Source organism: Nocardiopsis sp. NPDC006832 (assembly GCF_040635885.1).
GTDB lineage: Bacteria > Actinomycetota > Actinomycetes > Streptosporangiales > Streptosporangiaceae > Nocardiopsis.
On the sequence record NZ_JBEYLC010000034.1, the window covers coordinates 1 to 56,102 of the forward strand.

Consider the following 56,102-nt stretch of genomic DNA (forward strand, 5'->3'; position numbering starts at 1 on the left):
AACAAACATGGCTTAAAGAAAATCAAACACGCGCTGTTGAGTTCTCAAGAAACAATCACTCTTCCCGTACAAGCTCCGGAACCTTGCGGTTCTCGGTTGCTCTTCCGTGGAAGGCTTCTTCGTTGTGTCTTTACTTTATCAGGTGTTCCGTTTTCCGTCGAATCGGCGGTTTCGGTGTTCCTGATCGGGGCAAAGGCCCGTTTGTGCTTCTTTCGGCTTTGCGTTTTCACCTGTCGGTTTGAACGCTGGGCTTTTGAAGCGACTCTCATCATCTTACATGTCTCGGGGAGTGCCCGAACCATTTCGGTGAAGAAGAGGAAGTGTCTGACTCGAAGATCCGATCACGCCCACGGAGAACCCGTGTTCGTTTCGATCGAGAAGATCTCGTCCCCCTCTCGGCCTTGGGCCGTTCGGAGGCGACTCGGAGAACATTACCCCTGCCCTCCCACCCGTGCAACCCGGAAACCCTGTGCCGTGGGTCACATCAGTTGAGGATCCGGCCGGTGCCCGTTCCCGGAGCCGCGTAGAGCCACTCCCCCTCCAGGTCGATCGCCGCGACGGTGGCCGGTGAGAACGCCGCCATGGCCTGCTCTCCGATGAACGACGCGGCCACCTGAGCGATGGTCGGGTTGTGTCCGACCACCAAGAGGGTGTTCACCACCGGGTCCACATAGGTGATGAGTTCCAGGAGGCTCTCCGGGCCGGCCAGGTAGGCGGCCTCGGTGTGGTCGACCTCCGGGGCCGAATCCATCGCACCCAGTACCCCGTCCAGGGTCTGTCGTGTCCGGGCGGCCGCGGAGCAGATGACGTGTTCCGGTGCGTACCCCTTCTCCTTGAGGAGACGCCCGACCCTCTCGGCCTGGTCTCGGCCCTTGTCGGTGAGGGCACGGTCGAAGTCGATCGCCCCGAACCCGTCCTCGGCCTTCGCGTGGCGCATCAGGAGGAGTGTGCGACTCATGGGGACACCACCGTGGCGACCACGGCGATGAACGCCATGAAGCCGAACATGGCCCCAAGAATGATGAACAGTCCCTTTGCCCCTGACACCTCGACACAACTCCTTCGTTCAGAGCACCGACATCCGTTCCACCAGGGTAGGTGCGTGAACGGAGCGGCCGCCCGGAGGTCCCGGACGGCCGCTCGGCGAAGGTGGGGAGACAAAAGGTGGGGAGGCAAGAGGTCTCCCCACCCGGGGTCGGTGGGGTCAGCCCTTGCCGGTGTCGGCGGCGCGGGCCTCCTCCTTCCGGTTCCCTTCGGTGTCCCCACCCTCGTCCGCGACGGCGTCGCCCACCACGGTCTTCTCGTCTCCGGTGACCTCGCCGTCTCCACCGGCTTCCGGGGCCCCCTTCGGGGTGGTCCGACCATCGACCTCGGCGAGGTCGTTCTCCGTCCCCGACCCCCTGTTCTTCGACCAGAGCACCGCACCGACGAGGATGCCGACCGCCACGACGGTCACTCCGACCCGGAGGACCACGTTGTCCGCGTACATCACCACGGTGGGTGCCACGATCAGCGCGACCAGGTTCATCACCTTGAGCAGCGGGTTGATGGCCGGGCCCGCGGTGTCCTTGAAGGGGTCGCCGACGGTGTCACCGATGATGGTGGCCTCGTGGGCGGCCGAGCCCTTGCCTCCGTGGTGTCCGTCCTCCACCAGCTTCTTGGCGTTGTCCCAGGCGCCACCGGCGTTGGACAGGAACACCGCCATGAGCACGCCCACGGCGATGGCGCCACCGAGGAAGGCACCGAGCGGCGCGTACCCGAAGGCGAAGCCGACGGCGATCGGTGCGAGGACCGCGAGGAGACCGGGGGTGACCAGTTCCCGCAGGGAGTCCTTGGTGCAGATGTCGACGACCCGCGCGTACTCGGGCGTCTCGCTGCCGTCCATGATCCCGGGACGGGTGCGGAACTGGTTGCGCACCTCCAGGACCACCCGCTGGGCGGCCCGGCCGACCGCCATGATGGCGAGGCCCGAAAAGAAGAACACGACGGCCGCGCCGATGATGACACCGACGAGGACGTCCGGGTTGTCCAGCGACAGGGAGAAGATCTCGCCCTCGCCGAGGCGTTCTTGGACCGAGGTGCGGAACGCTCCGAAGAGCGCGGTGGCGGCGAGGACGGCGGTGGCGATCGCGATGCCCTTGGTGATCGCCTTGGTGGTGTTGCCGACGGCGTCCAGGCCGGTGAGGACGTCGGCGCCCTTGCCCTCGACGTCCCCGGACATCTCGGCGATGCCCTGGGCGTTGTCGGCGACGGGACCGAAGGTGTCCATGGCGACGATGATGCCGACCGTGGTGAGGAGCCCGGTACCGGCGAGCGCGACGGCGAACAGGCTGAGGGTGATGGAGCCGCCACCGAGGAGGAACGCGGCGTAGACGGCGCCGGCGATGAGCAGGGCCGAGTAGACCGCGGACTCCAGGCCCACGGAGATGCCGGACAGGATGACGGTGGCCGCGCCGGTCTCGGAGCTCTGCCCGATGTCCTTGACGGGGCGTTTGTCGGTTTCGGTGAAGTAGCCGGTGAGGAGCTGGATGGCCGCGGCGAGTACCAGTCCGATGAGGACCGCGACGATGGCGATGAACCTCGGGTCGGGGTCGGTCCCCGCGGCGGCGATCTCCTCTAGGACTCCGTCGCTGACGCCCTTCAGCTGGTCGAAGCTGCTGGGCAGGTACCAGAGCGCGGTGCCGATGACGAGGACGGCGGAGATGCCCGCCGAGACGAAGAAGCCGCGGTTGATCGCGCTCATCGCCGTCTTGTCCTTGGCCCTGGGCGCGACGATGAAGATTCCGATGATGGCGGTGATGACACCGATCATGGGGACCAGCAAGGGGAAGACGAGCCCCTCGGTGCCGAAGGCGACACGGCCCAGGATGAGCGAGGCGACGAGGACCACCGCGTAGGACTCGAACAGGTCGGCGGCCATGCCGGCGCAGTCGCCCACGTTGTCACCGACGTTGTCGGCGATGGTGGCGGCGTTTCGGGGGTCGTCCTCGGGGATGCCCTGTTCCACCTTGCCCACGAGGTCGGCACCGACGTCGGCGGCCTTGGTGAAGATGCCACCGCCCACTCGCATGAACATCGCGAGGAGGGCCGCGCCGAAGCCGAAGCCCTCCAGGACGATGGGGGCGTTCTCCCGGTAGATGAGGACTACGATCGCGGCGCCGAGCAGGCCGAGGCCGACGGTGATCATGCCGGCGACACCGCCGGTGCGGAAGGCGATGCGCATGGCGGCGTGGCCGTCGCTCTCGCCGCCGCCACGGGCGGCGGCGGCCACACGGACGTTGCCGCGGACCGCGAGCCACATTCCGATGAAGCCGGTGGCCGCCGAGAGCAGGGCGCCGAGGGCGAAGAACAACGATCGGCCGATGGCGATGGCCCATGTGTCGGCGTGCAGGAGAAGTAGTAGTAGCGGGATGACGACGATGAAGACCGCGAGTGTGCGGAACTGTCGTTTCAAGTAGGCCGCGGCGCCTTCCTGAACGGCGACCGCGATATTGCGCATTCGTTCGGTGCCCTGCCCGGCGGCGAGTACCTCACGTACGAGCATCCCCGCTACGGCGAGCGCGAGGAGCGCGACCACCATGACGACGATGACGAGGGTGAGGTCCCTGCCTTCCAGGGCCAGGGCCATGCCACTATCCGCGGCGATGTTGAGCCCAGACAATCCGTCCTCCTTGAGACGGGCACATCCTTTTCGGCCCCGTCATCGAAGGTGTGCGGAACAGCCGCCTCTTGGGCTTCGGTGCCGCGCACCGCCGTATGCGTTCCGTCGTCCACAGGGGTATTGAACTGGGGCGACATCACGCGGGTCGGGGTCGAAGCGGTGCCACCTTTCTGTGTGGTGCACGCCGCCCGCGTCACGTACCGGCGAGCGGTGATCCGGGGATTGTACGCACGCGGAAGAATAATTAAGAGGGTCGGTTCACCATTTCCCCAATTGGGATTGAAGATGTGACCCCATGGTGATCTCGGGATTCGGATTAATGGCTTTGTTGGTCTTTTTTGCCTCAGATGACATCGCATAATGCGTTAGTGCCATGCAAATGACAAAGCACGTATACGGGCATGAATCAGAAATTACCCTCTGTAGTCACTGGAGGCACAGGAGGGCCAGAGGTCTCGATAACCCCTGTCATACCGCTCTGGTGGTGGGTTTCGGTCCGGACGGAATTAGGCCGTCCGCAGCCGCATTCCAGAGGGATCGATGCCGTCGCCAGAGGTGGCACGCCCACTGTCGAGATCGTCGGCCAGACCCCGCGCGAACACGGCGATCCCCGCCACGTCCACCCCGTGTGGAGCGTCCGGACCGAACTCCTCCACCCGGTCGGCGCCTCGTCGCAACAGGCGGGCCGCGCCCAACCGGTTACCGCGCTGGGCGTGGGTGACCCCGACCGCGGTCTGCGCCAGTCCTCGCCACAGCTCCCGCTCCGGCTCCGGGGACGACTTCCAGACCGCTTCGAGCACTTCGTGCGCGGTGAACGCGTAACCCTGGTCCAAGAGCCGTTGGGCCTCGCCCAGCCCCTCCTCCACGGTGAACTCCGCGTCGTCGGGCACACGCTCGACCTCGCCCCGACCGCCATGAGGCATAGGGCGCCCGTACCGGTCACGAGGCCGCTGGTTCTGTGCCCGCCCGACCTCGTTACGGTCGCGTTCGCCCTCGGCCCGTGTCGTCATGGGTGCCTCCCCGCCGCTCGCCATCGATCTCCCGCATCCACCCTACGAGAGCCTCCGCGACGTGACCCGGCCGCTCCTCCTGGGGGAAGTGTCCGGCGTCGGGCACCGACACCCAGCGGTAGGGGCCGGCGACGAGTCGCGCCGAGGATCGGGCGACCTCGGGCGGACAGACCGGGTCCAGGGAACCGTGCAGTTGGAGGACGGGGATCCGTACCGCGGCGCGCATTCGATGGGCGTACCGGAGGCCGTCCGCGCGCCACCGCGACCGGAAGATCCAGCGGTGGTACTCCAGCGAGCAGTGCGAGACCTTCGGGATCGAGAAGGCGAGACGGTAGCGTTCCTCGGCCTCGCGGTCGGGCCACCCCGGGGCCGACCAGGCGTCGAGGAGTTCGCCCACACGGACGCAACCGTCGGCGAGCAGCCGGTGTTCGGGAAGGATCGGCACCTGGAAGCGGAGCATGTGACCGGCGCCGGGCCCCGGAGAAAGGAAGGCACGGGCGGCGCGTCGAGGGTGGGGGGCCGACACCGCGGCCAGGGCGCGAACCGTACCCGGATGATAGGCGGTCATGGTCCAGCCGATCAGTCCGCCGACCCCGTGTCCGACCACGACGGCCTCGGCGGACCCGAGCGCGCGGACCAACCCCGCCATGTCCTGCGCCAGACCCACCAGGTCGTATCCCCGCGGGGTCTTGTCGCTGGCGCCATAGCCCCGGAGGTCGACGGCGACGGCCCGATATCCGGCCCCGGCCAGGGCGGTCATCTGGTCGCGCCACGTCCACCAGAACTGGGGGAAGCCGTGCAGGAGGAGGACGGGTGGACCTTCGCCGAGTTCGGCCACGTGGAACCGGGCTCCGGCCGCGCCGACCGTCCGGTGGGCCCAGGGGCCGTCCACATAGGCGACCGAATCGTCCAGCACCCGCGGGTCGCTAGTCGTTCGTGACGGCGGTGGCCCCGCCGGCGGTGGTCCTACTGGTGGCGGTGGCCTTGGTGACGGCCGTGGCCCCGCCGTGCCTGGGCGGACGGATCTCTCCACGAAGGATGCCCACGAGGCGGGAGGTGGTGATCGCCGTGCGGGCCAGGCCCTGGCGACGACGCAGGTTGATGACCGCGACCAGGGCGAAGATCAGGGCGATCAGCAGGTAGAAGCCGGTGACGGCGAGGAAGGAGGTCCAGTACTGCCAACCGAAGACCTCCGCCAGGAAGAATCCGGCGGTGATGGAGAAGAGGATCGCCACGAGGTGCAGGATGACACCGGCGGCACCGAACTCACCGATGCTCTTGCCGATCTTGACGGCGTCCGCCTTGGCCTCGAGCTTGGCGAGCCTGATTTCGAGCTTGACCAGATGCGAGAGGTTGTCGGTGGCGTCGGTGACCAGTTCACCGATGGAACGTTCGGGGTCGCCGGCAGCGCCAGGTCGGCCGGTACCCGGCTTGTCCACCATCGTGGGGGTTCCCTTCTCTCGGTCCGAACACGCGGATTATCCTCCGCATCCTCGCACATGCCATGCCACCGATGTCTCTCACGGCACGCAAAACGGCGGGCTTCGGTTTCGGTGGTGAGTGAGCGGTCGAAGGCGCCCCACCCCCGCGGGAGGGGATGGGGCGCCGTTGAACCGTCGGTGTCGCGACCCCTCAGCCGTCCGTCTTGGCCGAGGGCAACTGCTTGGCGATCACGTCCATGATCGACGAGTCGGTCAGGGTGGAGGTGTCACCGATGTCCCGGTTCTCCGCGATGTCGCGCAGCAGACGCCGCATGATCTTGCCGGATCGGGTCTTGGGCAGTTCCGGAACCGCGAGGAGGCGGGCGGGCTTGGCGATCGGGCCGAGCGAGCTGCCGACGTGGTCGCGCAACTCCTGGACCAGGTCCTCCGGGACCTCTTCCTGTCCACCCCGCAGGATGACGAAGCCGACGATCGCCTGACCGCTCACCTTGTCGGCGGCTCCGACGACCGCCGCTTCGGCGACCTTGGGGTGCGAGACCAGGGCCGACTCAACCTCGGTGGTGGAGATGTTGTGGCCGGAGACGAGCATGACGTCGTCCACGCGGCCGAGCAGCCACATGTCACCGTCCTCGTCCTTCTTGGCACCGTCACCGGGGAAGTAGAGACCCTCGAAGCGCGACCAGTAGGTGTCCTTGTAGCGCTGGTCGTCGCCCCAGATGCCGCGGAGCATGGCCGGCCAGGGTTCGCGGATGACGATGAAGCCGCCTTCGCCGTCGGGCACCGATCGCCCTTGTTCGTCGACGACGTCGGCCTCGATGCCCGGGATCGGACCCATCGCGGCGCCGGGCTTGCCCGAGGTGACACCGGGCAGCGGGCTGACCATGATGGCGCCGGTCTCGGTCTGCCACCAGGTGTCCACCACCGGGGCCCTGCCGCCGCCGATGTTCTCCCGGTACCAGATGTAGGCCTCGGGGTTGATCGGCTCACCGACCGAACCGATGACGCGCAGGCTCGACAGGTCGTACTTCGCGGGGATCTCGTCTCCCCACTTCATGAAGGTACGGATCGCGGTGGGCGCCATGTAGGCGATCGTGACCTTGTACTTCTCGATGATCTCCCAGAAACGGCCCTTGTGCGGGGTGTCCGGGGTGCCCTCGTACATGACCACGGTCGCGGCGTTGGAGAGCGGACCGTAGACGATGTAGGAGTGACCGGTGACCCAGCCGATGTCGGCGGCGCACCAGTAGACGTCGGTCTCCGGCTTGAGGTCGAAGACCGCCCAGTGCGTGTACGAGGACTGGGTGAGGTACCCGCCGGTGGTGTGCAGGATGCCCTTGGGCTTGGCCGTGGTCCCGCTGGTGTACATGATGTACAGCGGGTCCTCGGCGTCGTGCGCCTGGGGGGTGTGCTCGGTGCTCGCGGAGCCGACGGCGTCGTGCCACCACACGTCCCGGTCGGTCCATTCGACGTCCTGGCCGGTGCGGCGGACGACGAGGACGTTCTCGACGACGGGACGGTTCGCGACGGCCCCGTCCACGGCGGGCTTGAGGGCGCTGGGCTTGCCGCGCCGGTAGCCGCCGTCGGCGGTGATGACGAGCTTGGCCTGGCTGTCGTCGATGCGCTGGCCGAGGGCGTCGACGGAGAACCCGCCGAAGACGACCATGTGCACGGCGCCGATACGGGCGCAGGCGAGCATGGCGACGACCGTCTCCGGGATCATCGGCATGTAGATGGCGACCCGGTCGCCCTTCTTCACGCCGAGCGCGGTGATCGCGTTGGCCGCCTGGGACACCTGGTCCTTGAGGTCGGCGTAGGTGATGGTGCGGCTGTCACCGGGCTCGCCCTCCCACTGGATGGCGGCGCGATCACCGAGACCGGCGTCGACGTGGCGATCCACGCAGTTGACGGAGGCGTTGAGCTTGCCGCCGACGAACCACTTCGCGTAGGGCGGGTCCCAGTCCAGAACGGTGTCCCACTCCCGATCCCACTGGAGCCTGCGGGCCTGCTCCTCCCAGAAGCCGAGTCGGTCGGCGGCCGCGGCGTCGTAGGCGTCCGCCTTGACGTTGGCGTTCGCGGCGAGCTCCGCCGGCGGCGGGAAACTACGTGTTTCGTGGAGAAGGTTGGACAGTGTCTCCTGGCTCGAGGGAGTGCTGTCGGCCACTGTGATTCTCCTTACGTTGGCGGTGGGCACCCAATTAATCATGTGGCGTAGGGCGCGTGAACAGCCGGGTCTCGGTCCAGCGGCGGTGAGCGCCGGGCGAGCGCCGAACGGTCGACGAACGGTCGTCGCTCCGCGATGAACGGTCTTCCCAGAACCCGTCCGGGCATGTGGGCGGTCGGTGTTACCGCCGCGTAGTGTTGGTTGACGTGAGCGAATCGAGTTCTGCCTCCCTGTCCGACCCACTGTCCCGGATCGCCGAGCTGCCGGGGGTGAGCGACGCGGTCGACGAGACGCGAACCCTGGTCGACCGGCTGAGGGACCACCGGATCCTGCGTCGGCGCAGCAACGACGTGTCCCTGGAGTCCTCCTTGCGCGGCGCGTGCGCGTCGGCGGCCTTGGAGGGCGCCGAGGTCTCGATGGACGAGATCCGCGAGGGGCACGTCTACGACACCAGGATCAAGGGTGCGCTGCGCATCGGCGGTGAGCTGGGCGCGATGGTGGACACCTGGCCGAAGGCGCCCCGGCAGACCCTGGCGCGACTGCACACGTTGGCCGCCGCCGACGCGGTCTCCGAGGAGGCGCTGGGCCGCCCACGCCTGGATGGTGAACGGGCCGAGGATCCCCTGGACCTGGGTCCCGTGCCAAGTTCCTCGGTGGCCTCCGCGCGGCTGGAGGGCCTGTACCGACTGCTGGAGTCCCGCACGAAGGTGCCCGCCCTGATCACCTCGTCGCTGGTGCACGGAGAGCTGATGGCGGTCCGTCCGTTCGGATGGGGTGACGGACTGGTGGCGCGCGCCGCGGAGCGGTTGACCCTGATCGAGCGCGGCCTGGACCCGAAGTCGTTGGTCGCCTCCGAGCTGGGCCACCAGACGTTGAGGGACGAATACGCCCCCGCCCTGCGCGGATACATGGAGGGCACCCCGGAGGGTGTCGGCGGTTGGATCGTGTACTGCTGCCGCGCCGTGTTCGCCGGCGCCCAGGACTCCATGGCCACGTGCGAGGCGCTCAAGCGCGGCTGAAGTCGCACCGAACGCGCTTCGGTCCACTCCGTGTCGGACCTTGCGCGGGAAAGCCGCTAAGTTTCGCAATCGTCCATTAACCGACAAGTGGAACGGCCATTCGATATCGGTTCGGTCACGCTTGAACGTTGGACAATCTTTCAAGAATGCTACGGGCATCTGCACGTGCACGTCGAACGGCGCCTCGGGGCTTGACCCGGGGCGCCGTTTCCGACCTTGGAGCGACGGGTTGTCAAGCGTCGGCGATCTGTAGTCCGACCTGGTGGAACTCGATTCCATCAGACCTGGACAGGCCCTATGGGGCCCAGCGAGGCGTGGGCTCCCGTGACCGAGGTCGGGGTGGGACTCATGCCACCGTCCACTTTCTTTCTACGCCGTACACCCACGCGTCGAATAGACGGTTGACGGAAGGTTTTCCCCTGGATTCCCGAACCCATACGTGACACTCGTGATAGCGTCTGGCTCGGAAGTTGAGCGAAGGACCGAGATCCTCGGTGAAAACCGAGGCGGAACGTCCCTTTCGAGTGCCTGACGGCAATACGGACATGTCGATCGGACGGTCCCACCGACCGTTCTTCGCGCCAACACGCACCAGCGGACCATCTCCAAGGTCTCGGGAGTTCGATGACCACTCCCGCAGGCCCTTCCTAGGAGAGCGGAACAGCCGACCCGTCCCCCCAGGGCCGGACCAGGGCCGCCCCAGATCCCCCTCTGGGACGAGACCCACGGTTTCCGCTCCGCCTCGCCTGCCGGGCGGGACACACGACAGCCCCCGTACGTATGTCCCGCCCGTGGGTGAGGCCGATCGGCTCTCAGGTCGGGTCCCACGGAGTTATCCACAGATCCGCGCACCCCACTTCTCTCGCGCTCCGGTGTCGACCAAGGTCGAAAGGGCAGGTTCCCGCCCTCACCGGAGGTCCGATGGACGTTCCGCAGCGCCCCCTCATCGTCACCGCAGATCCCGCCCTCCTCGACGACCTGCTTCGGTTGGCCACCGCGGCCGCGACCGAGGTGGCCGTCGCCCCCGACCCCGAACACGCGTTGCGTTCCTGGCGCCGGGCGCCACTGGTCGTGGTCGGCGCGGACCTGCGAGGGACCCTGGGCGCGGCCGAGCCACCGCCACACCCTCGGTTGGTGGTCGCCTCCCGCTCACCCGACGCCCCGGATCCTCGGATCATGGCACCGGACCCGTCCGACGGGGAGCGCACCTCTCCCGGACCATCCGCCGGGGTCACCGCCGGTCCTGGACCTACGGTGACCGACCCACAGGGGTCCGGCCCGAAGGGGTCCGGCCCGAAGGGGCCCGGCCTCACGGGGCCCGGTCGACGAGGATCCGGACTCGACGACGGTTCACCCGTCTACCTGCTCCCCCGGGACGAGTCGCTTCTGGTCGAACTGTTCGCCGCGGTCGGTGAGCGTCGACCCGCGCCCACCGTGTCGGTCATCGGGGGACGTGGAGGAGCCGGGGCCAGCCTGCTCACCGTGGCCCTCGCCCTGGCCGGAGAACGCGCCGGACACTCCACCGCTCTCCTGGACGCCGACCCCCTGGGTTGTGGACCCGACATCTACCTGGGCTGCGACCACACCCCACAGAGTCCACGCACCGGTTGGAACGACCTGGTGAACCAGCGTTCCCGTACCCCCTGGCGGGCTCTACGCGATGGGCTTCCCCACGCGGGTCTGGTGGACGTCCTCACCTGGGCGCGGGGCACCGGTGGGCAGGGGACGTCGCTGCCCGTGGGCGCGGCCCGATCCGTGCTGGCCTCCGCCCGGCGAGGTTCCGATCTGGTGGTGATCGACCTGCCGCGATCCTTCGACGCCACCACCCGGGTGTTCCTCAACCACTCCGACCTCGTGCTGCTGGTCGTACCCGCCGACGTGTACGCGGTGGTGTCGGCCGCGCGCATGATCGAGACACTTCGACAGGAGACCGACCGTCTCCGGTTGGTGGTGCGCGGGTCACACGGCGGCCTGTCCACTTCGGTGGTCACCGGAAGTCTGGGGGTGGACCTGGACGCGGACCTGCCACCGGAACCCGGACTGTCCCGGGCCCTGACGGTGGGCGAGGTGCCCGCGCGGCACCCCCGGTCGCCGCTGGCCCGGTACGCGGACCGCGTGGTCGGAACGTTCTCCGGCCTGCGGGAGGCGGGATGAGGCGGATCGAACGGCTGTGGCACGGTTCCCCCGCCACCTCCGAGGGCGGTGGGCCGCCGGAACCGACATCGGTTCCACCACGCGGGATCGGATCGGGTCCGGAGCCCGTGGGGAACACCGTGGCGCCGGGGCCGATCTCCCCGGAGCAGCGCAAGGCCCTCCTGGAGCGGGTCCGCAACCGCTTCGTGGCCAGTGGGTCCTCGATCACCCCCGCCAACGTGGCGACCGCCCTGCGCGCCGAGGGGACCCTGCTGGGCGGTACCGACATGCTCGAACTCACCCGGGCGCTGAGCGCCGACCTGTACGGGGCGGGTCCGTTGGAGGAGCTGATGACCACCGGCGTCACCGACATCCTCGTCAACGGCCCCGACCAGGTGTGGGTCGACACCGGTGAGGGGCTACGACGGGTCGAGCACGTGCGGTTCGACTCGGCCGACGAGGTGCGTCGGCTCGCCCAACGGTTGGCGTTCCGCGCCGGCCGCCGGTTGGACGCGGCCTCCCCCTACGTGGACGCCCGGCTGCCAGGTGGGGCGCGGCTCCACGCCGTGTTGCCACCGATAGCGGCGGAGAGCGCCTGTGTCTCGCTGCGGATGCCACCGACCCGGGTCTTCGGCCTGCCCGCGCTGATCGAGTGCGGCACGCTGACCCCGTCCGGAGCCGAACTGCTCCGGGCACTGATCACCCGACGGATTCCGTTCCTGATCAGCGGCGGCACCGGAACGGGCAAGACCACCTTGTTGTCGTGCCTGTTGTCCCTGGTGCCACCGGACGAACGGATCGTGTTGGCCGAGGACTCCCCCGAACTGCGCCCCGACCACCCGCACGTGGTGCGGTTGCAGACGAGGCCGGCCAACATCGAGGGCAGCGGTGAGGTGTCCTTGGAGACCCTGGTCCGTCAGGGACTGCGAATGCGTCCGGACCGACTCGTGGTCGGCGAGGCCCGAGGGCCGGAGATCGTGTCCCTGCTGAGTGCCCTGAACACGGGCCACGAGGGCGGCGCCGGCACCCTCCACGCCAACGGGGCCGGTGAGGTGCCCGCACGGGTGGAGGCCATGGGCTGCGCCGCGGGGATGGACCGAGGCGCGGTGCACAGTCAGCTCGCGGCCACCGGGGTTCTCGTCCTGCATCTGGTCCGGGACCGACGAGGACGACGGCTGGCCGAGGTGCGGACCCTGCGTCGTGAGGGGTCCGGTCTGGTCCGGGCCGAACCGGCGGTGGAGTTCACCCCCGAGGGTCGCCGGATCGAACACGCGGGGACGGCGGAGCTGGTCGAGCGGTTGGGGCGGGGGTGGCGACGTTGACCCTGCTGGTGGTGTGCTCCCTGGCCGCGGCGCTGCTGTGGTCACCGCCCCGGACCGGTCGGTTCCGGCTGGCCACGGTCCTGCCCCGGTCCCGCTCTCGACGTTGGTCGCCACCCGCGTTCCGGTCGCCTCTGGCCGCCCACCGGATGGTGACCGAACGTCGGCGGGCCGTCATCACGCTCTGCCGGGTCATGGCCGCCGAACTCCGCGCCGGACAGCCACCCGAGCTCGCGCTTCGGGTGGCCGCGATCGAGGCCGGGCCACTCGTGGGAGAACCGGTCGACGCCGAGTCACTGCGTCGTACGGCCGGCGGTGAGGAGGGGTTGTGGGAGCTGGCGTATCTGGCGGCGTGCTGGGAGGTCGCCTCGGAGACCGGGGCCGGGCTGGCCGTCGTGGTGGACGACCTCGCGGCCAACCTGACCGAGCAGGAGGAGACGCGGGCCGAGGCGTCCGCCCGGACGGCCGGGCCGAGGACCACCGCGATGATGCTGAGCGGTCTTCCGCTGGTGGGGCTGGCGATGTCGGCGGGCCTGGGCGGGACCCCGTGGGAATTCCTGTTCACCACACCACTGGGCCTGATGTGCCTTGGTGGTGGCCTGTCACTGGACCTCATCGGTGCTTGGTGGACCCTGCGGTTGGTGCGGGGCGCCGTGGACCGCCCCTGAGCCGTGCGGGGACGTGGAACGACCGGGGTCGACGGTGCCCACGGCGATCGGAGAAGGGACGCAAGGGGTGGGGATGTTCTTCGAGGGGCTGACGGTGGCGTGCGTGGTGGCCGCTGTATGGGTGCTGTTCCGTCCACGGCCGGACGAGGAACGGGAGGATCCACCACGCCGGTGGGGACGGCCGGCAGGGCCCGTGGTCCGGTTCGTGGCCTCGGTGATCGCGGTGGCGGCCGTGACCGGGCTGTTGGGGCTGTTCGCCGGGGCCGTCGTACTCGGCGGAACGCTCTGGCTTTGGTGGCGAGGGGCGCGAGCGCGGGTCGATCCCGGCAGGCTCCCGATCACCGCCGATCTGCCGGTGTTGATCGGTCTGATCGGTTCGGGCATCCGGGCCGGCGCGACCCTCCCCGTGTGTCTTGCCGCGGTGTCGGAGGCTGCCCGAGGTCCGGTGGGCGAGGAGTTGGCCGCCGTCTCCGAGCGGTTGCGGTTGGGCGCGGAACCGGCCTCGGCCTGGCGACGCTCGGCCCTGCCCGATCCCCTGGTGGCGGTGGGACGAGACCTGGCCCGGGCGGCCGACACGGGAGCCCCGGTCGCCGACCTGCTCGACCGCCACGTGTCCGACCTGCGCCGGTCGCTACGGGCCCGCGCCACGGCCCGCGTCGAGCGCTTGGGGGTGCTGGTGGTCGCGCCGCTGGGTTTGTGCTTCCTGCCGGCGTTCGTCCTGATCGGTCTGGTACCCATGGCCGCGGAACTGCTGGGTTCGGCCCTGACTCCCTGAGGATCCCGCGCCGGGAACGAAGGACGGGGCGTCGAGGACCATGGCCGGCGGGTCCCACCAGGTCCGAACGCCCCGCGTCGACGACCGGCACCGGGCGCCGGGGGACGTCTCCCCCGGCCCGGGCTCGGTTCAGTGGACGTCGAGGTCATCGCTCAGGCGACGACGACCCAGGTAGAGCGGCGGAAACCGCGGCCACCCCACGGCCAGGCGCAACCCGAGGGTGCCGGCGGCGAGCAGGAACAGCAGGGTGGTCGAGGTGACCCCGACCGCGCGTCCGAACACACTCGTGGCCGAGGTCTCCTCGAACGCGAGACCGTCCACGGAATCCATCTCCTGTGGTTCCTCCACCTTCTTGCTCGGTGGTCGTTCACCGAGGTCCTGGTCGTGGTCGCCGGAGGGGGTCGGGCGCGCGGTGTCGGAGGCCCGACTCACCGTTCCGCCCTCCGCCGGCCGAGGTTCGGGGGTCGGGGACGGGGACGGGGACGGGGGCGGGGACTCGGCGACCACCGAGGCGGCGCCGTCCCCCTCCGTCTGCTCCGACTCGTGCGTCGGTTCCGCTTCGGGCTCGGCCTCGGGGACCGCCGGACTCGACTCGGGAACGGCCGATGGTTCGGACGTCGGTTCCGTCGGGTCCGGGGCCGGGGCGGACGGATCGATGTCCTCGCCCGGATCCTCGGATTCGTCCACACGCCCCTCTGCGTCGTCCCCGCCGGAGGCCTCGTCCTCCAGTACGGCGACGCAGTCGGCGAGGGGCCCGAGAAACCCTGTCCCGGCATCGGCGTCGGCATCCGTGTCGGGTGCCTCCGCGTCCACGTCCGGGGATATGGCCCGACTGCTCGGCGACTCGGGGAGATCCGTGGCGGGGGTGGCCGAGGGCACGGACGTGGGGCAGGGGGCGACTCCATCGGTGGGCGGCGGGGGAACACAGAGCAGGAGAGCGCACAGAACAACGGAATGAGCGGTCATTCCACCTCCTCGGTGGAGTCGTGGACGGGGCCGGCTCGGGCGACGGCCCGCAGGGTCATGGGGAGCGGGGACGAGGACAGGGCGGCCGTCACCGTGACCGTGTGGACGTCGAGCGCACAGTCGTCGAGGTCCGCGCCGTTGGCGGAGGCGGTCTCGACGGCCACCGCGCAGGCCGACTCCTCCCCCTGATGGGCACGGGCCGCCGCCGCGAGCGCCGCCAGGTCGGCGGCGGCCCCCACCCGTTCGCGGTCCAGGACCAGCCCGGCGCCGGTCAGTACCGCGTAGGTGAGGAACATCAGCACCAGGCACACGGAGACGCTCCCCGCGGTGCCGGCACCTACGTCGCCGCCCCTCATGGACCTGGTTCCAGGGGGACCGCGGCGACGCCGTCGATCCCCACGGGTGGGGTGAGGGCGGGTCCGAGCCGGACCCGGGCCCGCACGGTGACGCGGGCCATGTCGTCGTCGGTGGTCAGGTCGATGTGGGCGTCGTTCGGAGCGGCTTCCATCGCGAGGGCCCGGGCCCGTTCCGGAGACTCGCCACGGGCGAGCGCCCTGGCCCCGATCCGTGCCGCGTCGGCGCAGGAGAGCTGGGCGGCGGCCGCCGCGACCGCGCCGAGCGCGATACCGAGCACCAGCAGCAGCGCCGGAAGCACCATGGCCGTCTCCATCGTGGTGGAGCCGCGATCAGCGGTCGGAGCCGAGCGCATCGACGATGGTCGTGGTGAGGGCGGTCTGGACGGTGTCTCCGGTGAGGATGACGTAGAGGAGCCCGGCGAACGCCACCACCGCGAGGGTGCAGATGGCGTATTCGGCCGTGGTCAACCCTCGGTCGTCGAGGCGGACGGGCATGGTCGGGCACGGGTAGGGGAACACGGGACCTCCCTGGTGACGGGACGGATGAGGTTCCGCCCCACTTCCAGGTTGCGCGGTCCCGGTTCGCGATGGAAGCGCCGATCCACAGCCTGTGGATAACTCCGCGCGCCACCCGAGGTCCGTCCCGGCGCCATCGCGGGAGTCCCGCGTCCGGCCCTGGTCGGAGATGCCTCCGGTGCCCGGTCAGTCGCCTTCTTCGGTGACCCCGCCGAGGACCTCGTCCAGCAGCCGCAGCGCGCCGGACTTGCTCAACGGCTCATTGCCCGTGCCGCACTTGGGCGACTGGACGCAGGAGGGGCACCCCTGTTCGCACTCGCAGTCCGCGATCACCGCCCGGGTCGCCGTGAGCCACTCTCGGGCGGCGGCGTGGCCGCGTTCGGCGAAGCCGGCACCACCCTCGTAACCGTCGTAGACGAACACCGTCAGACGACCGGTGTCGGGGTGCAGTGAGGTGGAGACGCCTCCGATGTCCCAGCGGTCGCAGGTGGCCAACAGGGGCAGCATGCCGATGGCGGCGTGTTCGGCCGCGTGGGCGGCGCCGAGCAAACCCACGTCCTCCTTGCGCAGCCGGTTCTCACCCTCCTCGGTCAGCGTCCACCAGACCGCACGGGTCTGGAGCGTGCGTTCGGGCATGTCGAGGGGCTGTTCGCCGAGGACCGAACCGGTGCGCACGTCGCGTTTGAGGAACCCCACCACCTGGCGGGCCACCTCGACCTCGCCGAAGTGCACGCTCGCACCACTCGGCCAGGTCTCCTGGCGCAGCACGGAACGGATGGAGATGTCCGTGGTGTCGCGCGCCCACGTGCTGTAGGGCGGCTCGGCGGTGTGCACCAAGGCCACGCCCTCGTCCAGATCGAGGTCGTCGACCAGGTGGGTGATCCCCTGGTGGAGATAGACGGCGCCGGGGTGAACGGTGCCGTGCGCGGCGGCCTCGTCGATCTCCCCGAGCAGTTGGCCGCTGCCCGTGTCGACGATCTGCACGGGTGGACCCCCCGAACCGCGAATATCGGCGAGGTCACTGGCCCTCTCGTTGCTGGTCCAGAACCACCCCCGTGGACGTTTCCTCAGCAGCCCTCGTTCCACGAGTTCATCGAGCCTCTCCCGCGTGCTCTCTCCGAAGAGATCGAAGTCGTCACGCGTGACCGGAAGCTCCTGGGCGGCCGCGCACAGGTGTGGACCAAGGATGTGCGGGTTTTCCGGGTCGAGGACGGTGGCCTCGACCGATCGTCCGAAAATGGCCTCGGGATGGTGGGCCAGGTAGGTGTCGAGGGGATCGTCCCGGGCGATGAACACGGCCAGCGCGTCGTCGCCGCGCCGGCCCGCGCGCCCGGCCTGCTGCCACAGGGAGGCCAGCGTGCCCGGCCATCCGGCGATGAGCACCGCGTCCAACCCGCTGATGTCCACCCCCAGTTCGAGGGCGTTCGTGCTGGCCAGACCCAACAGCTCTCCCGAACGGAGTGCTTCCTCCAGGCTCCGCCGGTCATCGGCCAGGTACCCGCCTCGGTACGCCGCCACCCGTTCGGCCAGGTCGTGTTCGCCCTGCTCGGTGAGCATCCGCCGGGCGGACAACGCCACCACCTCCGCGCCCTGTCGGGAACGCACGAACACCAGGGTCCGCACCCGGTCCCGCACCAGGTCGACCAGCATCTCGGCGGCCTGGGAGGGCGCGGTACGGCGGATCGGCGCGCCCTGCTCACCGGTGAGGTCGGTCATCTCCGGTTCCACCAGGGCCACGGACAGACCCGGTCGCGGTGAGCCGTCCTCGCTGATCGCGGTCACCGGCACACCGGTCAGCCGGGTGGCGCTCTCCGCCGGGGACCCGGAGGTGGCCGAGGCCAGCACGAACACCGGTTCCGAACGGTAGCGGGCGCACACCCTGCGCAGACGCCGCAGGATCTGGGCGACGTGCGACCCGAACACCCCGCGGTACCTGTGCGCCTCGTCGATCACCACGTAGCGGAGCCGCCGCAGGAAGCGGGCCCACGCGCCGTGTCTGGGGAGCATCCCGTGATGCAGCATGTCCGGGTTGGTGAGCACGTACCCGGCGTGTTCGCGTACCCAGGTGCGCTCTTCGGGGGAGGTGTCGCCGTCATATACGGCCGCACGCATGCCTGAAAGCCCCAGGTCCGTAATCCATCGGAGTTGGTCCTGGGCGAGCGCCTTGGTGGGTGAGAGGTAAAGCACCGTTCCACCCGCGTCGATCGCGTCCACGGCGGGCATAAGGAAGGCGAGCGACTTTCCCGAGGCGGTGCCCGTGGCTATGATCACATCGCGGCCCGAACGTGCGAGGTCCGCGGCTGCCGTCTGGTGGGACCACGGGTTCGTGATCCCCCGTTCGGCCAGCCGTTCGACCAGGTGGGGAGCTGTCCACTCCGGCCAGTCCCCGCTCACTCCCGCGTTCCGGGTCACATGCTCGATGTGGGTGACCTGCGGGTACCGGGTGTCGTCACGCCACACTCCGGGGAGCACGGGCTCCGACCGCCTCATCGAGACCCCTCTCAGTGGACACGTTCACAGAGCACACGCCCCTCCGGGCACGGCTCGGGTACCGATGCACATCGGTTTCAGTGTGACATCCGAGGGAAGAGTTGCGCGGGGTCACCGTTTTCCCGCCCCCAGGGCGGGCAGACACTCGGGACACCCGTGGTTGAATGCGTGCTGGTGGGGTAACGCCCGGCAGAGACCATTCGCGAGAATTCGCGGTTCGGCGCTGGAGGACTTGTGGACTTGAAGCTTGATCATTACACCGAGGGCGACACCGAGATCGTCGTCGTTGAGGGTGAGATCGATGTCTATACCGCGCCCCGACTTCGCGAGCTGCTCATCGACCTGGTGAACAAGGGCAACTTCTACCTCGTGGTCAACATGGAGAAGGTGGAGTTCCTGGACTCGACGGGCCTCGGTGTGCTCGTGGGCGGGCTGAAGCGCGTCCGTGCTCACGACGGGACGCTGGACTTGGTGTGCACCCAGGAGCGGATCCTGAAGATCTTCCGGATCACCGGCCTGACCAAGGTGTTCGGCATCCACGACACGGTGCAGGAAGCCATCGACAAGCGCTCCGCGAAGTAGCCCAGAGCGAGCGATGGCAACCATCACGCTCACGATCAGCGCGCTCCCCGCTCACGTGCGTACGGCTCGGCTCATGGCCGCGACCGTCGCACGGCGAGCGGGAATCGCCGCCTCCGCGATCGATGAGATCAGGCTGGCGGTCGGTGAGGCCTGCTCCCGGGCGGTGGCGGCTCACAAGCTGCACTGCCCGACGCAACCGATCCTGCTCCAGCTGATCGACGGGAGCGGAGCTGATCCGGTGTCGGAGCCCCGCACCGACACCACGAGCCGAGCAGCACGCGCCAACGGGAGCGCCACACGACGATTCGAGGTCGTGGTCTCCGATCGAGCCCCCTCCAAGGACTCGGACGAGACCTTCAACCATGTCGAACCCCTACTCGATGGCCTTTTCCTCGATGGCGATGACACCCCTCCGGGGGGCATCTCCGGGTTCTCCCCCGGCCTCGGCCTTGCGGTGATCACCGGTCTCGCGGACGAGGTGAGCATCGAGCCACAGGAACTGGGAACGGTGGTGCGCATGAGCTGGCCTCTGGGCACCGACCAAGCCCAGGATCCGAGCTCGAACTGACGCTGTTCGGCGATCCGGTCTCCAAGGCCGGATCGACCGGACCGTCGAGACGATGACGACGAAGGGGGCGCCTTCCCGGTCGGGAAGGCGCCCCCTTCGTGTTCGCACTCGTCCGGCCGCCTCCCGGCCGCCCTCGTGGTCTCCCGCCCACCGTCGCCCCGGGACCGGCCCGGGGCGGCTTTGTACCGCGCGCTGAGGCCTGCTCAGTCGCAGGTCTGGGACGAGACCTCGGAAGTGGCGGACAACCCTTCCTGGGCGTTCTCCGCGACCTCGTCGGCGGTCAGCACGTATCCGGTCTCCTCCTCGTTGGTGGCGGCCGCGAACACGACCCCGTAGACCGACCCGTCCGGGGCGAGCAACGGGCCACCGGAGTTACCGGGACGCACCACCGCGCGAACCTGGTAGATCTCCCGGCTCACCTGCTGGGAGTGGTAGAAGTCCGATCCCTGCGCGGTCTGCTCGGCCCGGATACGCGCGGGCACCGCGGTGAAGCCACTGTTGCGCGGGAAGCCCGCGACGACCGCGTCGTCGCCCTGGTCCGCCTCGTGGTCGAAGTCCAGCGGGTTCAGGTCCAGGCCGGGAACGTGCAGCACCGCCAGGTCCTGCTGGGCGTCGAACAGCACCAGGGTCGCGGGCAACTGGTGGCCGTCCCTGGTGACCACGCGCATGTCGTCGGTGACACCGGCGACCACGTGCGCGTTGGTCATGATGCGGTCCTCCCCGTAGGCGAACCCGGTCCCCTCCACGCGTCGCTGGCACGAGGGGGCGGTGCCCAGGACCTTGACCACGCTGCGGCTCGACTCGATGAGCTCGGGTGTGGTGAGGACATCCGGGTCCGGCGGCTCCACCTCCGCGAGTTCCCCCGTGCCCAGACCACTGAAGACCTGCGGGAACGCGCTCTGGTCCACCACCCGACGGAAGGTGGAGAAGCCCTGGTGGGCGGCGTCGGGCATGAGCGTGTCCACCGAGTGGAGGATCCGCGAGTCCCTGACCTGCTGTGAGACGTGTGGAAGCGCCGAGTTGGCGACCGTGCTGCCGATGAACCAGGCGACGAGCAGTACGGACAGACCACTGATGAGCGCCCCGCCCAGGGCGTCCACGACGCGCGCCGAATCCCAGGTGACCTTGTTGCGCACCAGGGTGCCCAGGTAGGAGGCGAGGAACTGTCCGAGCGCGGCGGCCAGGAACACCACCGCGATCGCCAGCAACGCCTGCCGCCCCGGATCCTCGATCCAGTTCTGGATCGGCCCGGGTGCGGTCAGGGCGGCGATCACGCCTCCGCCGATGAAACCGACGAAGCTGAACACCCCGACGATGAATCCCTGTCGGTAGCCGGTCACCGCGAACAGCAGCAACAGGACGACCAGAACCGCGTCGAGCACGGTTGTCCTCCAAAAAGGTGAGCGGTTAACCGACCGGACGCAGACCCTGCGGGGTGGCTTCGAACTCGTCTGTGAGACCCCGGACGCGCCACGGAAGTTCCCATCCACCGAGCACGAGAAGCTCGTCGATGATCTTTCCGGTGAAACCCCACACGAGCATGCCGTCGACCCGGAAACCCGGGCCCCACATAGACCCGTCGCCGTAGCGCACCTTGACCCGGTTGGCCGGATCGGCCAGGTCGGCGATGGGGACGCGGGAGACCGCGGCGACCTCGTCGATGTCCGCCGCTCGTACCTCGGAGGGCTCGCGCCACCAGCCGAGCACGGGGGCGACACGGAAGTCGCTGAAGCTCAGGTAGAGCTCGGGTAGTCGGCCCACCACGTCGATCCCGGCCGGGATCGCCCCGGTCTCCTCCTCGGCCTCGCGCAGGGCGGCGGCCTCGGGTGAGGGATCGGTGAGTTCGATCCGGCCACCGGGGAAGGCCGGTTGGCCGGCGTGCCGGCGGAGTCCGGCCTTGCGTTGGATGAGCAGCAGGTCGGGTCCGCGGTCGGTCTCACCGAACAGGATGAGGACCGCCGATTCCCGGCCGCCTCGCGCCGGTGGGCGCATGGGTTCGGGCACCGTCATGGTCCGGGCGGCGTCCGCGAGGTCGGACAGCCAGAGCGGGGTCGAGTTCATGGAGGAACCTGTTCCGGGGTCATCGCACCGTCGTCTTTGGTCCAGGGTGCGGACGTCTCGCGGGACACGTGTCGAGCGAGAGCGTCCGGGCGGTTCATCCGGGTGGTTCCCAACCGGTCATCTGATGGTGGGAGCTTTCGTGTTCCACCACGGTGTCGGGGTCCGCCGGAGCACGTGGTCGGACCCGGCCGAGGCCCGTCTCGGGGGCCGATGTGTGCGCACTCACGTGATCAGGGTACAAACTGCCGTCGAGTGCTTCCCGGGTACCGACCCTCACCCGCGCGATGGATCGGTCTCCGGTCGGTCCCGGGACCGTTGTCGGAACCGTTCTCGGAACCGGCTCAGGCGAACGAACGCATGCGCAACAGCTTCTCGGCGGTCGGCGGATCCGTGGGCCCCTCACCGAAGGACGGGCACCAGTGCGCCACCACGCAGGCTCCGCAGGCCGGGCGGCGCGCGTGGCAGACCCGTCGGCCGTGCCAGACCACTCGGTGGGACAGCATCGTCCAGTCCTTGCGCGGGAAGAGCTCACCGATCGCGTGCTCGACCTTGACCGGGTCCTCCTCCTCGGTCCACCCGAATCGTCGGACGAGTCGTCCGAAATGGGTGTCGACCGTGATACCCGGCACATCGAAGGCGTTACCGAGCAGTACGTTTGCGGTTTTTCGTCCCACACCGGGTAGTTTGACCAGGTCTGTGAGGTTTCCCGGAACCTCACCGCCGTGCCGTTCGCACAAGGCCTGACCCAAACCGATCAGGCTGTTGGCCTTGGCCCGGAAGAACCCCGTGGAACGGATCATCTCCTCCAGCTCCTCACGCCCGGCCGAAGCGTAGGCCTCGGCGTCGGGATAGCGCGCGAAGAGCGCCGGAGTGACCTGGTTGACCCTCTTGTCGGTGCACTGCGCCGACAGGATCGTCGCGACCAGAAGCTCCAGAGGAGTGGTGAAGTTCAGTTCGGCGTGGGCGTCCGGATAGAGCTCGGAGAGCTCCCGGTACATCTTCCGTGCGCGTCGGACCAGCGCCAACCGGCTCTCACCGGTGGGTGTGGGCTCCTCCGCGAGTGCGTCAGGGGTGTCACGAGGCATCGTCACAGGGTAGGCGTCCTTCCGCGAGGGTAGGCCCCGAGCGCCGGCACAGACGACGCGTCGGCGTTTCGGCCGGTGATCGGGAATTTGTGACCAATGTCCCGGTCATGCGGCGCGGATCGCCTTGAGACAGGCGGATGGCGACTAGGATCGTACGGGCTGACGTCGGCTGTTGTGGGCGCGTTGTCTCCCGGCGGACAAGCCGAGGTAACGACCTGGTTTCCCACCGGGTTGCGATATACGTCACACTGTTGACGGTCAGGTTTTAGGAGGACGTGTGGACGAGATCAACGAGGTGCTCCGGAAGGCTCCTCTGTTCGAGGCGTTGGACGAGGAGGACACGGCCGCGCTCCGCTCCTCGGTGAACGAGGTGCGTCTCGGCCGCGGCCAGACCCTGTTCAACGAGGGTGACGAGGGCGACCGCCTGTACGTCATCCTCAGCGGGAAGGTGAAGCTGACCCGCACGGCCGTCGACGGCCGCGAGAACCTGCTGGGCGTGCTCGGTCCCAGCGAGATGTTCGGTGAGCTCTCACTGTTCGACCCGCGCCCGCGCACCGCGAGCGCCGTGGCCGTCACCGACTCCGTGCTCGCCGGGCTCGGCCACGACGACCTGCGGCCGTTCCTGTCCAGCCGCCCGCAGGTGGGTCTGCAGCTGCTGAAGTCGCTGGCCGCCCGGCTGCGCCGCACCAACGACGTGATGGCCGACCTGGTCTTCACCGACGTGCCCGGCCGCGTGGCCAAGGCCCTGCTCGAACTCGCCGACAAGTTCGGCAAGGAGGGCGACGACGGCCTGCACGTCCACCACGACCTCACCCAGGAGGAGCTCGCCCAGCTGGTCGGCGCCTCCCGTGAGACGGTCAACAAGGCACTCGCCGAGTTCGCCCTGCGCGGCTGGCTGCGGATCGAGGCCAAGGCCGTGGTGCTGCTCGACGTCGAGCGGATGCGCCGCCGTGCCCGTTAGGGCGTGTTCCCGATGACGCTGTGCGGCCGTCGCCCTTCGGGGTGACGGCCGCAGCGCTTTTCGGGGGTATCGGTGTTCGGGGGGACGGTGATCGCGGCACACCATGGCGTGCGGGTGTCCGGGACACGGGCCCGGGTCAGTTCTCGACTTCCTCGGGGAGTTCGCCCTTGACCGCCAGGTAGCGCAGTTGCGCCCGCACCGAGGAGGCCGCGGCCGGACGGATGCTCTCCACGACGTCCGGGTAGACCCTGTCGATGATCTCCTCCACCTTGGTGGACCCGGCCCGCACCGCGCCACGGATCTGTTCCAGGCGCGACTCGCGGTGATCGATGTAGGAGTCGATGACCGACAGTGGGGAGGTCAGGATCGGCCCGTGCCCCGGCAACAGCGTCCGAACCTGGTATTCCCTGACCAGGTCGCGCAGGCGGTACATCGATTCCATGTAGGGGGCCAGGCCATCGTCCCCGTCGATCACGGTGGTCCCGTGCCCCAGGATCGTGTCGCCGGTGAGGATCGCGCTGTCCGACTCCAGCAGGAAGCAGACCGAGTCGTCGGTGTGCCCGGGGGTGGCGATGACCCGGAGTTCCAGACCGTCGGCGCTGATCACCTGACCGTCCTCCAACCCGGACCCGCCCAAGCGCGTCTTCGGGTCGACCGCGTGCACGGGAGCACCGGTCAGCTCGGCGAAGTACCGCGATCCCTCGGTGTGGTCGAAGTGCCGGTGGGTCAGCAGGGTCATCTGCACCTGGGCGCCCTGTTCCTGCACCGTCCGCGCCACCCGTTCCAGGTGCCGCTCGTCGTGCGGGCCGGGGTCGACGACCACGACCCCCCGTGCTCCCGGTTCACGCAGGATCCAGGTGTTGGTCCCCTCCAGGGTCATCGGGCCAGGGTTGGGGCACAGCACGCAACCGGCGCGCAGCGTCCCGGAACCATCGATCCTCATCGCACCTCGCTTCGCTCGCAGGAACCGGACCGGTCTGAAGGACGACCAAGGGACCATGGTGGGATACCTATCCGCGACCGGGCGCCCCCTACCGTCGAACGGCTCCACCGTGTCCGTCACACCGCCGGAGGTCCCCACGGTGTCGGTCTCGGGGCGCCGTGCTCTCAGGTCCTCGTGTTCGGTTTCGGCAACGGGAAGTCCGTGCCGTCCGGAGCGACCACACGGAGATGTCCGTCCATCTCCCGCACCTCCGGTTCGAGGGGAACGATATCCCGTTGGGCGTCTCGTACACCCTCAAGGGTCCGACGGTCCGCCAGCTCCGCGCAAGCGATGACGGTGGGCGGCAGCATCGGCATACGACCCGCGTCCCATTCCGGGGCCACCACCGCGGGGTCGACCCACTGGGTGTGGTCTGCCTCTCCGCCCACGTCACGGGGCCGCTGGCCCGGGGGCAGTTCGGCGGTGAAGAACCAGGTGTCGTAACGGCGCGGTTCCCGCGCGGGCGTGATCCACCTCGACCAGGCGCGCAGCCACTCCGAGCGCAGCACCAGGCCGCGCCGGGACAGCACCTCGGTGAACGAACGTGAGCGGTCGATGAGGCCGAGCCGGTCCCGTTCCCAGTCCTCGGTGTCGGTGTCCAGGGTGATGGCCGTGTCGCTCGCGCGCTCCGGTTCACTGGCCAACAGCACGCCGGTCTCCTCGAAGGTCTCGCGGACCGCGGCGCAGACGAGGGCCCGGGCCATGGGCACGTCGACGCCGAGGATCTTCGACCATTCCTCGGGGGCCGGGCCCGTCCACGGCAGGTCACCGTCGGCGTCGCGCTCGTCGACCCTTCCTCCCGGGAACACATAGGCGCCCGGGGCGAAGCCCATGGAGGGAACCCTGCGCATCAGCAGGACCTCCATGGGCCGCTCTCCCGAGGCGCCCGCGGCATCCGTCACCGGACGCAGCAGCATCACGGTGGCGGCGGGACGAGGCCTGACCACATCCTCGTTCTCGGTCATCGGAGCACTCCTGTCGTTCGCAAAAGCCACACCGTGCCCGCGCACCCACCGGGAGCCGTCGAGACGTCCTCGGGTCGGTCAGCGGACCTCGACGATCATGTCAACCTCGACCGGGGAGTCCAACGGCAGGGCCGCCACTCCGACGGCCGCGCGAGCGTGCACACCGGCTTCGCCGAAGACCTGGCCGAGCAGATCGCTGGCCCCGTTGATCACACCGGGGTGACCGGTGAAGTCGGGTGCGCTGGCGACGAAACCGCCGACCTTCACGACCCGCACGACCTTGGACAGGTCGCCGATCTCCGCGCGCACCGCGGCGATGCCGTTGAGCACGCACACGGCGGCCAGGTCCTGCGCGGTCCGAGCGTCGACCTCGGCGCCGACCTTGCCGGTGGCGGGCAACTTCCCGTCCACGAAGGGGAGCTGACCGGAGACGTACACGTGGTCACCGCTGCGGACGGTGGGCGTGTACGAGGCGACCGGAGGCACCACCTCGGGCAAGGTGAGCCCCAGCTCGGCGATCCGCTCTTCGGGGGTGGCCATCGCTACTTCGCCCGCTTCATGTAAGCGACGTACTGCTGATTGCGCGGGTCGGCGCCCTCGGGCAGCGGCGCGGGAACGACGCTGACGAGCTCCCATCCGTCATCGCCCCAACCGTCGAGGATCTGCTTGGTGGCGTGCGACAGCAGCGCGACGCTCTGGTACTCCCACTTGGTCATCTGGTCTCTACCCCTCTCGGTGACCGGCGGCCCGAAGGGCCGCACCTCAACGCCGCCACCTTACTCACCCCGGCCCGTCGGGCGGACCAGGTGAACCGCCCACCCGCCGCCCATCCCCGAAGAGGGGGCCCGCATAGACTCCGTGGGGTGAACGAACGTGAACACGGACCGCGTGGCGGTGGCCCAGGGGAAGCGTTCGCCGGCGCCCGGTTGCACATCGTGACGGGTAAGGGCGGCACCGGTAAGACGACGGCGGCGACCGCGTTGGCGTTGGCCCTGGCGACCGGCGGTGGTCGGGTGCTGCTGGTGGAGGTGGAGGGCCGGCAGGGGGTGGCCTCCCTGCTCGGGAGCGCGCCCCTCCCCTACGAGGAACACGTGATGCTGTCCGCGCCCGGCGGTGGTTCGGTCTCGGTGTTGGCGGCGGACGCGGAGGCGGCGCTGCTGGAGTACCTGGAGATGTTCTACGGGATGCGCCGGGCGGGTCAGGCCCTCACGAAACTGGGCGCGGTGGACTTCGCGACCACGATCGCCCCCGGGCTGCGGGACGTGTTGCTGACCGGGAAGGCCACCGAGGCGGTCCGGCGCCGTGAGGGCGGACGTCGTTCCTCCGGCGGCCCGCACCGGTACGACGCGGTGGTCATGGACGCACCGCCCACGGGGCGCATCGGCCGGTTCCTGAACGTGAACTCCGAGGTGGCGGGGCTCGCCAGGGTGGGACCGATCCACAAACACGCCGAACGCGCCATGTCGGTGATCCGTTCGGAGCGGACCAGGGTGCACTTCGTGACCCTGTTGGAGGAGATGCCCGCCCAGGAGACCCGGGACGGGATCGCCGAGATCGAGGCGCTGGGGCTGCGGCCGGGCGCCGTCCTGGTGAACATGGTCGGCCCGAGGTTGCTGGGAGAGGTCGAACTGGCCGCCGCAGCCGTCGAAGGGCCGGACGAGGCGACGCTCACCGACGGGATGGAGGTCGCGGGGTTGGCCGACCCGACGGGTCTGGCCGCCGACCTCGCCGGGGAGGTTCGGTCCTACGCGCTTCGGCACCTGCTGGAACTGCGGGTACGGGGCGAGCTGGAGGACGTCGGGCGCCCCTTGGTGGAACTGCCCCGGTTGGAGGGCGGCATGGACCGGGCGGCGCTGGTCGGGCTGGCCCGGCGGCTGAGTGAGCAGGGGGTGCGCAGGTGACCGGTGGAACGCGGAGTCCCGACCCGAAGCGGATGGACGTGGACGCGCTGCTCGACGATCCCGGAACGAAGATCGTGGTGTGTTGCGGTGCCGGTGGCGTCGGCAAGACCACCACGGCCGCGGCGCTGGCTCTGCGCGCGGCCGAACGGGGTCGGCGCACGGTGGTGATCACCGTGGACCCGGCCCGGCGCCTGGCCCAGTCCATGGGGTTGGAGGAGCTGGACAACACCCCACGTCCGGTTCCGTTGCCGAGGCCCGTCACGGCCGGCCGCGGTTCCCGGGACGGCCGGGCCGCGCAGGTCTCCGGGAACGGGCAGGGCGAGCAGGTAGGGCAGGGCAGCCTGCACGCGATGATGCTCGACATGAAGCGGACCTTCGACGAGGTCGTGCGAGAGCACGCCGACCCGGAACGGGCCCGCCAGATCCTGGCCAACCCCTTCTACCAGACCCTCTCCACGAGCTTCTCCGGCACGCAGGAGTACATGGCGATGGAGAAGCTGGGCCAACTGCGCCAGTCCGGCGAGTGGGACCTGATCGTCGTGGACACCCCGCCGAGCCGCTCGGCCCTGGACTTTCTGGACGCGCCCAAGCGTCTCGGTCGATTCCTGGACGGCAGGCTCATCCGCTTCCTCAGTCCGGCCGGTTCGGGCGCCTTCCGGTTGTTGGGCGCGGGGATGAACATGGTGGGCTCGGTGGTGGGCAAGATCGTGGGCGCCCAGTTCCTGAACGACCTGAGATCCTTCGTCGCCGCCTTCGACACGGTGTTCGGCGGGTTCCAGGAGCGCGCCGAACGCACCTACCGGCTGCTGCGCACCCCGGGGACCGCTTTCGTGGTGGTCGCCGTGCCCGACTCCGACTCCATGCGCGAGGCCTCCTTCTTCGTGAAGCGACTCGCCGAGGACGCGATGCCCTTGGCGGGGTTGGTCGTGAATCGCACCCACCCACTTCCCACGGGCCCTGGAGCCGACCTGAGCGCGGAACGGGCCTCGACGGCGGCCGACATCCTGGCGGACACGAATCCGTTGGCCGTGGCGGCGTTGCGGTTGCACGCCGAACGTGTACGCAAGCGCGAGCGGGAACTATGGCTGTGCGAACGGATGACGTCCACGCATCCCGGCATCCGGGTGACGGAGGTGGCCGCCCGCCCGGAGGACGTGCACGACCTGGCGGGGCTGAGGGAGATCGGATCGGCTCTGGCGGGGGACGAACGTTAGGGGCCTCAGGCGCTCTGTCGTGTCCTCGCGTAGTGGGCCAGGTCGCCGGCGCCCTCACGGCGGGCGCCCTCCAGCAACGGCCCCCAGTCACCGACACCGGGATGTTTTCGAAGTAGGGAACGGCGTTCTCGTTCGGTCATTCCGCCCCAGACCCCGAACTCGATCCGGTTGTCGAGGGCATCCGCCAAGCACTCGGTGCGCACGGGACAGCCCTGGCAGATGGCCTTCACCTGGTTCTGCGCCGCTCCCGGCACGAACAACGTGTCAGGATCGATTCGTCGGCACAGAGCCCGCGTCGTCCATTGATCGGTCCACATGTGGCCCACTTCCCAGACGTGTGATGGGTCTCGTGGTCACGGGTGGTCGATGTGCTCTGGTTGAGTGGAGGGGAGCACGGTGGCCTCCCGTCACCGGACGGGGTGGGTGGCATCCTCGATGGCACCACACCCCCACATCTCGAAAGTACGGTTCGGACCGCCGCGCCAACAGAACCCGGTCGACCCACATTCCATCTCATGGATATGGCCCGAGCGGGCCATTGCGTGACCGGTCGACCACTCTCCCGGAACCACGGCGGAGGGGCTCGTCGGCCGAACCGAACCGGGATCGTTCAGCGATAACCGTGAAAAGATGGTCGTGGGGCACGGCTCGTGCGACGGCAAGGTCGATTCCGCATGAACAAGCGGCGTTCGACACCGGTTGCACCGCTTTATCGCGTTCGCGGTCACTTAGTCTGATGGGGTGGGTCAGGGGACATTGCTTCAAAGAATCAGCCAACTGATGGTCGTCGGCGTGATCGCCGGTCTACTCGTCGCCGCCTTGGCTCTGCCGGCGGTCGGGGGCATGGGGATCACTGCCAGGAACGTCGCCAGCGGCTTTCTCGACATGCCCAGCCAACTGGAGACCCCTCCGCCTCCACAACGCTCGACGATCTATGACGCCGATGGCGGCGTCATAGCGGAGATCTTCGACCAGAATCGTGAACTGGTCGACATCGAGGACATCTCCCCGAACATGACCGACGCGATCATGGCGATCGAGGACTCCCGCTTCTACGAGCACGGTGGCCTGGACGTGTCCGGCACCTTGCGCGCGGCCATCCGCACGATGGGCGGCAACACCGAGGGTGCTTCCTCGATCACACAACAGTACGTCAAGAACGTGCAGATCGAGGCGGCCACCTCCCAGGAGGAACTGGACCACGCCCGCGAGGAGACGATCGCCCGCAAGATCCGGGAGCTGCGCTACGCGGTCGCCCTGGAACAGCGGATGACCAAGGACGAGATCCTTGAGGGCTACCTCAACATCGCCTACTTCAGCGACGGCGCCTACGGTGTCGAGTCCGCCGCCCAGCACTTCTTCCAGGTGTCCGCGGCCGATCTCGAACTGCACCAGGCCGCGACCATCGCCGGTCTGGTCCGCTACCCCTACCTGTACAACCCCCGCTTCTTCCCCGAACAGACCGAGGAGAGACGCAACGTCGTCCTCGACCGCATGGTCGCCACGGGTTCCATCACCGAGGCGGAGGCCGACGAGGCCAAGGAGGAGAAGCTCGAACTGGAACTGGACACCCCGCCCAACGGGTGCGTGCCCAGTGACCAGCCCTTCTTCTGCGACTACGTGGTGCAGGAGATCGAGCAGGACGAGCGGTTCGGCCCCAACGAGACCGAGCGCGCCCGCTGGCTGCGCACCGCGGGCCTGGAGATCCACACGACCCTGGACCCGCAGACCCAAGAGGCCGGCCAGGCCGCCGTGGACAAGTGGGTGCCTCGTGAGAACGAGTCCCGCAAGGTGGCGGCGCAGGCCGTGGTCGAGCCCGGGACCGGCCACATCCTCGGCATGATGCAGAGCCGCAACTACGGACCGGACGAGAGCCAACTCGGCGAGACGTCCATCAACTTCGCCACCGACTCCGACCGAGGCGGCAGCAGCGGCTTCCAGGCCGGTTCGACCTTCAAGGCGTTCACCCTGGCCGCGGCCCTCGAACAGGGCCTGCCGTTCAGCACCTCGTTCAACTCACCGAGTTCCACCACGGTGAGCGGGCAGACCGCCTGCAACGGCGGACGCCTGGAGAGCTGGTCGTTGAGCAACGCGGGTGACAGCAACGCCGGCAACCACAACATGATCTCCGGCACCAAGGCCTCGTCCAACACCTTCTTCGCGCAGCTGCAGGCGCGGGCCGGGCTGTGCAACACCATGGAGATGGCCGAGAAACTGGGGCTGCAACGCGCCGACGGCACCCTGTTCACGGAGAACGCCAACTCGCTCGCCAACAGCAGCTTCACCCTGGGCAGCGAAGAGGTCTCCCCGCTGCGGGTGGCCAACGCCTACGCCACCTTCGCCGCCGGTGGCCAGTACTGCGAGCCGCAGGCCATCACCAAGATCGAGGACAACCAGTCCGGCACCACGATCGACATCGAGCCCGAGTGCGAGCAGGCCATCGAAGAGGACGTCGCGGACGGCACCAGCTACCTGCTGACGCAGCCCTTCAACGGCGGTACCGCGGCCAGCCTCGGCATCGGTCGACCCGCCGCGGGCAAGACCGGCACCACCGACGGTTCGGCGGCGGCCTGGTTCGCCGGGTTCACCCCGCAGATGGCGAGCACCGTGTTCGTCGGCGACCCGCGCGGCCCGCAGCAGTACCCGCTGCGCAACGTCACCATCGGCGACCGGCACTTCGGGACGGTGTACGGGGCCACGATCCCCGGGCCCATCTGGCAGGAGACCATGCGCGGCGCCCACGAGGGTCTGGAGGTCGAACAGCTGGCGTCGGCGCCCGGCCGATTCGGCTCCACCTCCGAGCCGCGTTCGTCCAACGACGATGACGATGACGCCGACGAAGAGGCCAGTCCGGCCAGCGACGACGGCGGCGTGCCCGACGTGGTCGGCATGCCGGAGTCCGCGGCGGTGTCCGCGCTGGAGGAGGCCGGCTACTCCGTGAACGTGTCGGGGACCGTGCTGCGTTCCTCCGAGTCGGAGGGTTCGGTGGCCGCGGTGAACCCGGACCCCGGCAGCCGCCTGCCGGAGGGGGCCACGGTCAACGTCTTCCTCAGTGACGGCACCGGCCGGGAGAGCGCCGGAGGTCCTTCCGGGGACACCGACTGGCACCCGGTCCTACCGGCCGGCCCGGTGAACAACGGCCGGAGCGAACAGGACTGACCCGGGTCCGAACACACGGGAAAAGGGGGTGGGGTGATCTGATCACCCCACCCCCTTTCGTTCTTCGAACCCGTTGGTCAGGCCAGCCGGCTCTTGACCTCCGCGGCCACGCGGGCTCCGTCCGCACGGCCCGCGACCTGCGGGTTGACCACCTTCATGACCTTGCCCATCTCCTGCATCCCGGAGGCTCCGGTCTCGGCGATCGCAGCGGCGACCAGCTGGGAGAGCTCCTCGTCGGTGAGAGGCTTGGGCAGGTAGTCCGAAAGGATCTCGCTCTCGGCGCGCTCGTTGGCGGCGTCGTCGACGCGGCCGCCCTTGTCGAAGGCCTCGGCGGCCTCGCGGCGCTTCTTGGCCTCGCGGACCAGGAGCTTGGTGACCTCGTCGTCGCTCAGGGAACGTTGGGTGGAACCTGCCGCCTCCTCGGTGGCGATGGCGGCTAGCACCATGCGAAGGGTCGCGGTGCGCACCTTCTCACGCGCCTTCATCGAGGCGGTGAGGTCGGACCTGAGGCGATCTTTGAGTTCGGACATGACCTGATCCTATTGCCGTGACTCCCACGCGGACCAACGCTTTGCGCACGGGACGGTTCCGGATCTGAGACGATCGATCAACGAAAGAGGAGGGCCGGATGAGCGTGGACGGTAGACGAATTCTGCGCGGGATCGGGCGTACGGCCGCGATCACGGGCGCGGTCGGTGTGGCTGGACTGGGGTACGCCTCGGTCATCGAACGCAACTGGTTCCGGCTGCGCAGGTACGAACTTCCCCTGTTGCCGGCCGGCAGCCCCCGGATGCGGATCCTGCACCTGTCCGACGCGCACCTGACGCCCGGACGGAAGATGCTGATCGACTGGATCCGCGGGCTCGAACGGTACGAGCCGGACCTGGTGATCAACACGGGCGACTCCCTGGCGCACCCGGAGGCCGTCGGGCCGTTCATCGACGCGCTCGGGCCGCTCCTGGACCGCCCCGGCGCGTTCGTGTACGGGTCGAACGACCTGTTCTCGCCACAGCTGAAGAACCCGGCGCGGTACCTGTGGCGGACCAGCAAGAACGACTACAGAAAGCGTCGAGTGCCGGACCTGCCCTGGCGTGAGCTCGGCGCCTCGATGTCGGCGTCGGGTTGGCTGGACCTGAACAACCACAAGGGTTCGTTGAAGGTCGGTGAGCTGGACGTGGCCCTGGGCGGCGTACACGACTCGCACATCAAGCTGGACCGGTACGACGCCATCGCCGGCCGGGCCGACCCGAGCGCCGACCTGCGTCTGGGGGTGCTGCACTCGCCCGAACCCGCCAACCTGGACCGGTTCGAGGCCGACGGGTACCAGCTCCTGCTGGCCGGGCACACCCACGGCGGCCAGTTGTGCCTGCCGTTCTACGGGACCCTGGTGACCAACTGCGGGATCGACCGCAAGCGGGCCTGGGGGCTGAACGAGTACGGGAAGGCGTGGCTGCACGTCTCCGGTGGTATGGGCACTTCCCCGTACGCTCCGGTGCGGTTCTGCTGCCGCCCCGAGGCGTCCCTGCTGGACCTGGTCCCGGGGGCCTGACCCGCACCGGGACAGTGTGGCGTGAACCGCGTCGCGAGCACTCCCCGAATCCGCTAGACTTGGGGATGTTGCTTCGGGGTGTAGCGCAGCTTGGCAGCGCGCTTCGTTCGGGACGAAGAGGTCGTGGGTTCAAATCCCGCCACCCCGACGAGCACGAAGGCCGGTCCTACGGGACCGGCCTTCGTCGTTTCCGGGATTCCTCGCCCCGGGTATGCGGGGCGGATACGGGTCCGGGAGGTTACAGAGCGCCGACGTTGACGTCGATGCAGTTGTAGAACGCGTTGGAGGTGTCGGCGACGTTCCAGCGGGCCAGGACGGTCTGCTCACCGCTGTACCCGGACAGGTCGACGTCGTGGGAGAAGTAGTCCGGCGGCTGGGCGCCACCGTCGTCGAAGCTCGCGATCAGCTCGCCGTCGATGAAGTACTCCCACGTGGCGGTGGAGTGGTTGGCCGTGATGATCCAGTCGAAGGTGGCGGTGGTGCCGACGGGGGTGACGTCCCAGCCATAGTTGTCGTCGCGGAGCTCGGAGTAGATCTCGTTGCCTCCGGCACAGTCCATCAGGCCCTTGGGGCCCTCGACGCTCTGCGGCTCCCACTGGATGGGACCGCACTCGACGACCCCGGCGTTGCACTGGGCCTGCCGGCTGGGCGGGTTGGAGATGTAGCCGTGGGCGCTGGCGGTGCCCGCGGGCATGAGGCCGAAGACCAGGGCGGTTCCGGCGGCGACGGCGGCGGTCGATCGGATCTTGCTGCGCACGGTCATGAATCGTGCCCTTCCTGGGGGTCACGACCCCGGAGGGTCGTAGCGGGATGACCCGGACCGGCACCGGTCCAGGGGATCGGGCGGAGGTCCCACGGCCGGTTAGTCCGTGGGTTCCGGGCTCGGCCGAGAACGGCCCCGTGGTGGTCGGGAAAGTCCTCCACCCGGTTGTCGAAGACGGTAAAGAGAGCGTCACGGCCCGTCAAGACCCCTGTTGGCCCCAGGCGGCTCCGAATCCGCGTGACGGGCGCGGGGTGGGTGAACGAGTTCCGACCGCTGGTACTGGTGGGTTCCGGACGACACGAACGCCGGAACTGGAAAGATACCTTCCAGATTCGATGCCGGTCTGGCGCGAGGAAGGGCCGAGCAAGGGTCGGGCCATGCGGGATTTCCGCTGGACCTCACCTTCAGGTAACAGTTCCCTTACCCCCGTCACGACGCGCTTCGGAATCGTCGACTCCGGGGCTCATCGGAACGCGCGCGTCCTCGCCCGTCGATCCGGGTCTTGACCTACCATCCAGACATGGACCGATCGTCCGACCAATCGATGCTGCGCCGGGTCCAGGCCGAGTCCGGGCTCCTGGCCGGGGCCGGCTACGCGATCCTGCTCCAGATCGCCCACCCGTCCGTCGCCCAGGGCGTGTCCGACCACAGCGACTTCACGTCCCGTCCACTCGACCGTCTGCGCGGCACCCTGTTCTACCTGTACGGAACGGCGCTCGGGACGGACGAGGAGCGCGCACGGGTCCAGGCGATCGTGCGGGCCATGCACCGCAAGGTGCGCGGCCCCGGCTACGACGCGCTCGATCCCGACCTGCTGTTGTGGGTCGGCGCGACCCTCTACCGATCGGGGGAACGGCTGCACGAGCTCGTCATCGGCGAGTTCGCGCCGGGCGAGCGGGAGGCGTTCCTACGGGAGGCCGCGGTGTACGCCACCGCGCTGGGCCTGCCGGAGGAGGCGTGGCCCTCGACCCCGGAGGAGTTCGAAGCGTACTGGGAGCGGAGCCTCGCGGACCTCGACGTAGGCCCGGTCGCCCGCGAGTTGGCCAACGGGGTCTTCCGGCCACGAAACCGGTTGCTGTGGCCGCTCACCTCCGCCCAACGGTTCCTCACCGGTGGGCTGCTGCCGGAGGGGCTACGTCGGGACTTCGGTATTCCGTGGTCGGCCGCGAGGCAGCGCCGGTACGACCGGTTGATCCGGGTGACCAGGACGGTGTACCCGAGGATCCCGCGCCCGGTGCGGACCCTGCCATCGAAGCTGTACCTGCGGTCGATGCGCCGTCATGGGGGTTGGAAGGCCCCGGGGACAAAAGGGGTCAAGGGAACGAAGCGGAGGCGGAACGGCCGCCGACTCGTCTAACCGCCCAGTTCTCGGAGCGCTTCGCGCGCCTGCGCCGCCTCGGGCAGGTCGAGTTCCTCGAAGGTCCCCAGGGCGTCGGTGAGCAGTTCCCTGGCCCGGTCCGGAGACACCAGTGGTTCGGGGATCCGGCCCAGAGCGAGCGAGGCCCGAGCGGCGATGTAGCGCTCGTCCCGCTCGACGGCGGTGGCGAGGGCCTTCTCCAAGACCTCCGCGGCCTCGTCGAAACGGCCGGTCACGCTGAGGGTCGTCCCGTAATCGGTGAGGATCTCCGCGTCGCCACTACGGTCGCCGCTTTCCTCCGCCAGTTCGAGTGCCTTCACATGGGCGGCGACGGCCGATTCGAATTTTCCCACGGCACGGTGCGCGACTCCGAACGAGTTGTGCACGAAGATCAGGTTCCCGACCAGCTGAAGCCGTGTGGACAGCTCCAGCGCCTCCTCCAGGTCCGCGAACGCGCGGTCGTACTGTTCGAGTCCCACACACGCCTCGCCCATGACCCGCTTCACGTAGGCCCGGCCCTCCTCGTCGGAGTCACCCATGGGGGTCTTGAGCGCCCGTTCGGCACAACGCAACGCCTCCTCGTACTCGCCCAGGGTTTGGCGCAGGACCGCGAGGTTCCCCCGCTGCAGGGATTCGACCCTTGGATCCTCGGTGGCCGTCGCGTGAGCCAACACCCCCTGGATCGCCTCGGCCGAGTCCCGGAACCTTCCCACTCGTTCGTAGACCATGGCGAGGTTGGAGAGCGCCCGGACCATGCCCCACTCGTCCTGGACCACTTCCAGGATGTCCTTGGCCTCGGTCAACATCTCCAGGGAGCGATCGAAGGAACCCGCGATGTAGTAGGCGATGCCCATCCCGATCAGGGTGACCGCGCGTCCACGTTCGTGTCCGCTTCCGTAGTTGGCGGCGAGGACCCGTTCGTGGAGGGACAGGATCATCCCGGACCTGCCACGTATCGTGTAGAACTTCCAGGTCGAATCGGCGAGTCGCCAAGCGTCCTCCGCGCGTTCCTGCGCGGCGAAGTACTCGACGACCTCCGCGATGTGGTCCTGGTGGAGTTCGAACCATTCCTCGGCCTCGGCCCGGTCGTTCAGTTCCGGGCTGTACCGAGACGGCTTGACGGGGTTCTCACCGCTGTGGCGTGGCCCGCCGAGAAGTTCCGCCGCCCGGTCGGTGGTCGCGGTGAAGTAGTCGGCGTGGGCCTGTCGGGCGCGTTCGAACTCCATGACCCCGAGATCCGTCCTCCCTCTCTGCGAGGCGAAGACGTGGATCAGGTCGTGGAACCGATAGACGTCGGCGTGAGGTTCGTCCAGCAGGCAGACACTCACCAGGTCCTGAAGCACCTCGTCGGTCTCCACCGGTGAGAGGGCGAGGATGGTGGCGGCCCCGTGAAGGTCGATGTTGCGGCCGAAGGCGGCGCTGAGCAGGAGGAAGGCCCGGTGCAGTTCCGGGTTGAGACTGCGGTAGGAGAGGTCGATGGCCGACTCGACGCTCTGCCCGTCCACCTGGAGTTCCCGGAACTGGCGGTTCTGCTCGCTCAGGCGCCGCACCACGTGCGCGAAGGTCCACCGGGGTCGGCTCATCATCCGTCCGGCCACCACCCTCAGGGCCAGCGGTAGACCTCCGCACAGCCGGGCGACCTCTTGGGCCTGTTCGGGTTCCTGGGCGACCTTGTCCTCGCCCAGCACACGGGCGAAGAGCTCCAGGGAGGACTTCTTCTCCAGGACGTTCAGGGAGATGTAGCGGGCTCCGCTGAGACCCGACAGGTCGTTGCGCGAGGTGACCAGGGTCAGTGATCCGGGGGACGCGGCCAGGAGTGGGGCGACCTGGGAGTAGGTGACGGCGTTGTCGAGAACCGTCAGGACCCGGCGCCCCATGAGGGTGGCCCGCCACAGCGCGGAACGCTCGTCCAGGGACTCGGGTACCTCGTCCGGGTCCACCCCCACCGCGCGCAGCAAGGCTCCCAGGGCGGTGTGGGAGTCCAGGGGCTCCTTGTCCAGGGTGTAGCCGTAGAGGTCGATGAACAGCTGACCGTCCGTGTACTCCTCGGCCAGTTCATGGCCCGCCCGAACCGCCACGGTGGTCTTGCCGACACCACCGGTCCCGGTGATGACACAGATCTTGGCCCGCTTCTCGTCGTGAGCTGCCAGGTCCAGGATCTGGGTGAGGGAGCTCTCCCGACCGGCGAAGTCGGGGATGTCCCGCGGCAGGTCGTTACGGACGACGAAGCCGTCCTCCCTGCTCAGCACCAGCGAACCGGACCCCTTCGCCGGTGTCTTCTCAACGCTGTCCGCACGCAGGATCTGCGTGTGCAGGGCCATCAGTTCGGGGTCCGGATCGACCCCCAGCTCCTCCGCGAGCCGGGAACGGATCGCCTCGTATGCGGACAACGCGGCGGCCCGTTCACCACTCCGCCAAAGGGCGGTGATGAGGAGGTGGTGGATCCGTTCCCGCAGTTCCTCCTGCCGGGCGATGGGGGTCAGGTAGGCGACCACCTCCTTCGCCCGACCCAGTTCAAGCGCGCAGTCGGCCCACTCGGCCACGGCCGCCCAGCGCTCTTCGAGCATCGGGGACACGACCGAGTAGAGGAGGTGTTCCGACCCGACCCCCGAGAAGGGGACCCCACGCCAGGATTCGAGGGCCTTGGACAGCCGCGTCATGGTCTCCGGGGAGGCGACGCCCTCCGCCGACTCCCGAAGCCGCCGGAACCTGTGCAGGTCGACACGGTCCGGGTCGATGTCGGCCAGGTAGCCGCCGGAGGTGGTTTTGATCAGCCCGGGAAAGGAACGGCGCAGGTGAGAGACCTGTACCTGGATCACCGAACGCGCGGTGCGAGGTGGGTCGTCGTTCCACAGAAAGCTGATCAATTGGTCGAAAGTGACCTCTCGACCGGCGTATACCAGGAGTACGCCCAGGACACAACGTTGCCGTGGTCCACCTACCGGAAGGGATCTTCCGTCCGACCACGCGGCAATGGGGCCAAGCACGCCGAAATCCACAAGCAGCAACCCTAGCAAGCCGCCACTCGTGGAATAGGAATTCGGGGAGCCCGTTCGCTCCGAGTACCCCCCTCCAGTCGGTACTCGGAACGGACGGCCCCCGGAGGGAAGGACTACTTGTCCTCCTTCTCCTCCTTCTCCTCTTCTGCTTCCTTGGGAGCCGCCTCCTTCGGGGTGGGCTCCTCCATGGGACGCATCTTGGCCTCGGGGGTCGCACCCGCCACGATCGCCTCGAACTGCTCGTCCACCGTCAGCATCTTCGGCACTCGAACTCCTCTTCTCACCGCACTCGTGTAGAGCCGCAATGTGGCCCTACGCCGTCTTCGAAGCATCATGGGACTCACCGCCCTCCGGCGGAAACGCCATCCGTGGCGCCCTCCGCCTGGGGGCTCACCACGGATGGCTCGTGTCCGATTCGTCGCCGGGCCGGCGTGTCTCCCACGAGCCGTCCTCTCGCGGGCGCCGGTCTCGCCGATCGAGCTTCACACTAGGGAGATCCTCTTCCGAGACGCTTACAAACCGCTTTCAGCTCGGAAAGAAAAACCCAAGGTCGTTCCGCGGACACCCATTGTTGACATCTGGCATTAACGGGTTCAACCCCCAACCCGAATCCGCACCATGCGTAGTTATTTATTCACTCCCGGTAATTATAGGTTCGCCCTCAATAACCGGTCCCGTTTCTCGGCCCACGCGATCCCCGAACCGCACGACCGGACCCGCACCCTCGAACGACACCGAAAACCGCCAGGACCTGCGAGAATTCGCGACCTTGTTCGACCGGTTCCGGACGTTTTGAGGTGCCCACGACCCATTACCTCTAGACTTGCGCCTCGTGGTGCACCATCTCGGCGCCGCGGAGGAACCGCGGCGCTCTCCCCTACCCGCGAACCCCTTCGCGAAGTTCGCCCTGTTCTCCCTGGCCGGCGCGGCCTGCGCGGTCGGTCTCCTCGGTGTGGCCGCGTTCGGTGGGCTCGACACCCACGACCCGCTGGCCGACCCGGCCGAGCCGGGCACCGAGTTGAAGAACGACCTCATCGTCGTGACCCCACACGAGGCGCGGATCCACTCCGACGACCTCGGTACCTACCTTCAGGTCAGGGCCGACATCGAGCTGCGCGGCTCCGAGCGCCCCGTCCCGATGGGCAACGTCGGCGGCAGCCTGGTGGTGCACGCCGAACCCGGCGGGCAGACCGTGAAGGGGCCGGAGATCAACTACGAGCGTCAGCCGACGGGTTACGTGTCTCACCTGCAACCGCACTCGGTGGAAGAGTCGGCCATTCTGTCCTGGGAGGTCCCCCGGAACTTCGACGTCGACGACGTGGAGAGCCTGGGTTTGGCGCTGCACGAGATCGAGGAGCTCCAGACCACCGGTGGCACGGGGACCCTGTGGGTCGGAACCAAAGACGTGGTGGGCGCGGTCTCGCTCCCCCTGGACGGGGGCTGAACGAACATGAACCGACCCCTCACCGTCGTCGTCTGCGTGCTCTTGGCCGCCGGAATCACCCTCTGCCAGCACTTCGTGGTGGCCAAGGACAAGATGGTCGAACCCATCGGTACGTCCGGGTCCGCCCGGGAGCCCGTCGTCACCGACGACTTCACCCTGGAGATCGACCGGGTCGACCTGAGCACGTCCCTGAGCGCCACCGACGCCTTCGGCGAGAGCACGGAGCCGGTCGAGGCCAACGGCGTCTGGGTGCTGGTCTGGGCCCGCATGACCGCCGAGCACACCACGATGGTCGGTTTCCCCGCCGAGCTGCGGATGAAGGACGGCACCACCTATTTCGAACCGAGCTGGTTCCCCGACGCGATGGACCGCGCCACCCTGTCGCCCGGTCTGCCCCTGTACGGCGCGTTCGTGTTCGAGGTGCCCGAGAAGGAGATCGACGAGCCCTCCCTGGTCGTCACGAACGCCCCCGGGTTCGAAGGTCGCCTCGGCGCCCAGGCCGCGGTGGACCTGGAGCTGACGGACACATCGCCCTCCGACGAACCCGCGGAACTGCTTCCGCCTCAGATCCAGGCCGGGGAGGACATCGATGCACCCGAATGATCCCCACGGGCAAGGTCCTCTGCCGGGCTCTCAGCCCCCGTATGGGCGCCCGAACCCCTCGTACGGCCCGGGTGGACCCGGGGGGCGCCCATGGCCACCCCAGGGGCCGCCTCAGGGCCCGCCTCCGCCGGGGGGACGGCCGTCCGGATGGCCGCCCATGGGTCCTCCCCCACCGATGCCTCCAGGCCTTGGCGGGCACCCCGGGCAGGGTGGGCCGGCCACCGGCGCCCAGGTCCCTCCCGCACGTCCCGGACCGTACTGGGGACAGCCTCCCCAGAACCACCCGTGGAACCCGGAGGCGCGGGACCCACGTTCACCCCGACCCGCCCCGGGCTCTCGCTCGGCACGCCACGCCCGTCCCTCACCCGGCTCCGGTCGGCCACGCCGCGCCCTCCCCCTGTGGAAGCGCCTGCACCTGCCCTACGTGGCCGCCTTGGTCGTACTGTTCCCGATCATGGTCGGGTGGTCGTATCTGACGGAGGCCAGGGAGGTGAGCGAGAGCGGTCTCGTCCGCCCCGAACCGCGGGTCGTCGAGGATTCGACCGCCACCATGGCCGGCAGCGAGTGGGAGGTCCTCGGTTACCTCGTCGGTTACGTGGAGGGGCAGACCCCACCTCCGGAAGGCGTGGAACTGGTCGACGTCGGCTTCAAGGTCACCCCCGAGGACGATGACGCGGGCGAGCTGCTGAACGCCTACTGCCGCTTCCGCGCCATGGACGAGGACGGACGTACCTGGGAACCCACCACGGAGTACGGCATGCGCGACCTCTCCGAGGACCAGGGCGTGACCATGGGCGGCTGCTCCGACGCCGACGCGGCTCCGATCCCGGCGGGCAAGGAGCAGACGTTGGTGCTGTCCTTCCTGGTGCCCCAGGACGTGGCCGAGGAACTCAGGTACGAGGTCACCGTGACGACCACGGGCGACCTCGACCGTTCCAAGCCCGAGGCCCTGCTCTTCGAGGCCGACCCCCTGGAGTGACCCCGACCTGCGAGGGGGCTTCCTAGGACGCGTGTCGGGCCGTGTGCCACAGGTGCCGGCCCACACTGTTCTCCTCCGCCTTGCGCAACGCGATCTCGAAGGCGGCGGCCAGCAGGCACAGACGGAACAGCATGTGCAGGGCGTCCACGGTGAAGTCGATGGGCCGCAACCATGGCCAGAGCTCACCCTGGAACTCACCCGGGCCGAGCAGGACGAAGAGTCCCCGGTTCAGTTGGCTGAACACCATGTCCAGGAAGACGAAGTACAGGCAGAAGGTCAGGTAGAACACCGGACCCGCGCCGAGCACGAATCGCCCGGCGTTGAGCAAGGGCGTGAACTTGTCCCGGAAGTCCGAGTCCGCCTGCCGTCCGAACACCTTGCCCAGCCTCGCGGCGAGGTTGACGGCCGCTCCGACCCGGCCACCGCCGCGACGCTCCTCGAAGAGGGAGTCGTGGTCGCCGATCTGGGCCCGGTAGACCACCGCGGTGATGGTCAGCCACAGTATGGGGCCGAGGAAGCCCTCCTTGACCGAGGTCCACACGGCGGTGATCGCCGCGACGATCCCGGCGGAGAGTTCGGGCACGTTCAGCTTGATCCCGAAACCGTCGATGGCGCCCTTCAGCGTGGTCTCCACCCCGACCCAGGCGGCACGGTTACCGACCCACTCATGGGAGAAGCCGATGAAGACCCCGACGGAGAACAGGGCCAGGAACATCCAAACGCCCTCGAACAGCGCCGTGAGGACGCCCAGGACCGGGTTGCGCCCCGACTCGTAGAAGTGTCCGCACACGCGCCGCAGCAGCCAGGCCACGACCGCCACCGCCAAGGGCAGGCCGAACCAGCCGAGTTCGGTCGGGGTCGCGAAGGCCTCGATGCCGCCGGTGTTGAGCAGGCCGATGCTGTAGGTGTCGTACTCCTCCTTGATCAACCCCCAGGCCCCGTAGAAGACCAGGAACGGCATGATCGCGAGGGCGACCCCGTCCACGACCCGACGTTCTCGTTCGGCGAAACCGGTGCGTTTCCCCCGCCGGACGACCTCGGAGTGGAGTTCCCGGTCCACCAGGGGGAGCCCCGGGCGTAGGAGCTGGAACATCACCACGAAGGTCACCAGGGTGACCAGCAGGGTGAGCCCGAGGCCGGCGAGGGAGAGGGTGGGGTTCACGTCGGTGAGACCCACCAATCCGCGCATGAGCAGGGTGTGCAGCAGCATCCCGCCGGTGTAGACGCACAGCAGGGGAGCCCAGTGGCGGCGCACCAGGTCAAGAGCGTAAACCGGCAGGAGGGCTGCGGAAGACGTCGAGAGGGCCATAGGTTCAAGAGGTTAGCGGGATTCGCCGACGCGGACTCCCGTTGTCCACAGGGTGCGATGGGTCATCCACGCATCGGAGGAGACCGGGCTGATCGGAGGGCCTGATGCAGGAGGGCGACGGAAACGGCTGGGTGGAATTGCCCGACGGCTCCCGAAGGTGGGGGCTGTACGGCGCCGCCGGGTTGTTGTTGTACGCCACCGACGCGGCCGGTTCCGGCCACGTGCTGCTCCAGCACCGTGCGGGGTGGACCCACATGGGGGGAACCTGGGGCATCCCGGGAGGGGCGCGCAATCGGGACGAGACACCGCTGGAGGCGGCCGTACGCGAGTTCCGTGAGGAGGTCGCGGGTGATCTCGCCGACTACACGGTGTTGGGCCGGCACGAACACGATCTGTCGGTGTGGCGCTACGACACCTTCCTGCTGCGGATTCCCGCCCTGGCCCCGTTCCGACCCGGTAATTCGGAGAGCGAGGAGATCCGGTGGGTTCCGGTGACCTCCACGGAGTCGCTCCCCCTGCTTCCGGCGTTCCGCACGGCCTGGCCGCGTCTGCGGGCCGGTATGGAGGGCACCTACGACGATCATCCGCGAAACCCGGGCGCTTCGGGCACTTCCGTGGACGTTTGATCGTTTCCCGAGGAGAGGCGCCCCGTGCACCGCTTCGGGGGCTTCGAGCCGTCTTTTCCCGGCGCGCCAGGTGCCGGGGCCCCGCCTCCGGGGTAAGTCAGGGACGAGCCCTGATGCGTGGGACGCCCCGCCCCACCATCCTGGTAGTGGAGGGTCCCGCGACGCGCGGAGGCCACGCGAACTCGACTGGAGCTGTGAACATGACGCTGGAGCGCGGTAACGCATTCACTCCCGTCGCCTCGGCGACGATGATCTGGCCGTGGGGGGCTTCGGTCGTGGGCGGCTCCGTGGCCGGCGCCCTCTCCTTCCTGATGAACTTCGGCCTGGCCGGGATCCCCGGTGCGGTCACGACCGGCATCTTCTTCTTCGCGCTGATCGGCGGAATCGGCGGTGTGATGAGCAAGAAGAGCGACCGTCGGGGTCGCCGTTGGGCCGCCAACTACCCCTTCCGCTACGCGGCCGCGCCGGCCGTGTTCGCCGGTGGCGCCACCGCCATCATCAGCTACATCGGGTCCGTCATCGGCAGCTTCGCCATCTTCACCGGACTGTTCGGCGGTCTCTTCGCCGGTCTGGGCGTGGGCCTGGTCCTCTGGCTGATCATCGGCGTCGTCGCCGCGGTCGCGGGCAACAAGAACTGAGCGGTCTCCGACGGGTGGTCGATCACCTCGGCCACCCCGCACGGGACGGGCACGATTCGGGCAGGTGTGTGAGCGGTCTTCCAGGCCACCCTGACGGTGGCGGGGAACAAGAGGGCTTAGGCTCGTTGTTTCCGCCCGGGGCGGAACAAGACACTCACCTAGGGGAGACAACCGGCGCCGATGACTGAAGCTGCCCGTCAGAAGATGGTCGAGCGGGTCCGCGGGCTCCTTCGCATGGCGGAGGACCCCGCGGTCACCGATGCCGAGAGCCAGGCGTTCACCGCCAAGGCCGCCGAGCTGATGACCCGCCACGCGATCGCCGAGGCCGAGGCCCGCGCCGAGCGGGGCGAGGAACCGGACGCGATCAGCCGCATGGACTACACCGTTTCCGGAGCGGGTGGTCACGGCAAGTCCCGGGTGCGCGCTCTCGCCGACATCGCCGCCGCCTATGGGTGCCAGTCCGCGGTCCGGGGGAACAACTCGGAGACCACCGAACGCGTCATCATCCTGGTGGGTACGGCCAGCGCGTTGGACGCGCTGCGGATGTTGTTGCCTTCGATCTCCATGCAGATGGAGGCCTCCGCCCGGTTCATGAGTTCGTCGCACATCACCGACATTCGTGAACTGCGCAACTACACACGGTCGGCTTTGGAGACGGAGCGTAAGCGCTACTACCGTTCCTTCGTCCGTGCCTACGGGCAGGCGGTGGCCGAACGCATTCGGGAGTTCCGCGCCCGATTGCAGAGAATGGCCGCGTCCGAAACCGACTCCGACGGCGTTACCGACGGTGACGAAAGTGGTTCCATCCGCGGGGCGGCACTGGTCCTACGCGAAGATGTGCATCGGGTGAACGAAGAGTTCCAAAAGCAGTTCCCACAGTTGCGCAAACATCGTCCCGAGCGCACCCACAGCGCCGCCGGATACCGGGCCGGATACCGCCGTGGACGCCAGGCGGAGCTGGGCTTGGACACCCCGGTGACCAGTGGCGGAACGTCCACTCTGGCCGAGGGCGAATAGCCACTCACGCGGAGTTGTCCACAGGTTGTGCACAGTTTCCACAGGAACGCCGTTTTCCCTTGTCACAGCGGAGAACAGGCCGTTTCAAAGGGCTCTTCGACCCTTCTGCGCGACCGATCACCCCGGGTTATCCACAGGCTGGGGAGACAGCCTGTGGATAACTTGCGGACGGCCCTGTGGACAGTTTCCCCAAGAACAGGGAATCCGCTGGTCAAGTACTACGCAATGGCTGAACCAAGTAGTGGAACGAGGGCTCCTCGCCCTCCTTCGCCGGGACATCGGTGAACACCGCGGGTTTCGTCGGCTCGGTGAAGTTGAGGTAGGCGGTGGTGGTGCCCACCCCGGAGAGCCCGTCGACCAGGTAGTCGGGCTTGAACGCCACCTTCAGGGGATCGCCCTCGTACCCCACCTGGATGGCCTCCACCGCTTGGGCGTCCTCACCCGAACCGGCTTCCAGGACGACCTCACCCTCCGTGAATGCCAACCGCAGAGGCGTGTTTCGGTCTGCCACCAAAGCGACCCTCTTGATCGCTTCCAGCAGCGGCGCCACGGCGACCTCGGCCCGCCCGGAGAAGTCGGTGGGGAACCAGGACGCGTACTTGACGAAGTCGCTGTCGATCAGCCGGGTGGTGGTGTGTCGCTCGCCGTTGGCGAAGCCGATCATGCCCTCGCCCGGTGACAGGTTGACGCCCTCCGCCACGGTGGTCGTGGACAGGGCGACGTCCACGTTGGAGTGGCCGATCAGACCGCGCACGGTGTTGGCGAGGGTGCGGGCGGGGACCAGGGCGGACACGTCCACACCGGGGTCCTCCGGCTGCCACCACAGTTCGCGGACCGCGATCCGGTAGCGGTCCGTGGCCACGATCTTCAGCGAGTCGCCCGCGAAGTCCAGATAGGCGCCGGTCAGCATCGGCAGGGTGTCGTCCTTGCTGGCCGCCGGGGTCACCTGACGCACCGCGGCGGTGAAGGCGTCGGCCGGTACCGAGCCGATCTTGCCCGGCATACCGGGCAAGCCGGGGTAGTCCTCCAGAGGCATGGTGATGAGGGTGAAGCGGGCGGCGCCTGCGCGCACGTTGACCTTGGGGCCGTCGGTGTCGATGTGCACGGAACCGGACGGCAGGTTGTTGACGATCTCGGCCAGCAGACGCCCCGGTACCAATACCGCTCCGGGTTCCTCCAACAGGACCTCCACCGATGCCCTGGTCGATACCTCGTAGTCGAACCCGGAGAGGTGAAGGGTGGTGCCCTCCTCGGAGACCTCCATGCGCATCCCGGCGAGGACCGGTACCGCCGGCCTGGTGGGCAGCGCCCGCGCGGTCCAGGAGACCGCCTCCGCGAACGCGTCGCGATCCACTCGTAGTCTCACCGCACGGCCTCCTCTTTCAGCCAGGTTCTCTTTCCAGGTCAACGTACCCAGCGGTACCGACAATCGGCAGACCCCTAGAGGAGGCGAGGAAGGCCCCGGCCGGGCCGGCGGAGGTCAGCCCCTGTTGGGCTTGAGCGTCCAGGTGACGGCCATCCTGCCGGTGACGGTGCCGTCCTCGGTGCGCAACTCCACCTCGATGGGGAACTCGGGGCGCTTACCGGCGTCCAGTTCGGCCACGACCTGCTCGCGCGGATGAGTGAGTGTGGCCTCCGCGATGACGTCGCCCAGGGCGATCTGGAGGAAGTCGACCTCGACCCGACTGGGGAAGGGCACCGCGCGGTTCAGTTGGTCCCCGAAGTCACCGATGATGATGGCGCCGGACGCGGACTCGGCCAGGGTGAACATGGCTCCCGTGTGGGGTCCACCGATGTGGTTGTGGTGGTTCGCGTTCTCGGGCAGGCGCATGACCACGCGGCCGTGCTCCACCTCGACGAAGCCGATCCCGAGGTGCCGCGCGAAGGGCACGGCCGCGAGGAACCCGGACTTCACGAACTCCGCCGTACCGGCGTCCATTTTCTCCATGGCAGGTAGGTTACTCCTGAGTAACCCTGTCCGACACCCCTGCGCTGTGGTCTCCACTGTGAGCTACCATGTCTGGCGGAGAGAGCCGAGGCTCTCCCATGGAGGGTTCGCATAGCGGCCGAGTGCAGTGCTCTTGAAAAGCACCAAGTCCTTGACGGGGCTTCGTGGGTTCAAATCCCACACCCTCCGCAGAGTCCCACAGGCCAGAGGCCTGCGAGGAAGCAGAGAAGGCCGGTGAGCCAGGTCCATCGCACATGGACCGGCGCATCGGCCTTCGTCGTTCCCGAGGTCAGGCGGCGAGCACCTTCTGCCGAGCCTCGCCGATTTTCCGCGCGAGGTGTTGCGCGAGTCATTCGGTCCAGGTGCACTTACCGGCAGAAGTCGGTGTCAGCGCCACCTCTGCCGGTGACCGAGGAGAGAGACCGATACATGCGCAGTCGGCGTCCCCCGGCCATGGCCTCTGCTCTTTGCTGTCGCTACCGTCGCGCTGACGACGAACATGTTGCTCTGGGCTGAAGATTCGTTGCGGACAAGCAGTATCCGGGCAGCTTTGATCTGTTCTCTGATCGCTTTGGTGGCGTTCGCGAGTGCCTACGTGCATGAGTGGGTTGATCACCGACGACATCAAGCTGCTGCCTTGTCAGATGAAACCCCTGATCCGTAACCACTCGTCATCACGGAACCTGGCCCGGCACCGGACGTGCGGGGGACCGGCCAACTGAGTCAGGACCGCGCGTGGCTGGAACCGTGGTTGCTGTCTCCTGGAAGGCTGGTATTCCCTACTCAGCCGGGACACCCGAAGCATCCCGGCTTCACCGCGCAGGACTTTGAGAAGGGGCTGGAAGCACTGGGAGGCCTCCGGAACGTCAGCGCAGGTCACAAAGCTATTCGTCGCTTTATCGACAGGTCATTAGGTTTCTCCGAAGCAACGGGCTTCGTGGGTTCGAACCCCGAGTGCTCTGTCCGAAAGGGCCTCGGTATCTCTAGTCCCCCTCCACCCCGCAGCCAGATCTAGAGACCGTTAGCCACCGATCTGCCCGTAATGGTCGGTATCTAGGCTGGCGCCATGGGTCTGACAGATGTCACACGGGACGCGGTTCTGGAAGCGATTCGGGAGTATGACGAGCTTGGTGGTGAGCTGTTCCTCCGCACTTATGGGTTTGAAGGATCCCGCTCCTACTTCCTGGTGTACGAAGGTAGGAGGTACGACTCCAAGGCCATCTGCGGTGTCGCACACAAACACGTGCAGGGCAGGCCTCTGCTCCCGTCAGAGTTCTCCGGTGGTGCGGCCACTGTCGCGAGGAAGTTGGAGAGCCTGGGGTTCGAGGTCCGATCGTTCCCACAGCTTCCCTGGCTCTGGGACGAGTTGGTCTTGGCGTGCGACCTCCTGGTGGAGCATCACTGGAAGACCTTGGACACCACTCGACCAGAGGTGATCGCGCTATCCGAGCTTCTTCAACTCCTCCCGCTTCACCCAGTGGAGAGACGTCCGGCAGGATTCCGGTCACCGAACAGCATCCGGCTCAAGACCGACAACATCCTCAACTGGCATCCGAACCGAGTCACGAAGAAGACCAACGGCAGCGCGCTCGACCGCAAGGTGCTCGAAGCCTTTCTCGCAGAACCGGACCGCATGCGTGCAGCGGCCGAGAGCATCCGTCAGGGTGTGCGTTCCGGAGAGCTGATCGACCTCCCACCTGTGGAAGAAGAGGTGGAGCAGGACATCAGCGCACCCGAAGGCCGCCTACTCATCCGCAAGCACTACGACCGTGAGCGCAACCGCAAGCTGCGGACTCAGAAGATCAAAAAGACCCTGGCTCAAGGCTCTCCCATCGCCTGTGAAGCGTGCAGTTTCGACTTCGCCAGCACTTATGGGCCCCGCGGTGACAACTACATCGAGGTGCATCACATCGTCCCCCTGCACCACATCGGGGAGAGCGAGACCCGTCTTGAGGACCTCGCGCTGTTGTGCGCCAACTGCCACCGCATGATCCACGTATCCAGACCTTGGCTGACCGTGGACGAGCTTCACGTCCTTCTCCAGGAGCAACCTCAGTCTGGGGACTGAGTAAGTCAGTCGGTTTATCGACACCTGTGGGTCGCGCCCCCGAACGCTTCGGCGACGAGCAGTGTCCGGCCTGGGCCGCCTGCCGGCTGTGGTGGAGGGGGCGGGCTCGCGCCCTCGCCGGGGGCGGGACTCTAACCGCTGCCGGGTTCGGTTAAGCCCCATTCGCGCTTGAACCGCTCGCCTTGTTGTCGCCAGGCCCGTTCCTCTTCGGCGGTGAGGGGTGCGTTCTCGGGGTCGGGGCCGGAGGGAGCACCGTGATGGCGGCGCAGGCTCGCTTCCAGGAGTTCCGGGGTGGGTTCGATCTCGCTGCGCCAGTGGCTGCGGGGGTTGTGATGGGTGGCCATCCAGAACCGGCCCGTCCAAGCGAAGCGGTGGGTGCGCCCCCAGCGTTCGTACAAGCGCGCCAACACGACGGAGGGCGGTTCCCAGGTGTCGCCGCCGGCCTCCATGTGGTCACCCCCGTGGCCGGTGAGCAGGCAGCAGCGGCGGGTGGAACCGCATGCGTTGAGGTGCGTCTCGGTGCACAGCGGGACCGGAGCGTCGGGGAGTTCCTGCCGCGGCCTTGGTGTGGGGCGCGGGTTCGTCAGGTCGCTCATCTAGGCCGCCACCGGGATGCGGTGGAGACCATCGAGGACCCGGAGGAGCAGGGGGAGGTCGTCCATGGGCGGACGGGGCTGCGGAATGTGGGGCGTGCGAGTGGCCGGCCACAAGTGGGCGTAGGCACGCACCCGGGAGGCACGGCGGGGGCGGCGCTGACGGAGCACCTCTTCCGTGCACCGGGGCACGGAAGCCGGTTCGGACGGGTTCAGGTATCGGGGCGCCATGGGCGCACACCTCCTGGTTCAGGTGCCGGCTGGATGGGCCGGCCGCTTCTGGTGAAACACCATGGTCACTCAATGCGACTAGAAACGCAAGATTCGTTTTTAAAAGAAGTCTACGATTTTGAGCGTTGACATCTGACCAGGAAGCATGGTGCGTGGAATGTCTGAAAATTCACTCCGAAGCGTAAGCTCGCCGAGTCAGCATCGAATCAAGGAAGGTGCACAGGTGGCCGCCAGCCCCACACTTCGCCGACGCAGACTGGCCCGCCGGCTCCTCCAACTTCGGGAGGAAGCAGGCCTCACCGCCAAGCAGGCAGCGGCAGAAGCCAAGAAGACGGCACCCGACAAGAGCTGGTTCGAAGCGAAGATCACCCGCATCGAAACCCGAAAGATCCTTCGGGTACGCGACGCCGACCTTCAGGTACTCCTCGACGTGTACGGGGTGACCGACCCGGAGCAGCGGGAGGCCTACCGCAAGCTCGCCCGTGAGGCCGCCACCTCCGGATGGTGGTACGGCTACCGGGACATCCTCGGCACAGGTACCTACATCGACCTGGAGAACGAGGCCAGTCACGTCCGGACCTACCAGGGACAGCACCTGCCCGGCTTGTTGCAGACCGAGGCTTACGCTCGTGCCATGATTCGGGCCGGTGGCGTGACGTCCGAAGAGGAGATCGACCGTCGGGTCGAGGTACGGATGATGCGTCAGCATCTACTGTCCCGGGGCGATGCCCCTCAGCTGTGGGCGATCATCGACGAGACCGCTTTTCGTAAACTGCCCCCAGTTGTGGCAGCCGACCAGATCCGGCATCTCATCGCCGTACAAGGTACGTCCCTGCGGATCCAAGTTCTTCCGGACGCGGCAGGGCCACACGCCGGGATGGACGGCTCCTTCGTCATCCTGGATTTCAAGGCGGATCCTTCGGTGGTCTACGTCGAGCAGGCCGGCGGAGGCGGCCTGCTCATCGAGGAACCAGAACAGATCACGACCTACGAGACCGTCCTCGACCACGTCCAAGCCTCGGCGCTCAGCGTCGAGTCCTCCCGTACGTGGCTGGAGGAGCGGCTTAGTCAGATCGAATAGAGGACGCACCGATGCCCACCAGCGAACCCCACCTGAACTTTCACAAGTCCAGCCACAGCGCGAACGAGTCCGCTTGCGTCGAGGTCTCCGAGGGAGCGCGAACTCGCATTCGGGACACCCAGAACAGGGAATCCGGGTATCTCACCTTTCCCTCAGCGGAGTGGTCGACACTGCTGGAGCTCACCCGGGCCACCTGGAGGAAGTCCTCCTACAGCAGCGCCCGCGGCCAGGACTGCGTTGAGGTCGCCGATGCCCTCGGCGCGTCGGCCGTTCGGGACACGCAGAACCGCGAGGCCGGCCAGTTGGTCTTCCCTTCCAACGAGTGGGCCGCGCTGTTGCGCACAGCATCCCGCCCCTAGCGGAGAACGCAGAAGGCCCCGACCTTGCCGATCGGGGCCTTCGCGATGCTCACCAGAAGCATTATCCGAGAACACTCTATCCCGCTCCAGCGGTGTGGACAGGTGCCCTTGTCGACTAATCGTCTTCGTCGGCGTGCTTGGGCAGGACCACGACCGGGACCTTGGAGCGGTGCAGGATCCCCTGACTGACCGAACCCAACAGCAGGCCTCGGACGCTTCCCCTGCCCCGCGAACCGACGACGATGGCGTCGGCGTTGGTGTCTGCGGAGGCCTCCAGGAGGGCGTTCACCGGGTTGGACTGGGTCCGGACCACGGAGACCTGGATGTCGACGTCCTCACACTGGTCGTCCATGACGTCGGCCAGTAGCTCGGCGACGAGCGCCTCGGACTGCTTCTCGAAGACGTCGTCCTGGGGCCGGTATCCCGCTGCGGACATGGCGACCGGGTCATACGGGAACGGCACCTCCCAGCTGTTGACGACGACCAGTTCACCCTCGGTCTCGGCGGTGAGTTCCACCGCCAGGCCCAGGGCGCGGCGGGCGTTCTTGGAGTCGTCCACACCGACGACGACGCGCTCCAGCTTGGTCCTGGTGGGCTTGCCGTTCTCGGACGGCACCACCACGACGGGGCAGGGCGCCTGAGCGGAGACACGGACGCTGACCGAACCCACGAAGAGTGCGGCCACGGAACCGAGTCCCCTACTACCCAGAACGATGAGGTCGTGCGGGTGGCTCTGCCGGATCAGCGCCAGCGGAGCCTCCTCCAGCGCGGTGACGGTCTCGACCGTCAGCGAAGGCTGCAGCTCCTCGGCCTTCTCCTTGGCCGCGGTGACGACGGCGTCCGCCTGACCGGACATCTCGTTGGTCGGCTGGAAACGCTGTGGCCCCCCGTAGGCCGAGACGATCAGCGGCATCCCCAGGGCGTGGACGATGTGAAGTGAGACGCCGCGACGAACGGCTTCGGCCGCGGCCCATTCGAGCGCGGCCTGCGACTGGTGGGAACCGTCGACACCGACGACCACCTTGTTGTCTGCCATGAATCCCCCTTTGCGCTGCTGCCCATCATCACCGAGTAGAGCAAATTCATGCGTGAACGGCACAGGCTGAAGGTCCCCGAAATGTAGCCATTAGTCCGTTTCGTCCGAATGTGGTGGCAGGACCGCCACCGGGACCTTCGCGTGGTGCAGGACCCCCTGGCTCGTGGAGCCCATGATGAGCCCCCGCACCCCTCCTCGCCCACGGGACCCCACGACGATGAGGTCGGCGTCCCGCGAAGCACGGGTCAGCGCCTCGACCGGGTCGTCCTGCATCCGAACGGCGGAGATGTCCAGGTCCTCGGTCTGGTCGTCGACGACCTCGGCGAGCACGCCCGCGACGATCTCCTCGGACTGACGGTCGAACACCTCCTCGTGCATCGCCTCGGCGTCCGCCGCCAGGGACTCGGCGTCCTGTGGCAGCGGCACCTCCCAGCTGTTGACCACCTCGACGGAGGAACCCGTGAGCAGCGCGTGCCGCAGGGCGAAGCGCAGGGCCCGACGCGAGGAGTCCGAGCCGTCGACACCGACGACGACCTTGCCGTGATGTCGTTCGTCCCCGGCCTCGGGCACGACGACCACCGGGCAGGGAGCGTGCGAGGCCGTGCGGGAGCTGACGGAACCGAGCATGATGGCCCGGACCGCCCCCAATCCCCGCGAGCCGACGACGATGACGTCACCACGCGCGGCCTCGTTCAACAGGACCGCCGGCGCCTCCTCGGGTGCGAGGACGGTGGCGACGTCCAGGGAGGGACGGGCCCCACGCGCGTACTCGGCGGCGTCGCCCAGCAGTCGGTGCCCGGCCTCCCGCTCCTGTTCACCGGCCTTGTACCTCTCGGACCCGGTGTCGGCGAAGACACCCATCACCATGGGCATGCCCAGGCCGTGCACGATCCGTAGTTGTTCACCTCGTCTGGCGGCCACCTCCGTGGCCCACACCAGCGCCGCGTGCGCGGCCGGTGAGCCGTCCACCCCCACGATGATCGCCGGTGGGCGCTCCTGAGCGTTCATGTCCACCCCTTCCCCTCCCTTCCATTGTCGTGCCCACCCGCCCGTAAACCAGGGGAGAGGGGCCCGGGCGTCGTGACACCCCCGGGTCAGCGGTGGTAGGCGAAGGCCTCACCGACGTTAGCGGCCAGTTGCAGGTAGGCGTCCTTGGTGGCGGGGGCCAGACGGTCGAGGTCGACCTCCGCGCCCTCCTCCAGGTGACCGTCCCAGGGGACCCGCACGACGGACCGGCATCGTCCGGCGAAGTGGTCCTCCAGACGGTCGAGGTCGACGCTGCTCTTGCTGTTGGAGCGCACCATGGACAGCACCACGACGGCACCGGCCACGAGAGCGCCGTGACCGTGCGCTTCGAGCCAGTCCAGGGTGGCGCTGGCGCTGCGCGCACCATCCACGGAAGCGGAGCTGACCAGCACCACCTGGTCGGCGAGGCCGAGGACACCGCCCATGGCCGAGTGCAGCAGCCCGGTGCCGCAGTCGGTGATGCAGATCGAGTAGAAGTGCTCGACGATGCGGGCGACCTCGCGGTAGTCCTCGTCGCTGAACGCCTCGGAGACAGCGGGGTCACGGTCGGAGGCGAGGATCTCCAACCGGCTGGGCGACTGGGAGGTGAAGCCGCGGATGTCGGCGTACCGCGACACCAGGTGGCGCTCGTTGAGCAGGTCGCGGATGGTGGCGGCGGTCTCCAACCGCACCTTGTCCGAGAGGGTGCCGCGGTCGGGGTTGGCGTCGACGGCCAGGACCCGGTCACCGCGCAGGGAACCGAGGGTCGCGCCGAGGGCGACGGTGGTGGTGGTCTTGCCGACGCCACCCTTGAGACTGAGCACCGCGACCCGGTGATGTCCGGTGGCGACGGGGGTGCTGGCCCGGGCGACGAGTTCGCGTTCGCGCAGGACCTTGGGAGACTCCCCCGGGTTGATCAGGCCGAGGCTGGCCGTGTGCACGGCGCGGCGCCACCCCCCGGTGGGCCCCTGGCGCCGGTTGCGGACCAGGGTGGCGGCGTTGAGCGCGTCGGAGGTCACCCCGGGTTCGTACTCGGATGGTGGAAAGGGCGAGGAAGTGCCCCGGGAGACCAGGCCACCACCGTGTTCCCGCGCCTCGGTGTTCCCCGTCGTCCCGGTGGGCTCGGTCGTCCCGGTGGGCTCGGTGCTCCCCGTGGTTCCGGCCGGACCGATCCGGCCACTCGAAACCTGACCGGAACGATCCCGAAGGGGTTCGGTTCGTTCCACCGGCTCCGGCGAGGCCACGTCCGACCGTTCGGTCCGCTCCGCTTCCAGGGGCGGGAGCTGCTCGGGTTCGGGGACGTCCGAGTCGCCTCGTATCCGGCGGGGGCCGAGCGGGTCCTGGTCCTCGCGGCCGACCCGGCCGGGTCGTGAGGGCCGTGGCGGAATCCGGGGCTCCTCCTCCCGCCACGGGGTGTCCCCCGGCCCGCTCCGGCGAATGCCGGGCATGAGCCGGACCGTGCCGCCACTCGTCTCCTCCGGCTCGTCGCCGGAGTCCTCGTCGTTCCCATCCTCGGCCCCGGCCACCGACTCCGCCTCTGGATCCGGTGCGGCGTAGGCGGTCCCGGGCAACGGCGGTGGGGTGTCCTCGGGCAACCGGGCGTAGGGCGGGGGCGGGGGAGCCTCACCCTCGAACCCGCCGAACCACTGCTCGCGGGGGCTGGGGGTGGAGGGGCCCGGGGTGGACTCGGTGGCCGGTTCGTCGAGTTCCTCCGCAGCGCCCAAGGGACGCCGGATCGGCTCGGATCGGTCCGGCGACTCCGACTCCGCGCCTGTCCCGTTGTGTTCGTGCTGTGCCACCGGGGTTTCTCCTGCGTCAAGGGGCTTGCTGTGGAGGTGGGGCCCTCCCGGGGGAGATGTCGGGATCGAGCCCTCCAGGGGTCTCATACCCCTGCGAGCCCACCCAAGCATCCTTCCCGGTCACCTGAACAGTCTCCGACCGTTCCGATGTACTCCACGGGTCGGTCATGGATACTGTCGCCCCATGCACGCGATCCGAATCATCGAACCCGGGGGCCCCGAGGTCCTGTCCTGGTCAGAGGTACCAGACCCCGTCCTCAAGGAGGGTGAGGTCCTGGTGGACGTGGCGGCCACGGCGGTCAACCGCGCCGACGTCGCCCAACGCCAAGGCAACTACGCACCCCCGCCCGGAGCCTCCGAGTACCCCGGACTGGAGTGCTCGGGAACCATCGTCGAGGTCGGCCCCGGTGTCGAGGGCAGGTCCGTGGGCGACCGGGTGTGCGCCCTGTTGTCCGGTGGCGGCTACGCGGAACGGGTGGCGGTACCGGCCGGCCAGCTCCTACCGATCCCGCACGGCGTGGACCTGGTGGAGGCGGCGGCGCTGCCCGAGGTGGCCTGCACCGTGTGGTCGAACCTGGTGATGGCGGGCCGGTTGAAGGCCGGCGAGACCGTCCTGGTGCACGGCGGCGGCAGCGGCATCGGCACGTTCGCGATCCAGTTCGCGCGCGCCTTGGGCGCCCGTGTGGCCGTCACCGCGGGCAGCG

The 56,102-nt window shown here is 68.4% G+C and carries 54 protein-coding genes and 2 tRNA genes (1 of these 56 running past the window's edge); 26 read left to right on the forward strand and 30 right to left on the reverse strand.

The features are described from left to right. Positions 1–242 (forward strand): hypothetical protein (locus ABZ717_RS16925; protein WP_358511024.1); only part of this gene is annotated, 242 nt, incomplete at its 5' end. Between the two features lie 242 nt (positions 243–484). Here ABZ717_RS16925 and ABZ717_RS16930 read toward each other — a convergent pair. The 6 genes from ABZ717_RS16930 to acs all read right to left on the reverse strand — a co-directional run bounded on the left by ABZ717_RS16930 (position 485) and on the right by acs (position 8,274). Continuing rightward, entirely contained in the window at positions 485–958 is a 474-nt protein-coding gene (locus ABZ717_RS16930) for a histidine phosphatase family protein (protein WP_358511027.1), read from the reverse strand. Between the two features lie 246 nt (positions 959–1,204). Then, positions 1,205–3,628, reverse strand: coding sequence for a sodium-translocating pyrophosphatase (locus ABZ717_RS16935; protein ID WP_358511184.1), 2,424 nt, complete (start codon positions 3,626–3,628; stop codon positions 1,205–1,207). A gap of 539 nt (positions 3,629–4,167) precedes the next feature. Then, positions 4,168–4,671 carry a DUF309 domain-containing protein gene (locus ABZ717_RS16940; RefSeq protein WP_358511029.1) on the reverse strand — a complete coding sequence of 168 codons (504 nt, stop codon included), beginning with the start codon at positions 4,669–4,671 and terminating at the stop codon, positions 4,168–4,170. After that, a complete protein-coding gene (locus ABZ717_RS16945; protein WP_358511032.1) occupies positions 4,637–5,587 on the reverse strand; it encodes an alpha/beta hydrolase in 951 nt (316 codons plus the stop codon). Before ABZ717_RS16945 ends, ABZ717_RS16940 begins: the two co-directional genes overlap by 35 nt. 10 nt (positions 5,588–5,597) lie before the next feature. After that, on the reverse strand, positions 5,598–6,113 hold the full coding sequence (locus ABZ717_RS16950; RefSeq protein WP_358511035.1) for a phage holin family protein: 516 nt from the start codon (positions 6,111–6,113) through the stop codon (positions 5,598–5,600). Positions 6,114–6,303: 190 nt separating this feature from the next. Continuing rightward, the gene (acs, locus tag ABZ717_RS16955) at positions 6,304–8,274 is read right to left on the reverse strand and encodes an acetate--CoA ligase (RefSeq protein ID WP_358511038.1); all 1,971 of its coding nucleotides are present in this window, start codon (positions 8,272–8,274) and stop codon (positions 6,304–6,306) included. Between the two features lie 206 nt (positions 8,275–8,480). Between acs and ABZ717_RS16960 the strand changes: the two genes are divergently transcribed. The 5 genes from ABZ717_RS16960 to ABZ717_RS16980 all read left to right on the forward strand — a co-directional run bounded on the left by ABZ717_RS16960 (position 8,481) and on the right by ABZ717_RS16980 (position 14,188). Next, positions 8,481–9,293, forward strand: a complete 813-nt coding sequence (locus ABZ717_RS16960) for an oxidoreductase (RefSeq protein WP_358511041.1) — start codon at positions 8,481–8,483, stop codon at positions 9,291–9,293. A gap of 921 nt (positions 9,294–10,214) precedes the next feature. Continuing rightward, the gene (ssd, locus tag ABZ717_RS16965) at positions 10,215–11,447 is read left to right on the forward strand and encodes a septum site-determining protein Ssd (RefSeq protein WP_358511044.1); all 1,233 of its coding nucleotides are present in this window, start codon (positions 10,215–10,217) and stop codon (positions 11,445–11,447) included. Beyond that, the gene (locus tag ABZ717_RS16970; protein WP_358511047.1) at positions 11,444–12,748 is read left to right on the forward strand and encodes a TadA family conjugal transfer-associated ATPase; all 1,305 of its coding nucleotides are present in this window, start codon (positions 11,444–11,446) and stop codon (positions 12,746–12,748) included. Before ssd ends, ABZ717_RS16970 begins: the two co-directional genes overlap by 4 nt. After that, positions 12,736–13,413, forward strand: coding sequence for a type II secretion system F family protein (locus ABZ717_RS16975; protein ID WP_358511050.1), 678 nt, complete (start codon positions 12,736–12,738; stop codon positions 13,411–13,413). Before ABZ717_RS16970 ends, ABZ717_RS16975 begins: the two co-directional genes overlap by 13 nt. A gap of 73 nt (positions 13,414–13,486) precedes the next feature. Beyond that, positions 13,487–14,188: a type II secretion system F family protein gene (locus tag ABZ717_RS16980; RefSeq protein ID WP_358511052.1), complete on the forward strand. Its 702-nt coding sequence runs from the start codon at positions 13,487–13,489 to the stop codon at positions 14,186–14,188. Between the two features lie 129 nt (positions 14,189–14,317). On the opposite strand, the gene ABZ717_RS16985 is transcribed toward ABZ717_RS16980, so the two are convergent. The 5 genes from ABZ717_RS16985 to ABZ717_RS17005 form a co-directional block, all read right to left on the reverse strand. Beyond that, complete coding sequence (locus ABZ717_RS16985) at positions 14,318–15,154, reverse strand: hypothetical protein (RefSeq protein ID WP_358511055.1); 837 nt, start codon at positions 15,152–15,154, stop codon at positions 14,318–14,320. Then, entirely contained in the window at positions 15,151–15,510 is a 360-nt protein-coding gene (locus tag ABZ717_RS16990) for an Rv3654c family TadE-like protein (RefSeq protein ID WP_358511057.1), read from the reverse strand. Before ABZ717_RS16990 ends, ABZ717_RS16985 begins: the two co-directional genes overlap by 4 nt. Beyond that, the gene (locus ABZ717_RS16995) at positions 15,507–15,863 is read right to left on the reverse strand and encodes a TadE family type IV pilus minor pilin (RefSeq protein ID WP_358511060.1); all 357 of its coding nucleotides are present in this window, start codon (positions 15,861–15,863) and stop codon (positions 15,507–15,509) included. Before ABZ717_RS16995 ends, ABZ717_RS16990 begins: the two co-directional genes overlap by 4 nt. Beyond that, positions 15,841–16,029 (reverse strand): DUF4244 domain-containing protein, encoded by a 189-nt coding sequence (locus tag ABZ717_RS17000; RefSeq protein ID WP_358511063.1) that lies wholly within the window; start codon positions 16,027–16,029, stop codon positions 15,841–15,843. Before ABZ717_RS17000 ends, ABZ717_RS16995 begins: the two co-directional genes overlap by 23 nt. 183 nt (positions 16,030–16,212) lie before the next feature. After that, positions 16,213–18,516, reverse strand: a complete 2,304-nt coding sequence (locus tag ABZ717_RS17005) for a DEAD/DEAH box helicase (protein ID WP_358511066.1) — start codon at positions 18,514–18,516, stop codon at positions 16,213–16,215. Between the two features lie 234 nt (positions 18,517–18,750). Between ABZ717_RS17005 and ABZ717_RS17010 the strand changes: the two genes are divergently transcribed. Beyond that, positions 18,751–19,098 (forward strand): STAS domain-containing protein, encoded by a 348-nt coding sequence (locus ABZ717_RS17010; protein ID WP_067603943.1) that lies wholly within the window; start codon positions 18,751–18,753, stop codon positions 19,096–19,098. Positions 19,099–19,111: 13 nt separating this feature from the next. Beyond that, positions 19,112–19,666: an ATP-binding protein gene (locus ABZ717_RS17015; protein ID WP_358511069.1), complete on the forward strand. Its 555-nt coding sequence runs from the start codon at positions 19,112–19,114 to the stop codon at positions 19,664–19,666. A 203-nt stretch (positions 19,667–19,869) separates the two neighbouring features. Here the strand turns inward: ABZ717_RS17015 and ABZ717_RS17020 are convergent, their stop codons facing one another. From ABZ717_RS17020 to nth, 3 genes are all read right to left on the reverse strand, one after another. Then, positions 19,870–21,048, reverse strand: a complete 1,179-nt coding sequence (locus tag ABZ717_RS17020; protein WP_358511072.1) for a MarP family serine protease — start codon at positions 21,046–21,048, stop codon at positions 19,870–19,872. Positions 21,049–21,073: 25 nt separating this feature from the next. Further along, on the reverse strand, positions 21,074–21,727 hold the full coding sequence (locus tag ABZ717_RS17025; RefSeq protein WP_358511075.1) for a CoA pyrophosphatase: 654 nt from the start codon (positions 21,725–21,727) through the stop codon (positions 21,074–21,076). Positions 21,728–22,068: 341 nt separating this feature from the next. Next, positions 22,069–22,812, reverse strand: coding sequence for an endonuclease III (gene nth / locus ABZ717_RS17030; RefSeq protein WP_190318453.1), 744 nt, complete (start codon positions 22,810–22,812; stop codon positions 22,069–22,071). Positions 22,813–23,098: 286 nt separating this feature from the next. Here nth and ABZ717_RS17035 point away from each other — a divergent pair, with 286 nt between their 5' ends. Beyond that, on the forward strand, positions 23,099–23,773 hold the full coding sequence (locus ABZ717_RS17035; RefSeq protein WP_187294582.1) for a Crp/Fnr family transcriptional regulator: 675 nt from the start codon (positions 23,099–23,101) through the stop codon (positions 23,771–23,773). A 136-nt stretch (positions 23,774–23,909) separates the two neighbouring features. On the opposite strand, the gene ABZ717_RS17040 is transcribed toward ABZ717_RS17035, so the two are convergent. From ABZ717_RS17040 to ABZ717_RS17055, 4 genes are all read right to left on the reverse strand, one after another. Beyond that, positions 23,910–24,716: an MBL fold metallo-hydrolase gene (locus ABZ717_RS17040; protein WP_358511078.1), complete on the reverse strand. Its 807-nt coding sequence runs from the start codon at positions 24,714–24,716 to the stop codon at positions 23,910–23,912. Between the two features lie 164 nt (positions 24,717–24,880). Then, positions 24,881–25,720, reverse strand: a complete 840-nt coding sequence (locus ABZ717_RS17045) for an NUDIX hydrolase (protein WP_358511081.1) — start codon at positions 25,718–25,720, stop codon at positions 24,881–24,883. A 78-nt stretch (positions 25,721–25,798) separates the two neighbouring features. After that, positions 25,799–26,260 (reverse strand): RidA family protein, encoded by a 462-nt coding sequence (locus ABZ717_RS17050; RefSeq protein ID WP_358511084.1) that lies wholly within the window; start codon positions 26,258–26,260, stop codon positions 25,799–25,801. Positions 26,261–26,262: 2 nt separating this feature from the next. Continuing rightward, complete coding sequence (locus ABZ717_RS17055; protein WP_157091022.1) at positions 26,263–26,436, reverse strand: DUF4177 domain-containing protein; 174 nt, start codon at positions 26,434–26,436, stop codon at positions 26,263–26,265. Positions 26,437–26,583: 147 nt separating this feature from the next. Between ABZ717_RS17055 and ABZ717_RS17060 the strand changes: the two genes are divergently transcribed. Further along, positions 26,584–27,621 (forward strand): ArsA-related P-loop ATPase, encoded by a 1,038-nt coding sequence (locus ABZ717_RS17060; RefSeq protein ID WP_358511087.1) that lies wholly within the window; start codon positions 26,584–26,586, stop codon positions 27,619–27,621. A 32-nt stretch (positions 27,622–27,653) separates the two neighbouring features. After that, on the forward strand, positions 27,654–28,835 hold the full coding sequence (locus ABZ717_RS17065) for an ArsA family ATPase (protein ID WP_358511187.1): 1,182 nt from the start codon (positions 27,654–27,656) through the stop codon (positions 28,833–28,835). A gap of 5 nt (positions 28,836–28,840) precedes the next feature. On the opposite strand, the gene ABZ717_RS17070 is transcribed toward ABZ717_RS17065, so the two are convergent. Next, positions 28,841–29,152, reverse strand: a complete 312-nt coding sequence (locus ABZ717_RS17070; protein ID WP_358511090.1) for a WhiB family transcriptional regulator — start codon at positions 29,150–29,152, stop codon at positions 28,841–28,843. A gap of 439 nt (positions 29,153–29,591) precedes the next feature. Between ABZ717_RS17070 and ABZ717_RS17075 the strand changes: the two genes are divergently transcribed. Beyond that, the gene (locus ABZ717_RS17075) at positions 29,592–31,994 is read left to right on the forward strand and encodes a penicillin-binding protein (RefSeq protein WP_358511190.1); all 2,403 of its coding nucleotides are present in this window, start codon (positions 29,592–29,594) and stop codon (positions 31,992–31,994) included. 77 nt (positions 31,995–32,071) lie between these two features. On the opposite strand, the gene ABZ717_RS17080 is transcribed toward ABZ717_RS17075, so the two are convergent. After that, positions 32,072–32,524, reverse strand: coding sequence for a GatB/YqeY domain-containing protein (locus ABZ717_RS17080; protein WP_358511093.1), 453 nt, complete (start codon positions 32,522–32,524; stop codon positions 32,072–32,074). Between the two features lie 98 nt (positions 32,525–32,622). Between ABZ717_RS17080 and ABZ717_RS17085 the strand changes: the two genes are divergently transcribed. After that, positions 32,623–33,543 (forward strand): metallophosphoesterase, encoded by a 921-nt coding sequence (locus ABZ717_RS17085; RefSeq protein ID WP_358511096.1) that lies wholly within the window; start codon positions 32,623–32,625, stop codon positions 33,541–33,543. A 74-nt stretch (positions 33,544–33,617) separates the two neighbouring features. Further along, positions 33,618–33,691, forward strand: a tRNA-Pro gene (locus ABZ717_RS17090). 90 nt (positions 33,692–33,781) lie between these two features. Here the strand turns inward: ABZ717_RS17090 and ABZ717_RS17095 are convergent. Then, positions 33,782–34,306, reverse strand: a complete 525-nt coding sequence (locus ABZ717_RS17095; protein WP_358511099.1) for a lytic polysaccharide monooxygenase auxiliary activity family 9 protein — start codon at positions 34,304–34,306, stop codon at positions 33,782–33,784. Between the two features lie 520 nt (positions 34,307–34,826). On the opposite strand from ABZ717_RS17095, the gene ABZ717_RS17100 reads away from it, so the two are divergent. Further along, a complete protein-coding gene (locus ABZ717_RS17100; protein ID WP_358511102.1) occupies positions 34,827–35,663 on the forward strand; it encodes an oxygenase MpaB family protein in 837 nt (278 codons plus the stop codon). Here the strand turns inward: ABZ717_RS17100 and ABZ717_RS17105 are convergent. Both ABZ717_RS17105 and ABZ717_RS17110 read right to left on the reverse strand, forming a co-directional pair. Beyond that, positions 35,660–38,530, reverse strand: a complete 2,871-nt coding sequence (locus ABZ717_RS17105) for a BTAD domain-containing putative transcriptional regulator (protein WP_358511104.1) — start codon at positions 38,528–38,530, stop codon at positions 35,660–35,662. The two genes, ABZ717_RS17100 and ABZ717_RS17105, sit on opposite strands and share 4 nt — an antisense overlap. A 245-nt stretch (positions 38,531–38,775) precedes the next feature. Further along, positions 38,776–38,928 carry a hypothetical protein gene (locus tag ABZ717_RS17110; protein WP_358511107.1) on the reverse strand — a complete coding sequence of 51 codons (153 nt, stop codon included), beginning with the start codon at positions 38,926–38,928 and terminating at the stop codon, positions 38,776–38,778. 566 nt (positions 38,929–39,494) lie between these two features. On the opposite strand from ABZ717_RS17110, the gene ABZ717_RS17115 reads away from it, so the two are divergent. From ABZ717_RS17115 to ABZ717_RS17125, 3 genes are all read left to right on the forward strand, one after another. Then, the gene (locus ABZ717_RS17115; protein WP_358511110.1) at positions 39,495–40,106 is read left to right on the forward strand and encodes a hypothetical protein; all 612 of its coding nucleotides are present in this window, start codon (positions 39,495–39,497) and stop codon (positions 40,104–40,106) included. Between the two features lie 6 nt (positions 40,107–40,112). Further along, the gene (locus tag ABZ717_RS17120) at positions 40,113–40,709 is read left to right on the forward strand and encodes a hypothetical protein (protein ID WP_358511113.1); all 597 of its coding nucleotides are present in this window, start codon (positions 40,113–40,115) and stop codon (positions 40,707–40,709) included. 424 nt (positions 40,710–41,133) lie between these two features. Further along, positions 41,134–41,688: a hypothetical protein gene (locus tag ABZ717_RS17125; protein WP_358511116.1), complete on the forward strand. Its 555-nt coding sequence runs from the start codon at positions 41,134–41,136 to the stop codon at positions 41,686–41,688. Positions 41,689–41,710: 22 nt separating this feature from the next. Here ABZ717_RS17125 and ABZ717_RS17130 read toward each other — a convergent pair whose 3' ends face one another. After that, entirely contained in the window at positions 41,711–42,943 is a 1,233-nt protein-coding gene (locus ABZ717_RS17130) for a hypothetical protein (protein ID WP_358511119.1), read from the reverse strand. Positions 42,944–43,101: 158 nt separating this feature from the next. Here ABZ717_RS17130 and ABZ717_RS17135 point away from each other — a divergent pair, with 158 nt between their 5' ends. The 3 genes from ABZ717_RS17135 to ABZ717_RS17145 all read left to right on the forward strand — a co-directional run bounded on the left by ABZ717_RS17135 (position 43,102) and on the right by ABZ717_RS17145 (position 45,278). Then, positions 43,102–43,623, forward strand: a complete 522-nt coding sequence (locus ABZ717_RS17135; RefSeq protein ID WP_358511122.1) for an NUDIX hydrolase — start codon at positions 43,102–43,104, stop codon at positions 43,621–43,623. A gap of 200 nt (positions 43,624–43,823) precedes the next feature. Then, positions 43,824–44,261 (forward strand): hypothetical protein, encoded by a 438-nt coding sequence (locus ABZ717_RS17140; protein WP_358511125.1) that lies wholly within the window; start codon positions 43,824–43,826, stop codon positions 44,259–44,261. A 204-nt stretch (positions 44,262–44,465) separates the two neighbouring features. Then, positions 44,466–45,278: a DUF2786 domain-containing protein gene (locus ABZ717_RS17145; RefSeq protein ID WP_358511193.1), complete on the forward strand. Its 813-nt coding sequence runs from the start codon at positions 44,466–44,468 to the stop codon at positions 45,276–45,278. Positions 45,279–45,489: 211 nt separating this feature from the next. On the opposite strand, the gene dnaN is transcribed toward ABZ717_RS17145, so the two are convergent. Beyond that, positions 45,490–46,632 (reverse strand): DNA polymerase III subunit beta, encoded by a 1,143-nt coding sequence (gene dnaN / locus ABZ717_RS17150; RefSeq protein WP_358511196.1) that lies wholly within the window; start codon positions 46,630–46,632, stop codon positions 45,490–45,492. Positions 46,633–46,758: 126 nt separating this feature from the next. After that, entirely contained in the window at positions 46,759–47,217 is a 459-nt protein-coding gene (locus tag ABZ717_RS17155; protein ID WP_358511199.1) for a DUF4442 domain-containing protein, read from the reverse strand. A 109-nt stretch (positions 47,218–47,326) separates the two neighbouring features. Between ABZ717_RS17155 and ABZ717_RS17160 the strand changes: the two genes are divergently transcribed. Both ABZ717_RS17160 and ABZ717_RS17165 read left to right on the forward strand, forming a co-directional pair. After that, positions 47,327–47,415: transfer RNA gene (locus ABZ717_RS17160), tRNA-Ser, on the forward strand. Positions 47,416–48,292: 877 nt separating this feature from the next. Next, positions 48,293–49,294, forward strand: coding sequence for an HNH endonuclease (locus ABZ717_RS17165; RefSeq protein ID WP_358511128.1), 1,002 nt, complete (start codon positions 48,293–48,295; stop codon positions 49,292–49,294). A 131-nt stretch (positions 49,295–49,425) separates the two neighbouring features. On the opposite strand, the gene ABZ717_RS17170 is transcribed toward ABZ717_RS17165, so the two are convergent. Continuing rightward, entirely contained in the window at positions 49,426–49,890 is a 465-nt protein-coding gene (locus ABZ717_RS17170; protein WP_358511131.1) for a hypothetical protein, read from the reverse strand. A 451-nt stretch (positions 49,891–50,341) separates the two neighbouring features. On the opposite strand from ABZ717_RS17170, the gene ABZ717_RS17175 reads away from it, so the two are divergent. Together ABZ717_RS17175 and ABZ717_RS17180 are read left to right on the forward strand one after the other, a co-directional pair. After that, positions 50,342–51,199 carry a DUF5753 domain-containing protein gene (locus ABZ717_RS17175; RefSeq protein WP_358511134.1) on the forward strand — a complete coding sequence of 286 codons (858 nt, stop codon included), beginning with the start codon at positions 50,342–50,344 and terminating at the stop codon, positions 51,197–51,199. A gap of 11 nt (positions 51,200–51,210) precedes the next feature. Then, positions 51,211–51,558 carry a DUF397 domain-containing protein gene (locus ABZ717_RS17180; RefSeq protein WP_358511137.1) on the forward strand — a complete coding sequence of 116 codons (348 nt, stop codon included), beginning with the start codon at positions 51,211–51,213 and terminating at the stop codon, positions 51,556–51,558. A 115-nt stretch (positions 51,559–51,673) separates the two neighbouring features. Here ABZ717_RS17180 and ABZ717_RS17185 read toward each other — a convergent pair whose 3' ends face one another. The 3 genes from ABZ717_RS17185 to ABZ717_RS17195 all read right to left on the reverse strand — a co-directional run bounded on the left by ABZ717_RS17185 (position 51,674) and on the right by ABZ717_RS17195 (position 55,398). Then, on the reverse strand, positions 51,674–52,594 hold the full coding sequence (locus ABZ717_RS17185; RefSeq protein ID WP_358511140.1) for a universal stress protein: 921 nt from the start codon (positions 52,592–52,594) through the stop codon (positions 51,674–51,676). A 90-nt stretch (positions 52,595–52,684) separates the two neighbouring features. Continuing rightward, positions 52,685–53,602 carry a universal stress protein gene (locus ABZ717_RS17190; RefSeq protein WP_358511143.1) on the reverse strand — a complete coding sequence of 306 codons (918 nt, stop codon included), beginning with the start codon at positions 53,600–53,602 and terminating at the stop codon, positions 52,685–52,687. 86 nt (positions 53,603–53,688) lie between these two features. Continuing rightward, positions 53,689–55,398 carry a MinD/ParA family protein gene (locus tag ABZ717_RS17195; RefSeq protein ID WP_358511146.1) on the reverse strand — a complete coding sequence of 570 codons (1,710 nt, stop codon included), beginning with the start codon at positions 55,396–55,398 and terminating at the stop codon, positions 53,689–53,691. 184 nt (positions 55,399–55,582) lie between these two features. On the opposite strand from ABZ717_RS17195, the gene ABZ717_RS17200 reads away from it, so the two are divergent. Continuing rightward, positions 55,583–56,102: the 5' portion of an NAD(P)H-quinone oxidoreductase gene (locus ABZ717_RS17200; protein WP_358511149.1), read on the forward strand. It continues 449 nt past the right edge of the window; 520 of the gene's 969 nt are visible here — the first part of the coding sequence; it begins with the start codon at positions 55,583–55,585; the stop codon falls past the right edge of the window.

Bases quoted from the DNA above. Each gene is read 5' to 3' on its own strand.
- ABZ717_RS17025 (WP_358511075.1), bottom strand. From the start codon at position 21,727: ATGAACTCGACCCCGCTCTGGCTGTCCGACCTCGCGGACGCCGCCCGG.
- ssd (WP_358511044.1), top strand. From the start codon at position 10,215: ATGGACGTTCCGCAGCGCCCCCTCATCGTCACCGCAGATCCCGCCCTC.
- ABZ717_RS17070 (WP_358511090.1), bottom strand. From the start codon at position 29,152: ATGTGGACCGATCAATGGACGACGCGGGCTCTGTGCCGACGAATCGAT.
- ABZ717_RS17120 (WP_358511113.1), top strand. From the start codon at position 40,113: ATGAACCGACCCCTCACCGTCGTCGTCTGCGTGCTCTTGGCCGCCGGA.
- ABZ717_RS17145 (WP_358511193.1), top strand. From the start codon at position 44,466: ATGGTCGAGCGGGTCCGCGGGCTCCTTCGCATGGCGGAGGACCCCGCG.
- ABZ717_RS17040 (WP_358511078.1), bottom strand. From the start codon at position 24,716: ATGAGGATCGATGGTTCCGGGACGCTGCGCGCCGGTTGCGTGCTGTGC.
- ABZ717_RS16930 (WP_358511027.1), bottom strand. From the start codon at position 958: ATGAGTCGCACACTCCTCCTGATGCGCCACGCGAAGGCCGAGGACGGG.
- ABZ717_RS17140 (WP_358511125.1), top strand. From the start codon at position 43,824: ATGACGCTGGAGCGCGGTAACGCATTCACTCCCGTCGCCTCGGCGACG.
- ABZ717_RS16980 (WP_358511052.1), top strand. From the start codon at position 13,487: ATGTTCTTCGAGGGGCTGACGGTGGCGTGCGTGGTGGCCGCTGTATGG.
- ABZ717_RS16985 (WP_358511055.1), bottom strand. From the start codon at position 15,154: ATGACCGCTCATTCCGTTGTTCTGTGCGCTCTCCTGCTCTGTGTTCCC.
- ABZ717_RS16940 (WP_358511029.1), bottom strand. From the start codon at position 4,671: ATGACGACACGGGCCGAGGGCGAACGCGACCGTAACGAGGTCGGGCGG.
- ABZ717_RS17180 (WP_358511137.1), top strand. From the start codon at position 51,211: ATGCCCACCAGCGAACCCCACCTGAACTTTCACAAGTCCAGCCACAGC.
- ABZ717_RS17085 (WP_358511096.1), top strand. From the start codon at position 32,623: ATGAGCGTGGACGGTAGACGAATTCTGCGCGGGATCGGGCGTACGGCC.
- ABZ717_RS17045 (WP_358511081.1), bottom strand. From the start codon at position 25,720: ATGACCGAGAACGAGGATGTGGTCAGGCCTCGTCCCGCCGCCACCGTG.
- ABZ717_RS17190 (WP_358511143.1), bottom strand. From the start codon at position 53,602: ATGAACGCTCAGGAGCGCCCACCGGCGATCATCGTGGGGGTGGACGGC.
- nth (WP_190318453.1), bottom strand. From the start codon at position 22,812: ATGCCTCGTGACACCCCTGACGCACTCGCGGAGGAGCCCACACCCACC.
- ABZ717_RS17055 (WP_157091022.1), bottom strand. From the start codon at position 26,436: ATGACCAAGTGGGAGTACCAGAGCGTCGCGCTGCTGTCGCACGCCACC.
- ABZ717_RS16950 (WP_358511035.1), bottom strand. From the start codon at position 6,113: ATGGTGGACAAGCCGGGTACCGGCCGACCTGGCGCTGCCGGCGACCCC.
- ABZ717_RS17005 (WP_358511066.1), bottom strand. From the start codon at position 18,516: ATGAGGCGGTCGGAGCCCGTGCTCCCCGGAGTGTGGCGTGACGACACC.
- ABZ717_RS17170 (WP_358511131.1), bottom strand. From the start codon at position 49,890: ATGAGCGACCTGACGAACCCGCGCCCCACACCAAGGCCGCGGCAGGAA.
- ABZ717_RS16970 (WP_358511047.1), top strand. From the start codon at position 11,444: ATGAGGCGGATCGAACGGCTGTGGCACGGTTCCCCCGCCACCTCCGAG.
- ABZ717_RS17155 (WP_358511199.1), bottom strand. From the start codon at position 47,217: ATGGACGCCGGTACGGCGGAGTTCGTGAAGTCCGGGTTCCTCGCGGCC.
- ABZ717_RS17135 (WP_358511122.1), top strand. From the start codon at position 43,102: ATGCAGGAGGGCGACGGAAACGGCTGGGTGGAATTGCCCGACGGCTCC.
- ABZ717_RS17095 (WP_358511099.1), bottom strand. From the start codon at position 34,306: ATGACCGTGCGCAGCAAGATCCGATCGACCGCCGCCGTCGCCGCCGGA.
- ABZ717_RS17165 (WP_358511128.1), top strand. From the start codon at position 48,293: ATGGGTCTGACAGATGTCACACGGGACGCGGTTCTGGAAGCGATTCGG.
- ABZ717_RS17065 (WP_358511187.1), top strand. From the start codon at position 27,654: ATGGACGTGGACGCGCTGCTCGACGATCCCGGAACGAAGATCGTGGTG.
- ABZ717_RS17080 (WP_358511093.1), bottom strand. From the start codon at position 32,524: ATGTCCGAACTCAAAGATCGCCTCAGGTCCGACCTCACCGCCTCGATG.
- ABZ717_RS16935 (WP_358511184.1), bottom strand. From the start codon at position 3,628: ATGGCCCTGGCCCTGGAAGGCAGGGACCTCACCCTCGTCATCGTCGTC.
- ABZ717_RS16995 (WP_358511060.1), bottom strand. From the start codon at position 15,863: ATGCGCTCGGCTCCGACCGCTGATCGCGGCTCCACCACGATGGAGACG.
- ABZ717_RS17015 (WP_358511069.1), top strand. From the start codon at position 19,112: ATGGCAACCATCACGCTCACGATCAGCGCGCTCCCCGCTCACGTGCGT.
- ABZ717_RS16990 (WP_358511057.1), bottom strand. From the start codon at position 15,510: ATGAGGGGCGGCGACGTAGGTGCCGGCACCGCGGGGAGCGTCTCCGTG.
- ABZ717_RS17100 (WP_358511102.1), top strand. From the start codon at position 34,827: ATGGACCGATCGTCCGACCAATCGATGCTGCGCCGGGTCCAGGCCGAG.
- ABZ717_RS17050 (WP_358511084.1), bottom strand. From the start codon at position 26,260: ATGGCCACCCCCGAAGAGCGGATCGCCGAGCTGGGGCTCACCTTGCCC.
- ABZ717_RS17185 (WP_358511140.1), bottom strand. From the start codon at position 52,594: ATGGCAGACAACAAGGTGGTCGTCGGTGTCGACGGTTCCCACCAGTCG.